We start from the raw sequence: 57,671 nt of genomic DNA, 5'->3' as shown, positions 1-57,671 counted from the left end.
TCAACCCTGCCAGCTATATATACCTGTTGAACAAACGTCTGTATCATTTACTGTACGAGAACGACAGCTGGCAAATGCTTGTCAGCAGATGGCAGGCCGGTAGTGGTTTATTCAGTTTTTTCCTGCACATTACCACCGGTGTGATCAGCGGCATGCAATACCTGCTTAGAAAAATATATCAGCTGTTTAACCGCCAATATCAGGCGCTGAGCCGGGAGATGGCTTTACAGGCAGATACGCTGGCCGTATCTCTTGCCGGTACCGAGGCAGCAGTAAGTAGTATCCGCAGGATGGAAATGGGGAGTCACTGCCTGGATTATTGTTTACATAAAATACCTGAACTGGCAGAACGGGCCTTACGTTTTCCCAATGTGTTTACGGCACAACGGGAGCTGATGACCTATTACGCGCGGCAGCATCACCTGTTGCCGGATGCCGGAGGACTGCCGGTCATCACCGATACTTATTTTCATTCGTTTCTGAAAAGCCGGGTACAGTTCCGGGATCAATGGACCAGTCATCCTACCCGGGAGGCCCGGGAAGCCCGGTACCTGGCGGCCAATGTATCGTGTGAACAGGCTGTAGCCAGCGCCTGGCTGCTGTTTGATGAACCAGAGCACCTGCAAGAAGAAGTAACGGCCCAGCTCTATACTTTCCTGGCGCCGGATGAGCCGTTGACTCTTTTTCCGCCGGCCGCATTTATTGCCGAACTGGCCCAACGTCACCGGTTATACGAATATCCCAGACCGTTTAACGATTATTATGATAACCGTTCTTTTCCGCCTATAGCAGCGGTGACAGACCCAACGCTGCTCCCTGCGGAAACAACCACGCTGACCTTTCACGCCTTGTATCATCCGGATATAGTATTCCGGATGCGTGCTTTCTACCGCAATCAACAGGACGCAGAGACATTACAGGCTATTGCATCCGGACAGTTTACGACCCGGTACTTTGAATTCGACGGTATCAAATACCCCGCTCCGCAGGCAAGTCTGCTGGCGCAGCAACTTCACGTACAGGTAGCTGCAGAGCAAACCTGGCTGTTACAACACGACCAGCTGGCCTTCCACTATCACTGCTACCGCGCGGGTCTTAAAAGCAGGGAAACCTTGCAGCAGCTGGAGCACCAATACCATCAGATCCTGCAACATCAGCAAAACAGCGGGTTACTGGGTAATCAGGTAATCCGGCTGATTGACTGTATCAGCAGGTTGTTTAATATCAGTATACGCCAAACAGCGATCCTGCAGCCCTGCCTGGAGGAACTATCTACTGAAAGCCACCACTTCCGGAACATGGTGGGCGATATGGTCATGCATACGGATATCTGTGATACATTTCCACCGGACATTAACCGGCAGATGATCACCTTCCGGCATAAAGTGCCCGTATTCAGCCGGAATACGGTACCCGATTATCCTGCCATCAAAGAACTGCATGAAATGAGTTCTCTCATCCTCGAACATTACAACAATGGTATCATCTTGTTAAAAAGGTCTTATCTGGAATTTATCCTGGCTTTGGAACCGGGCAGCTAATCCGCTGCTGGCGCGGGGTCGGTCCCTGCATTTTTCTCTTACTGAATTTGTGCGTATTTTCGGCCCTCGCGAAAGCGTAGCAGTCATATGGAGAATTTTATCGTTTCAGCCCGGAAATACCGTCCACAAAACTTTTCAACAGTAGTCGGACAGGCACACATTACTACCACCCTTAAAAACGCCATCCGCAATCACCAGCTGGCACATGCCTTCCTGTTTTGCGGACCACGGGGGGTGGGAAAAACTACCTGTGCCCGTATTCTGGCAAAAACTATCAACTGCGAAAACCTGCAACCAGACGGGGAAGCCTGTAACGAATGTCATTCCTGTAAATCCTTCAACGAAGGAAGTTCGTTTAATATTCACGAGCTGGATGCCGCGTCTAACAACTCGGTAGATGATATCAGGACCCTGGTGGAGCAGGTACGTTTTTCTCCGCAGGCAGGTAAATACAAGATCTATATCATAGATGAGGTACACATGCTGAGTTCCTCGGCTTTCAACGCATTTCTGAAAACGCTGGAAGAACCGCCCTCCTATGCTATCTTCATCCTGGCCACCACAGAGAAACACAAGATATTACCAACGATCCTCAGTCGTTGTCAGATATTTGATTTTAAACGTATTACCATACAGGATACGGTAGATCACCTGCAGGAAATCTGTGGTAAAGAAAATATCCAGGCAGATACAGATGCCTTGCACCTGGTAGCGCAGAAAACCGATGGTTGTATGCGTGACTCCCTGAGTACACTGGATAAAATCGTCAGCTTTACCAGCGGCCATCTTACCTATCAGAATACCCTGGAACACCTGAACATCCTGGATTACGATTACTTTTTCCGGGTAATGGACACGGTTTTACAGGAAGATATCGCCACAGCACTGTTATTATTTGATGAAATTTTACAGAAAGGATTTGAGGGAGATAATTTCCTGAACGGCTGGGCAGAATTCTTACGGAACCTGTTATTGTGCAAGGAAGAGAAGGCCTTACACCTGGTAGAAGTATCCGGTAACCTGAAAGAACGTTACAAACAGCTATCCAGCCAGATCAGTCCGGCCTACCTCATTACAGCCCTGCACCTGCTCAATGAAACCGAGATCAATTACCGCATGGCGCGTAATAAGCGGTTGCATGTGGAAATGGCGCTGATTAAACTTTGTTATCTCCAGCAGGCAGTTACCCTGGTAAGTGATGACAATACCGGCGAGGTATCAAAAAAAAAATTAGTTCCTGACGGCTCCGCTCCGCAACAGCTGCGGACTGCGGCAGCCCAGCCCACAGCGGCCCGGCCCGTTACGGAAAAACCGGCAGCCCCTGCTGCACCGGTTACTCCACCTGCATCAACAACTAACACAGCTACTCCACCGGTTCCTCCTGTACAGGCGCCTCCGGTGGCAGCATCCCATACACCTGCTCCGGCCGAGGCTACACCGCCACCAGCTGCTCCGGTAACACCGCCAGTGGTGCCTCCGGTAGCAACCACTGCACCACAGACCAGCGCTCCGGCTCAGCCAACAGCACCAGTCAGTGCCCCGGCTGCCAAACCAGCTACTACAGCCGCACCAGCAGGCAAACTCACCGGCCTGGCCGCAATGAAGCAGGCCATGGCTGCCAAACAGCAGGATACGCCGCAGGCGACCATCATTCCACTCACCCAGGGCGCTATTCACGTGTACTGGGAGGAATTCATTGACCAATACCGGCAGGCCAATAAAATGACTGTAGTCAGCAACCTGCAGCTGGCCCTGTTAAAGCTGCTGACACCTACCGAAATTGGTATTGTCAGCCGGAACATTGTACAGTTCCGGTTTATGGAAGAAGAGAAGCTGGTGATTTCCGAGTTCTTCAAGCAAAAATTCAATAATCCGACCATTATACTCACCCTGTTGCTGGACGAAAGCCAGCAGACCCAGGATATTGGTCCGGCTCCCCTTTCCAGCAGGGAACAATTCCAGCAAATGGCGGAGAAATTCCCCCTGGTAAAGGAGCTGAAAGACAGGCTTAATATGGAGCTAGACTTTTAGTTTTGGGTACCTGATTTTAAATTAACGATAGATATACATTTTTAAACCGTTTGCAATTCCTTCTTTGCGTTTTTGAGCAAAAACATGTAGGTTTGAGCAAAATTTTGAATAAACACTATGGCAGAAGTTATCAGAATGCCCCTTTTGAGTGATACGATGACGGAAGGGGTCATTGCGGAATGGCATAAAAAGGTGGGCGATACCGTAAAGGCAGACGATGTTATTGCTGAAGTGGAAACTGACAAGGCAACAATGGAAGTGATGGGCTATGTGGAAGGGACCTTGTTGTACATTGGTGTGGAAAAAGGAAAAGCAGCTAAGGTTAACGGAATTATTGCCATTGTTGGTAAGCCAGGAGAAGACTATACGGCTTTACTGGAAGGAAATAACAGCGCTGCTCCGGCAGCTGCACAGGCGCAACCCGCTGCCAGCCCTGCACCGCAGGCCGCTGCACCAGCTGCTGCTCCGGCAGTAAATGATGCTGCGCTGCAAGAAGCACTGAAAAACGCGACTGTTGTCCGGATGCCACTGCTCAGCGATACCATGACGGAAGGAAAAATCGTAGCCTGGAACAAAAAAGTAGGCGACGTAGTGAAAAGTGATGATGTACTGGCTGAAGTAGAAACGGATAAAGCAACCATGGAAGTCATCGGTTATGCTGATGGCACTTTGTTATATATAGGTGTAAAAGAAGGCGATGCTGCCAAAGTAAACGGTATTATTGCCATTGTTGGTAAAGCCGGTACCAGTGTAGATGCCATTCTCGCGGCTGAAAACGGTGCTCCTGCTGCTACAGCAGCACCTGCTACGGAAGCTGCACCCGCTGCTACTACTGCCGCTCCTGCCGAAACTGCTGCTGCCGGTAATGCCGATGGCCGTGTTAAAGCATCTCCGCTGGCTAAGAAACTGGCCCAGGAGAAAGGTATTGATATCCAACAGGTAACAGGTTCCGGAGACGGTGGCCGTATCGTGAAAAAAGATGTTGATGGTTTTGTACCGGCTGCTGCTGCACCAGCACCTGCTGCCGCACAAACAACTGCTGCTGCTCCTGCTGCCAGCGCACCTGCCGCCACATTTGCTGCACAATCCGGCGAAGGTTATACCGACATTCCGGTAAGCAAAATGCGTTCGGTTATTGCCAAACGTCTCAGCGAAAGCAAATTCTCCGCTCCTCACTTCTACCTGAAAGTAGATGTGAATATGGATAAAGCGATGGAAATACGTAAATCCATCAACGAAGTTTCTCCGGTGAAGATTTCCTTCAACGATATGGTGATCAAAGCTGCCTCCCTGGCGCTGCGTCAGCATCCGGATGTAAACAGCAGCTGGATGGGTGATTTTATCCGTCAGAACAAACACATTCACATCGGTTCTGCAGTAGCCATCGAAGATGGACTGATTGTGCCGGTAGTACGCTTTGCTGATCAGAAAACACTGAGCCAGATTGCGAGTGAAGCAAAAGTGCTGTACGATAAAGCCAAAAACAAAAAACTGCAGCCGCAGGATTTCAGCGGTAATACCTTTACCGTATCCAACCTCGGTATGCTGGGTATAGACGAGTTCACCGCCATCATCAATCCACCGGATTCCGCTATCCTCGCAGTAGGCGGTATTAAGGAAACAGCGATTGTGGAAAAAGGTGAAGTGAAAGTGGCCAACATCATGAAACTGACCCTGAGCTGCGACCACAGAAGTGTGGACGGAGCAGTAGGCGCCCGTTTCCTGGCGACCCTGAAAGCTTACCTGGAAAGCCCGCTGACCATGATGGTGTAAAGCAGGATATTCCTCTAACGATAATAGCTATACGAAAAGGCGGAGCAAATGCTCCGCCTTTTTATTTGTGGAAATTCCTGGGGGTAGCGGTTATATACTTTTCGATACCAATAAAATCCTCCACATTGTCAGGAGAAATAATCCGGGTGGTTGCTTCGGGATAATTAGTGGTAAAGGTCTGAGGAAAACGTACTTTCTCCGTTTTACTCCATTTAAACTCATATGCTTTCAGCTTACTAAGGATTATAATCCATTTTTATTATAATATTTATGGATTATACGCTTAAATCCCACCAGCTAATGATTCAGTGGGAACAATCTTGTGGGAAACAAGTACAACTGACCATCTCACTGATGATTTTAATTGCGTCAGCGCCATTACTCTATGGTATAACCAGATAGCAATTTTGCGTAATACCAATACAAATGTTGATAGAGATGCCACCAATCAACCCTAGCACCTCCAAAATGTTTCATTATATTTTGAAAGTTCAAAAACTTGGTATACATTTGTTCCTATATTAGTAATCGTCTATAAATTACGACCTACATGAACTTAGTGGAAGCAAAAGCGCAATTCATCCAAACCTGGGGATCTTTAGGGGCACAATGGGGTATCAACCGTACTATGGCTCAGATTCATGCGTTATTGCTGGTTATGCCGGATCCGTTGAGTGCGGATGATATCATGGAAGAATTAAACATCTCCCGGGGCAATACCAATATGAATGTGCGGGAACTCATCAACTGGGGCCTCGTAGAACGTGTACTCATTCCCGGTGAAAGGAAAGAGTTTTTTATCGCAGAAAAGGACATCTGGAAAGTAGCTACCTACATTGCCCGCGAAAGAAAAAAACGGGAGCTGGATCCTATTATGAAAGTATTACTGCAACTCCAGCAGGCAGAAGGCGATTCCAAAGATAAAGAGCTGAAAGCCTTTAAAGATGCCATTTCCAACATCAACAAATTTGCCGTACAAACCGACAAAACCATCAGTGCCTTCATTAAATCTGAAGAAAGCTGGTTTTATAGCAGCCTGATTAAGCTAATCAAATAATTTTTTTTGCCTCAATATTTCAATATTTACTGAAAGTTCTGAAATAAAAAATAAAAAAGTATATGTCATCTACCGCAGGTATACAACATAAAAAAATAGTGATTGCCGCCGGCACCGGCTTTATTGGTAAAAGTCTGCTGGAATACTTCGGCCCCCATAACGACATCGTCATACTCACCCGGCAGCCCCGTGCCGGTAATAAACAAGTCAGCTATGTACAATGGGATGCCCGCACCCCCGGCGACTGGATCTCTTCCCTGGAAAAAGCAGATATCCTGATCAACCTGACTGGCAAAAGCGTTAATTGTCGCTATAACGACCGGAACAAACAGCTCATTACCGAAAGCCGCATCGAGGCAACGGAAGTACTGGGGCAGGCCATACGCACCCTGCAACATCCCCCCGCACTATGGATCAACGCTGCCAGCGCCACGATCTACCGGCATGCCACCGACCGGCCGATGGATGAATTCACCGGTGAAATAGCCAACGACTTTTCCGTACAGGTATGCAAGCGCTGGGAACAGACATTTAATGATATAACCCTACCCCATACACGAAAAGTGATCCTGCGTATAGGCGTAACACTCGGATGGCAACCCGGTGGCGTCATGCAGCCTTATCTCAATCTTGTTAAATTCGGACTGGGCGGCTTTCAGGGCACCGGGCAACAAATGTTTACCTGGATACATCAGGCCGATGTATGCCGGATGGTGGAATGGCTGGCCGGCCGCGAAGATCTTTCCGGTGTGTTCAACTGCACAGCGCCGCAACCGGTTCCCAATAAAGTATTTATGAAAACATTGCGGCAGACGGCCGGCCATCTCTTCGGCCTTCCGGCACCCGCTCCCCTGCTGGCCATCGGCGCCGCGCTGATAGGTACTGAAACGGAACTGCTGCTGAAAAGCAGGTGGGTACTCCCTACCCGGGCATTGCGGGAAGGATTTGTATTCCTGTATCCGGCATTACCGGAAGCCTTTAAAGACATCCTGGCGCATATGCCTCGTTCCGCTTATCACTTGTTTTGAAATGCGTAATTTAGAACAATGGATACGATCAATGATAAAAAGCTCACCGTTGTATTAGGTGCCTCACCTAATCCGGAAAGATACAGTAACATGGCTGTAAACAGACTGAAAGCCAAAGGCCATCCGGTAGTAGCTATCGGCAACCGTGCCGCTGCCATAGACGACACGCCGATCATTACGGAACATCCGGCCCTGGAAAATGTAGATACCGTTACCCTTTATCTGAACCCTTTACTGCAGGAAGCATACTATGACTATATCCTGCAGCTGCAACCCAAACGTATTATTTTTAATCCGGGAACAGAAAATGAGGAGCTGGCCAACATCGCCAGGGAACATCATATTGAACCACTGGAGGCCTGTACCCTGGTATTACTCACTACCGGACAGTTTTAGGTCACCGGCACCATTACCCCGTTCTCCCTCCTGTTATCGGCCCATGGTATAAAGATTAACGAAAAGCTAATAGCGTAAAGCTGTCAGCTTTTCGTATATTCGTCATAGATCATCACCCCCTGTACACACATCCCCATTTGTTAACCGGATACACCCGCGCGGCATTACTTCATCGACAGGCATTACCCGGCATTTTGTATACGTATGTTCACCCTTTAATCATACATAATATGCAATGGAGAAGATTTAATGGAGAAGTGATTCATCTTCCGGTTAAGGAAGAAGTACGCCAGGCCATTATCCGTGAAACGGCACACGGATTCCGGCTGAAAGTATGTATCGGTACCGATTCTCAGGTAAAAGGCCTGGAGACGGAATTTGCGACCGTGATCGTATTTCTGCGGGAAGGCCATGGTGGATTCATGTTTATCCACAATGAAAAAACCAAAGACCGCTATTCCATCAAAGAAAGGATGCTGGTGGAAGTAGCCAAGAGTATTGAAATTGCCTATGAACTGTGCGACCTGTTCACCCAATACGATGTGGATATGGAAGTACATGCAGACATCAATACCAATCCGCAGTTCAAAAGTAACCTGGCATTGCGGGAAGCAATGGGTTACATCCTGGGTATGGGCTTTGCCTTTAAAGCCAAACCAGAAGCTTTTGCCAGCAGCAGCTGCGCCAATAAAATGGTGAATTAAAAGCCGCTGTCGTCTGTTAATTGTATCTCTCTCAAAGTATTGCTGATATGACAGTTCATATCAGCCGGTTATCTTTCCCCCTTATCCAGCTATATTTTGTACCTTCCTGCTGTAACATTTCCTTCGTAGTTGCGCTTTACTTATGCTATTGTACTTATCGCCCAAACAAATACAGATTATGATATCAACAAAATCGACCTTCGCTGTAGTAGTAATTTTTTCGCTGTTTATGATGGCCTGTGGTGTAAAGAAAAAAGCAACCGGTCATCCGGAAATCCAGACACTTTCCTTTACTTCTGCCGGCTATTCCACCGCTGGTTTCCAGCCAGCCGCTTTCCGGATAACAGATAAAGGTGTTTATCAGGAGACCGCCGGAAAAACACCCGTTGAGCTGCCAGCCAATATCTACGACAGTTTAAAGCCTTACCTGGAGCAGTTTCCCCTGGACTCCCTGCGCAAAGAAGGCGGCAAACAACTCAGCCTGAAAGGCGCCAGTGATATTCCCTACTGGATATTTACCGTACAAGGCCCGGACAATAAACCGGAAGTATATGAAATAGATTTCGGCGGAGGCCCGGACTATATAAAAGGTTATCTCGAAAAATTACAGCAAACCATCAGCAACTGTAAGCTATAAGCCAATAAGACTGCCACTGCCAGGTAGTTCGCCATTCTAAAATCACTTAATCCGCTAAACCATGTTTGCTTTTAAATCAGCTATTGCTGTGGCATTGAGCCTCAGCCTCCTTTCTATTGCCTGTAAAAAAGATGCCGCTTTACAGGATAACGTTGAAAACACACGCTCCGGCACCCGAGGCTTCAAAAGCAGCCAATACCAGGGCGTAGATTATCTGAGTGTACAACTGGCGGGAGGATTTACTACTGCTGGCGCTCAGCCGCCAACTTATCTGATCACTGCTACAGAAAGCTTTGAGATTAAGAACGTATACATCGCCCCCGTTTATGTGAAGCTTTCTGCGGATGCCCATGAAAGTCTGAAAGGTTATTTTTCCGGCTTTCCGAAATCCCATATAAAAGGCGATGCCAATGTGGGAAAATACAGCTGCCGCAGCTGCGCCGATAATGCTTACTGGGTATTAAACTATCACGAGCATAATGGTACAGACGATACGATGATAGAAGTGGATCTTGGTCATGGGCCGGATTATATCAAACATTATCTGGAGCAATTAAAAACTGCGCTATCCCACCTCTGATACCAACAGGCTGGATAACGGTCAGGAATATACGTCGCCCCGCCATTCTATAATAGTAAAGCCTGACGTGAGTACACATCAGGCTTTTTATCTTCTTTATCCCCCTTAAGCGATGGCGCGAAACTGGGCGTTTAATTCGTCTATATAGTTCAGAATAGCATCCCGGCCGGTTTTCTTTACGGTAGATGTAACGAAATTGGGCGGGAGAAACTGCCAGGTTTCCCGCATTTTATTCAGGAAAGCCTTTACGTTGCGGCTTACTTCTGCCTGCGTACTTTTATCGGCCTTGGTAAACACGAGGCTGAAAGGAATATTCCACTCACCCAGCTGGTTTATAAACTCAATATCTATTTTCTGCGGACTATGCCGGCTGTCGATCAACACAAAAACACTCACCAGGTTAGGCCGTTTGCGCAGGTAGTTTTCAATCATTTGTTCCCACTGCCGGCGCTGGCTCAGACTTCTTTTGGCAAATCCATACCCGGGCAGATCCACCAGGTACCAGGCATTATTTATCGCAAAATGATTAATCAACTGCGTTTTACCGGGAGTTCCGGACGTTTTGGCCAGTTTTTCATTGTTGGCTAAGATGTTGATCAATGAAGACTTACCTACGTTGGAACGGCCAATAAAAGCATATTCCGGCCATACCGGATTGGGGCACTTTTCCCAATCAGGGCTGCTGATCAGATATTCAGCTGACTTGATAATCATAATAATACTACTTTGTTCTGTTAAAAATCCCGCAACACTACATTTGCTTTCCATCTCATGACTACATTTCCTTAACTTTGCGGTCTATGTCAGAAAATATAAATGTTCAGAAGATTGTTCCCTTCGAAGGGTCAAAATTAAGCAAGAAGGAGCAGATAGCGACCATATTTAACGATATTGCCTATCGCTATGACTTTCTCAATCACTTTATGTCGCTTGGGATCGACATTATCTGGCGGAAAAAAGCACTCAAACAACTGCGTTCCCTGCAGCCCAAATACATGCTGGACGTGGCCACCGGCACTGGCGATTTTGCCATCATGGCTGAAAAGAAACTGCATCCGGAAAAAATTGTAGGCATAGACATTTCTGCCGGAATGCTGGAACATGGCCGCCAGAAAATAGAAAAACTGGGACTTGGCCATAAAATCACCCTCGAACTGGGCGATAGTGAAACAATAAGTTTCCCTGATCAGACGTTTGATGCCATAACAGTGGCGTTTGGTGTGCGGAATTTTGAAAACCTGGAAAAAGGACTGGCTGAAATGAGAAGAGTGCTAAAACCAGGCGGTAAACTAGTGATCCTTGAATTCTCCAATCCCACCGTATTCCCTATTAAACAATTATATAATTTATATTCCAGTTACCTGATCCCCCTGTTTGGAAAATGGATAGCTAAAAGCCAGGCGGCCTACAGCTATCTGCCCGAATCCGTGAAAGCGTTCCCACAGGGAGAAGCAATGAAAACGATATTAACTAACATAGGTTTCCAGGCCGTTACATGCAAAACGCTTACATTCGGCATATGTTCCATTTACTGCGCTACGCGCTGATATTCCTGTTACTGTTGATAGTGCTGCCAACAAAAGCACAGGTCAATCTGAATATGGTGGATCACGATGCAAAACCCTATTACTTTGGAATAACACTGGCTACTAACCAGTCCAATTTTAAACTCTATCATTCAACCGCCTTCCTGGCAGATGATTCCATTATGGTGGCCGAGCCACTGAAAAGTATGGGATTCAACCTGGGGTTGCTGGCGAATGCGCGATTAAGTGAACACTTCGATCTGCGCTTTAACCCGCAACTGGTGTTTGCTTCCAAAAACCTGTATTACCGGGAAAGCTATCCCAAACCACAGGATACCAACAAGAAGATAGAGTCTATTCTGCTCAGCTTTCCGCTCCAGATCAAATTTAAATCAGACCGCATCGGTAACATGCGCGTATATACGATCGGGGGCTTCAAGTATGACTATGACCTGGCTTCCAACGCACGTTCCCGCCGGGCGGAAGACCTGATTAAAATCAATAAAAGCGACTTCGGCTATGAAGTCGGCGCCGGGTTTGAATTCTACTTTGAAAGTTTCATCTTTTCTCCGGAATTCAAGATCAGTAACGGATTTGGCAACGTACACGTCAAAGATCCCAACCTCCGGTACTCCAACGTCATCGACAAAATGCAATCCCGGATGATTGTATTTTCCATCCATCTCGAAGGATAAATAAACAATTGATATATAAAATATAACGCCCGGCGCCCGCAGCATCGGGCATTATATTTTATTCCCCACTTCTTCCTCGCCTGCCTGTCAATTATTCTTTATTTTTGCGTTATGCAAAACTATCTCATCAGGAATATAGCTGTGGTAAATGAAGGGCGTACCACAGCACAGGATGTCTGGATAAAAAACAACCGCATTGAAAAAATAGCGCCTAACATTACTGTCAGCGGTAACTATCAGGAAATCAACGGAGAAGGGAAACACCTCTTACCTGGTGTCATCGACGACCAGGTACATTTCCGGGAACCGGGATTAACAGAAAAGGCCACCATCTATACAGAAGCCCGGGCAGCCGTAGCCGGAGGTACCACCACCTTCATGGAAATGCCCAACACCAAGCCTGCTGCACTCACCCAGGAATTACTGGAAGATAAATACACCATCGGCAGCCAGCACTCGCTGGCCAACTACTCTTTTTTCATGGGCGCCTCCAACGATAACGTGGAAGAAATCCTGCGCACCAATGCGAAAAAAGACAGCGTTTGCGGCGTTAAAATATTCATGGGTTCCTCTACCGGCAACATGCTGGTAGATAACTACCTGACCCTGGAAAAAGTATTTTCTACCAGCGAACTGCTGATCGCCACCCATTGCGAAGATGAAAAGATCGTTCGCAGCAACATGGAAGCGTTTGAACGCGAAAAAGGCGACCAGCTGACTGCGGCAGACCATCCACTGATACGTAATGTGGAAGCCTGCTTCGAATCGTCGCTGGTAGCGATTCAGTTTGCCCAGAAACATGATGCCCGCCTGCATATCCTGCACATTTCCACCGCCAGGGAACTGCAATTATTCGGTAACATGGAACCACTGGCACAGAAACGTATAACCGCTGAGGTATGCGTACATCACCTGCACTTTACCGCAGATGATTATGCCCAATACGGCAACCTGATCAAATGTAATCCGGCCATCAAATCACCGGAGAATAAAACGGCCCTCTGGCAGGCATTACTGGACGATCGGCTGGATATTATCGCCACCGACCATGCCCCGCATACCTGGGCAGAAAAACAGCAACATTACCTGAAGGCGCCATCCGGCGTACCATTGGTACAACACAGCCTGTTATTGATGCTGGAACACGTCAAACAAGGCGATATTACCATCGAAAAAACCGTGGAGAAAATGAGCCATGCCCCTGCTATCTGTTTCCAGATAAAGGAAAGAGGCTTCTTACGGGAAGGATACTATGCTGACTGTGTTATTGTAGATCTGCAGGCCGAAACTGCCGTTAATAAAGACAATATCTATTATAAATGCGCCTGGAGCCCGTTTGAAGGACACCGCTTCCCGGCCGCCATCACCCATACTTTTGTAAGCGGCCATCTGGCCTACGCCAATGGCGTATTTAATGAGTCGGTGATGGGCCAGCGGTTAGCATTCAGCCGCCCATAAATGAGCTTGCCGGCAGCCGGAAACAACCTGTTTTCTACTGCCGGCTTCCTTTCTTATCGTTATGGATTTTTTTCATCTGTGCATCTTCCCTTGTATATTCACTAAAAAGTACGCTGCATGCAACTGGACAAAACTTCCTATTACGATCTCTCTATCTTTAACCGCGATGAAGAATATTCCCTGTTTCACCGGCTGGATTTCACGACTACCGCCGGCGGGCGTGACTATTTACGCCAGCTGTTCAGTAAACCCCTGCAGGACATCACCGCTATACAAAACAGACAAAAAGCATTAAAATATATACTGGACCTGGAAAGCAAGTGGCCTTCCATTATATCCAACGGCACCATTGTAGTGGTGGAAAATTATATGGAGGCCCATATTGAGCCTATCTCTACTACAGAAGGGCCAGCACTCTGGCTAAACGCTGTCATCACCAAAACCCTGTATGCTCCTGATTTCAGCTTCATCAAATTTTCTTTTACACAACTGGTGAATCTGCTCCGGGGCTTCCGTGCCTTCATCGATGTATTTAATTCAGACGACGCACCGAAAGTATTAAAAACGATGCTGGACCGGGCCCAGCACCTGCTGAACCAACGCGACTTTTCAGATATCCTGCAGGCAGAGGCAACAGGTACCCTGAATTTCGTGCAGATCCTGCGTTATGATCATTACATCCGTAGAAGGCATAAAAAAGTTATCATCGAACTGGTCACCCTGTACCAGCAACTGGATGCCTATTACGCGATGGCTAAAGCCATCCGGCACTTCAACCTGCAGTTTCCCATTTTCTCCGGCAGTACACGCCCGCAGGTAAAGGCTTCTCAGCTATATCACCTTATTCTGGACACACCGGTAGCGTATGATCTTACCCTGGATGAACAGCAACATTTTATGTTTCTCACGGGCGCTAATATGGCTGGGAAAACGACTTTCATCCGGGCAGTGGGACTTGCAGTATTCCTGGCACACATCGGGATGGGGGTGCCCGCAGCTGCGATGGAACTGAGTTTCTTCCATGGTATCTTCAGCAATATCCAGGTGCAGGATAATATCTTCAAGGGAGAAAGTTATTTCTACAGTGAAGTATTACGTATCAAAAACACCATTACACAGGTGACAGATGGCAAAAACTGGCTGGTGCTGATTGATGAAATGTTTAAGGGCACCAATATAGAAGATGCCCGGAACTGTTCACTGGCAGTCATCCGTGGGTTATTACGCAGCTCCAACTGTCTCTTTATATTATCTACCCACCTGTATGAAATTGCGGAAGACCTGAGCCAGGAAAAACGTATTCAGTTCAAATACTTTGAGTCGCAGGTGATAGAAGATAACCTGCATTTCACCTATCAGCTGAAAGATGGTATCGCCAAAGAAAAAATCGGTTACCTGATTCTGAAAAGAGAAAAGGTATTGGACCTGCTGGATCAGATCCGGTAAATAAAAAATATCCGGCCACCGCCCCGAAGACCGCCACCGCCGCTGTTTTCGGGGCGGTGGCTTTCCCGCTGCTTCCTACTGCTTAATTGTTTATCTTAGCAGAGTTAACCCAATCCCACTCCATATGATTGTCAAAACCTTTGGCAGCGCCATACAGGGCGTACACGCCATTACCATCACGATTGAAGTGAATGTGTCTTCCCAGGGAAATAAACTGTTTATTGTAGGGCTACCCGACAATGCAGTAAAAGAAAGTGAACGGCGTATTGAATCCACCATTCAGTACCTGGGATACCGGATGCCCAGAACCCGCACGGTGGTAAATATGGCGCCGGCAGATATCCGGAAAGCCGGTGCGGCCTACGACCTCCCTATTGCCATTGGAATTCTTTGTGCAGCAGGATATGCCGATGCTACCCACTGCCCCCGGTATGTACTGATGGGGGAACTATCGCTGGATGGCGCTGTACTGCCCGTGAAAGGCGCATTACCGATGGCTATACAGGCATGGCAGGAAGGATTCACCGGTTTTATATTACCGCTGCAAAACGCGCGGGAAGCGGCTATGGTAAAAGGCCTGGAAATATATGGCGTATCGCATATCCGGGAGGTGCTGCAGTTTTTAGCGGACCCGCATAGCCTATCGCCGGTAACCGTAGATATCGAAGCGGAGTTTAACCAGGCCACAAGTGCGACTGATCTGGATTTCAGCGATGTGAAAGGGCAACAGTCCATTAAACGGGCACTGGAAATAGCAGCAGCCGGCGGGCACAATGCGATCCTGATCGGGCCACCGGGCGCCGGTAAAACCATGCTGGCCAAACGATTCCCGGGTATATTGCCGCCACTTACCCTGGCAGAAGCACTGGAAACCACCAAGATCCATTCCGTTGCCGGCAAACTGTCGCAACATACTTCGCTGATCACGCAACGGCCTTTTCGCTCACCGCATCATACCATCAGCGATGCCGCGCTGGTAGGTGGCGGCAGCGCACCGCAACCCGGGGAAATATCGCTGGCACACAACGGCGTATTATTCCTGGATGAGCTGCCGGAGTTCCGGCGAAAAGTGCTGGAAGTGATGCGGCAACCGATAGAAGAAAGAAAGGTCACCATCTCGCGCGCCAAAAACGCGATCGATTTTCCGGCCGGCTTTATGCTGCTGGCGGCCATGAATCCCTGTCCCTGCGGGTATTTCAATCATCCTGAAAAAAACTGCACCTGTGCTTCCGGACAGGTACAGCAATACCTGAATAAAGTATCAGGGCCGCTACTGGACCGGATAGACCTGCATGTAGAAGTAACGCCGGTTTCTTTTACTGCTTTAACCGATCGCAGCGTCCCTGAAAATAGTGCGTGTATCCGTCACCGTGTGGCCGCCGCCCGGGATATACAGGCACGCCGGTTCGCCCATCTGGAAGGTATTTACTGCAATGCCCAGTTACATAGTCAGTTGCTGGCCAGTATCGGTAACATTCATGAGAGCTGTATGGCCTTATTGAAACAGGCCATGGAACGGTTCCGGCTATCGGCCCGGGCATACGACCGGATACTCAAGGTAAGCCGTACCATTGCCGACCTGGCCGGCAGCGATTATGTAACGGCGGAACATATGGCAGAAGCCATTCAATACAGGAGCCTGGACCGGGAAGGATGGAGTAATTAAGCGAGAGGTGTGCCGGTTCCGGAATAACGAGGCGTTGTTCCGGAACCAGGTTTATCAGTCACTATGCACTTCTTCTTTTTTGTAGTCTTCGCTGAGTTTACGCTGTACCTCTGCCGGCACAGGTGCATATTCTGCAAACTGCGATTTTAGTTTGGCTTTACCCTGCGTTACGTTACGGAGGGCGGAAAAGAGTTTGTCCAGTTCGGCCTGCGGGGTGCGGGCTTTGATGACCTGGTAGCCATTAAGTGTATCCATGCCCGTTATGATACTGCGGCGGCTCTGCAATTCGCTCATGATGTCGCCCATCATGACATCAGGCGCTGTGGCCTCCAGGTCGAATACCGGCTCCAGCAGCTGGGGGGCTGCCTGGTGAAAGGCTTCCCGGAAAGCCATCATACCGGCTATTTTAAAGGAAATATCGTTACTGTCTACCGGATGCATTTTTCCATCGTATACGCTTACCCGTATATCGCGTACATACGATCCCGTTAGTGGGCCTTCCTGCATTTTCTCCATTACCCCTTTCAGGATAGAGGGCAGGAAACGATTGTCGATAGCCCCACCTACGATACAGTTGTTGAAGACCAGTTTACCGCCCCACTGTAAGGATACTTCTTCCGTGTCGCGTACGGGATGTTCCTTATAGGGGGGCATACCCTCAAACCAGGGCTCTATCTTCAGGTATACCTCCCCGAATTGTCCGGCCCCGCCGGATTGCTTCTTATGGCGGTAAGAGGCGATGGCTGCTTTCTGGATGGTTTCGCGGTAAGGAATTTTTGCGGCATGGTAGGCTACTTCCATTTTATAGATATTTTCCAGCCGCCATTTGGTCACCAGCAGGTGCAGTTCTCCCTGCCCGTGCAGGATTACCTGTTTCAGTTCCCGGTTGAATTCCACTTCCAGGGTAGGATCTTCTATATGTATTTCTGCCAGTACTTCACTCAGTTTTTCATCGTCGCTTTTGTTCAGGGCTTCGATAGCTACCCGTACTTTAGGTGGCGGGAAGTCGATGGGAGCAATCTGGCCGGGGAAGTTTTTTTCGCAAAGGGTATGGTTGGTGAGGGTATTTTTCAGTTTCAGGGTACAACCGATATCGCCTGCCCGCAGGCGTTCTACATTGTTACGGTTTTTTCCGTCGGTGATAAAGAGCTGGCTGATACGTTCGGTGGTATTGCCTTTTTCATTGATCAGCTCCATGCCCCCTTTTATCTCACCGGATATGACCTTAAAAAAAGAGAGGCGGCCGATGTGTGGTTCCTGCAGCGTTTTGAAGATAAACAGGCAGGCAGGACCTGCGGGGTCGCAGGGAATTTCCTGCAAGGTTTCCGTAATTTCCGGGGGCATTTCCACGGCAGAAGGCGCCACGTTATCAATAAAGCCCATTAATCGGCCACTGCCCATGTTGTTTTTGGCGGAGAGGCAAAACACCGGGAATAGCTGGTGTTTCAGCATACCGATCTTAATACCCTGGCGAAGTTCATCTTCATCGAGACTTCCTTTTTCAAAATAAAGCTCCATCAGGGTATCATCATTTTCAGCGGCTTTTTCCACGAGCTCATTATGCAGTTGTTCCGCGCGTTCCTTTTCGGCATCAGGGATGGGGAGTTTTTCCGGTTTGCCGCCATTTTCGGGGAAACGGTACAGGGTCATTTTCAGCAGATCGATGATGGCATTAAAGCCAGAGCCCTGGTTAACGGGGTATTGCATGATGGTAACGGCATTCCCCAGGATGTGGGCGGCATCTTCCACTGTTTTGTTGAAATTGGCTTGTTCTGCGTCGAGCTGGTTGATGGTGAGGATGGTGGGTTTCCGGTATTTGTCTACATAATCCCAGATGAGTTCTGTTCCTACTTCTACACCATATTGTGCATTCAGCAGCAATACGGCAGTATCGCATACGCGGATGGCGGCTATCACCTCGCCTGCGAAGTCTTCCAGGCCGGGCGTATCGATGATATTGATTTTGTAATCTTTCCATTCCGTATGCATCAGGGTCGCATATACGGAATTACCCCGTTGGTGTTCAATTTCATGGTAATCGGAGATAGTATTATTTTCTTCTATCGTACCCCGTTTGTTGATGATGCCGGCTTCAAACAGCATTGTTTCGGAGAGGGTTGTTTTGCCGCTTTTGGGTGCGCCCAGCAGTACGATGTTTTTGATGTGTTTTTCATCATACGTCTTCATATGTGGAGATTTAATTAAATGAACCTTAATCACCGTTGTCTTTGCAAAGAACTTACTATTAAGTTAACGTTTTTTAGCCAAAATAGCCAGCACTTTTAGCTTAAATATGTTACAACATCCAGTAACTTTATGCACTAACTTTGCAGCTCAGGAAGACCAACATATGAAACTATTATTGCATTATCTGAAGAACTATAAAGGACTTATTGTACTGGCGTTATTGCTTGCAGCCATTAACCAGTTATTCTCCTTAATGGACCCATATATTTTTGGGAAGATCATTGACCAGTTTGCCTCTCACCCGCATACAACGGTAAAGGGCGGCACTGCATCCAGGCCGGAAGGTAGTTATCTGAACGGCGTATTGTTATTACTGCTCGCAGCTATCGGCGTAGCGATGGTATCCCGGATTGCCAAAGCATTCCAGGATTATTTTGTCAACGTAATTGTACAGAAATTCGGGGCACAGGTATATACTGATGGTCTGAAACATTCTTTAAGACTGCCATACCAGCAGTTTGAAGATCAACGTAGCGGAGAAACGCTGGCTATTCTGCAGAAGGTACGTACCGACTGTGAGAAATTCATTACCTCTTTTGTGAATGTACTTTTTGTTGCATTGATAGGAGTGATCTTTGTGATGGTGTACGCCATCAGTGTACACTGGACATTGGTATTGGTATACCTGGGCGGTTCCATATTGCTGGGTTTACTGATGAATGTACTGAGTAAAAAAATCAAGGTAATCCAGAAAACCATTGTCAGGGAAACGACAGCACTGGCTGGTTCTACAACGGAATCGCTCCGTAATATAGAACTGGTGAAAAGTCTGGGGCTGACCAACCAGGAAATCCGGCGCCTAAACTCCACAACCCTGAAAATACTGATGCTGGAGCTGAAGAAAGTACGCAGCATCCGTAGTATCAGTTTTGTGCAGGGTACCTTTGTGAACCTCATGCGGCAGGCGATTCTGTTTTTGCTGCTGTTTTACATTTACCGGGATATCGTATCCATCGGGCAGCTGATGACTTTACAGTTGTATTCCTTCTTTATTTTCGGACCGTTGCAGGAATTGGGTAATATCATTCTGAATTATCGGGAAGCACAGGTATCTTTATCCAACTTCCAAAGCATCCTGAATACACCGGTAGAAGTGATGCCAGCCAATCCGGTTAAAGTAAAACATATTGAAGAGTTATCTTTCAAAAACGTAGGTTTCAAACACCTGACAGCAAACAATAAAGCTTTGCAGCAGGTGAATTTTTCCGTGAAAGTAGGGGAAACCATTGCTTTCGTAGGGCCTTCCGGTTCCGGTAAAACCACGCTGGTAAAACTGCTGGTAGGTTTGTACAAACCCAATGAAGGGCATATTATGTACAACGGTACCGATGCCAATGAGGTAGACATGGAAGAACTGCGCCATCAGGTGGGCTTTGTCACACAGGACACCCAGTTGTTTGCAGGTAGTATCAAGGAAAACCTGTTGTTTGTGAATCCGGGAGCTACTGATGCAGAAGTAATGGAGGCCTTAAACAGGGCTTCCTGTCATACGTTACTGGCAAGGGCAGACAAAGGGCTGGAAACAGTTATCGGTGAAGGCGGTATTAAAATATCCGGCGGAGAAAAACAACGTTTATCCATTGCCCGTGCCTTGCTGCGCAAACCACGGTTACTGGTATTTGATGAAGCTACTTCCGCGCTGGATTCCATTACAGAAGAAGAAATTACCAAAACAGTACGCCAGGTTACCGCCAGCAAGCAACATATTACCGTTATGATTGCACACAGGCTGAGTACTATTATGCACGCAGATCGTATTTATGTACTGGAAAAAGGCAACATCGTAGAAGTGGGCAGACATGAAGACCTGCTGGTAGAAAAAGGGCTGTATTACGCCATGTGGCGCCAACAGATCGGGGAGCGTAAAGTAGAAGCTGTATAAGCAAAGTATTGCCGCCTCATATTTTGTATTTAACTATTTTTGCACCATGAGTACACAAAAGCCTAAACGCCCTAATTATTTTCTCAGCATATTATCCATGAAATGCCCGAGATGCAGAAGAGGTCATATGTTTAAAGACCAGAATCCCTTTCATGTAAAGTTCTCCAGGATCTTTAACATGTATGACAACTGCCCGGTATGTGGACAAAAATATGAGCTGGAAACAGGATTCTGGTTTGGGACAGGTTATGTGAGCTATGCCTTATCCGTAGCTTTCAGTGTATTTAACCTGATCTGGTTCTGGCTGTTTTTTGGCTTAAGCTGGAGAGACAACAGTATTTTTATATGGCTGGCCGTAAATGGTGTGTTGCTGGTACTCATACAACCCTGGCTGATGCGGTTATCGCGGGCTATTTACCTGTATTTTTTCGTGTATTATGATGAAGATGCAGTAGCGGAAGCAGAAAAACAACATCAACATTAAGTAAAATATACTGACTGAAAAATTTTGGGGCTGTAAAAACAGCCCCTTTCTTTTTCAACCAAAATCTGAACCAATGGTGGTCAGAAAATCTTTATCGGGGCAAAAACCAATATTCGAAAAATGAGGGAAAACTGCTCATGCAAACCGAGGCAGGAATATCTAACATACACTTTTCATAAAGTTGCGCTAAACTACAAAATCTAAATATATCCCACTGAATATTTTACATCAGTGGTATCAGCCTTTCCCCTACTACTATTCCAGCATACACGTCTATACGCACAATTATTACCCTATACGCTATAACGCATCCTGCTAAAAAAGGCGTATAATCTTTGCCTATAAAAAGGCGACCTTGTTATATAAATAAATTATATATATTTATCTGCCGGCAAATCTTCCCTAAAAAAAAATTATCTCCTGCGGCTGATAATTATAAAATTTGTATTTTTAAGGGGAAGACAACGTATGTCTTTTTACCAAAAGCAGGATTATCACCGGGAGCTATTCCCATAGTTCCAACTAATCCGGCCACCTTCACTTTTCAGCAAACTTTGTATTTCCGTTGTAGTATTTCATCATTAACAAATCTTGTTATGTCATTGAATACGCACGCGGTTATTGCTATTGCCGGCAAACAGTTCCGGCACTTCCGGCATTTAACGTTACAACAACAATTAAATGGCCATCATACCTGCAGTATCCTGTTTTCCTACGACGGGCTGCTCAGCGCCGGGCAAGAGCTTTCTACGGCCAGCCAGGCATTTCTGGGCAAGGAGCTGCATATTACCATACGCCCGGCAGAACCAGCCCACGCCCTCCGGGAGCTGGTTTTCCAGGGGCTGGTTACCGCTGTATGCACCGGCAAGGAAACCGATGACACCCATGGCTACTGCCTGGTAAAAGGACATAGTCCTACCATTGTGCTGGACGGCGATCCACACCTGCAGTCGTTTGAACAGCAAACCTTGCGTACCGTTATACAAGCCGTTATAAAAAAGGGCGCCCCCTTTATTGATACCGCCCTTATTGATCCGGCACACACCGCCATCCTGCCTTACACTGTGCAATACCGGGAAAGTCATTTTGCCTTTATACAACGCCTGGCACAACGATTCGGAGAATGGTGCTTTTATAACGGACAACACCTGGTATTCGGGAACTATACGCCACGCGACATCATACTTACCCACCCGGCCACCCTCACCGACTTTCACCTGCAATGGCAGGTACGCCCGCGGCAACAACAATGGTATACCTACGACTATCAACAGCCGGCCGTGGTGACAGCCCCTCCCCATCCTGCAGGCGACAGGCTGCCTGGGGTTGTCCAAACTGCCATACAAGCCAGCCACCAGTTGTTCTCCGCCACTACCCGGGAGAAGGCACTCCAGGCCTTTGCCAGCCCTGCCACACTCCCGCTTACACAGCTGGCCACCCTCCATGATAAAAGCAAACTGGCAGGTATGCTACAACTCCAGGGCACCAGTATTCATCCGGCCCTACGTATAGGCGATACCGTATCTATCCGGGAAAACCTGTATACCGACACGCAACACGGCGGATACACCCTCACCGCCATCACACATTATTGCAATGGCAGCGGAGAATATCATAACCAATTCAGCGGCATTCCGGCAGGCAGTGCTGCCCCTTATGGTTCTCCGGATGTACATCCGCCCTGTGAAGCACAAAGCGCGATCGTCACCGACAATCATGATCCACAGGGACTGGGCCGCATCCGCGTACGGTTCCACTGGCAAACAACCGGGCAATCACCCTGGATACGGTTGGTACTTCCACACAGCGGCGCCAGCAAAGGATTTTACTTTATGCCGGAAACAGGAGAAGAAGTATGGACCGGTTTTGAAAACAACCATCCGGAACTACCGTATGTATATGGATCATTATATAACGGTATAGACTACACGTCATTCGGAGATGCCGCCAACAACCGGAAGATCATCAAAACCCGCAGCGGTCATACTATTCAACTGGACGACACCCATGGCGCGGAACAACTGACCATCTGCGACCGTAGCGGCAATCACATTACCCTGGATACTTCCACCGGTAACCTCACTATCGCCGCCCCCGCCCAGTTGCAGCTTACAGCCACCAATATCCGGCTGCAGGCCAGTGAAAACATCTACCTCCATGCGGGCGAAAACATCGCTGCCGGCGCTGGTGAAAATGTGCATATTCATGCCGGCAGCCATGCCAGTCAGACTGCCAGACATATTGTACAACACGCGCAGGAAAATTGTACCCGTACCGCCCATACCCTCACGGAAACAGCCGAAGCCATACATTTCAGCAGCACACAGGAAAACATGGTATTATCTGCCGCTAAAACCATTGCTATTAAAAGTGCTGAAAAAGTGAAACTGTTCTGATATGCAGATAGCTGTACCCGATATGGCCAATAGCCGTACCTATGCTGCACGGCATAGGTTCTGTGAATACCACAGTGACCATCCGCCTTCACAGCTGGTCACCTACCGGATGACGGTACGAACGCGCCCGGCTGCCACACTGGAATTTCAGCGGCACGAGGTATTGCTCAACCAGGCGCCTCCGGCTTTTATGATTGATCAGCTGCTGCAGCAAACCGGCGATCTCCTGTATCCGTTGCAGATAGCCTTCCGGCAGCCGGCAGCTACCCCACACCTCATCAATGCGGAGACCATCCGGCAACGATGGCGACAAGCCTTACCCTACCTGCAAACCTGTTATGGCGGCGACATGGCCGGCAACCTGCTACAACTGCTTACTGATAAAATCATGGACTCACTCCTGTCAGATAAATTGCCGGAACACGAACCTTTCATTCAGTGTTATCGCTTATCCGTGATAACGGCATCGCCTGTACGCTTTATTTACCAGGGACATTCTTTTCTCCTGACACCGGGCGCACCGCACGCTACCGGGAAAGATACGTATTCAACTTCCTGGCAAGGAACTACCACCGGTCATATCACCCGGGAAATATACTACCATGCTGTCTCCCATATCCAGACAAGACATTTATTATCCTGCTCCTGCCGGTTGCTGCAATATCAGCAACAACAACTACAGCAACAGGAAGAGCTACAGATCACTTGTACAGCCACCTAACCATCATCCTGAAAAACATATACAACATGCAGCAAACATCTGAAAACAGCACTAAGAGAAACACTAAAACCATCACACCAGGCATACTGGTATGTCAGGGCGCTATCTGTCAATGCGACAAATCCACCGTGACAGCCCGCATGCAGGTAGTATCTCACCAAAAGTATTTTATCAACAACAACCTGCTGGTGGCCACCGATCAGGACCGGGCTGTTACCTCCCTGTACTTTGGCGCCTGTATGGCTACCGGTAAACCAGAACCCTGCGTGCCCGCATTGCAATGGGAAGTAACCGGCGATGGTCCGGTTACCCAACACAATGCCCGCTTCCTGCTGGATACCTTCACGGCCACCTGCACGCTCAAAGGCGGACGGATACGCATTCTTCATCATGGCCAGCAAATGCAGCCCGGCCCGGCCAACTGGCGGCATATCAACAACAACACTGCCGCATTACTCCAGCCCCTATTGCCTGCCGATACCCTGACTCCACTGCAACAACCGCCAGCGCGCCCGGTGACGGTACAACAACTTGCCATACGCACGCCGTTCCACGACAACAACGGACAACTATCCGTGCGCGCCGGCCAGTCGCACACCTTTGAAGTAAGTGCCTATGGGGCCGACAACCCCACACCTGCAGCAACGGAAAAACAACAAATCAGCTGGAAGGTATACCGTACCGGAGATAGCACTCCCCTATATCATTTCAGCCAACAGGGTGAAACACTTACCCTCGTTACAGACACCGGTACCTTATTGATAGAAGCCTGGGATGAAGTACATCAGACGCCCCCCGCCCAGCTAACCATACAAGCCGGCGACAACTACCTCCTCTACATTGACGGACCAGCTGATTTTCATTACAAGACAATGCCCACCTATTACTGCTACTTTGCCTTCCCGCCCACACCAGCAGAACTCGTGCAGTTACACTGGATACTAACGGATCAAAACGAATGTATACTCACCACCACCAGTGACAGTACTGTTTTTGAATATTTTTTCACCAGCGAAGGCACGTACACTTTAAGCGCTTACCTCGCTGATCATCCATCCCAATCTGTAGAAAAAATCATACATGCTACCTGCAATCAGGTAATCAGACTAACGTCTACGCACACACGCATACGACCAGGAGAAACAGCCACCTTTTCGCTTATCCTGAAATACGATACCACTATCCTGCAAGACGAGGGCATGATTCGCTGGCAACAACAGGCACCTACCGGCATAATTACCCCATTGCAGCAAGCCTGTGGCGCCCGCAGCTGTACCTTATCCTTCTCCCTCCCTGGCAGATATATCATTGAAGCGGCCACCGATCAGCGGCACCTCAACTTCGCCGGCAGCGATCAACAGGAAATCCTGGTATGCCAGAATGCCGTACAAATGATTACGATGGACAAAAGACCGCGTACCGGCGCCAACCTCACTTTCCGGGCAAGTCGGTTTATATTTCCCCGGCTTACGGCAGCAGAATCCAGGAAATTGCACTGGCAGCTGGAAGGACCGGAAAACATCCGTACCTACGGTGGCCGCTCCTGGCAACATACCTTTGAAAAAACAGGCAAATACCAACTGTACGCTTTTCTCTATGATCAGCAAGCGGAAGCCCGGCTGGAATTTGAAGTCGTCAAAACTCACATCCATAGTGGCAAATGGATCGACAGTGATGGTAACGTGATCCGCGAGGCGGGTTATGATCAGGAGGTATGTATTTATTTTGAACACACCGGGCTGGAAAATGAAACCATTACCCTGGAGATATATCACCAGCAACTGGTACATCATCAGCTGCTGCATACGCAAACACTACAGCTACCGGCCACTACGAAAGTATACCATGCTTTTTATCCCGGAGAAAATATCAGGAAAAAGACAAGCAGCAACGGGCAACCGGGTAAATTATACTTTAAGATTATTCCGGAAAATACACTCCCATCATCGCCTCCCGATCAGCTATGTCCCTTACAGGAAAAAGACTATCTCCAGCTAACGGAAACACGAAAAATATGCAAGGCCTACTTTTCGGACGTACGTGACCGTAAGCAATTCCTCGCCACTTCCCGCCAACAATCTGCCACGTTAAAAATATATGCGCTGAATCTTTGCGGCCAACAACTGCAGGTAAGCCTGCTACAGGTAAAAAAAGCGGCGCCATTGAGTCATCCGCTCACCCCTTATCCCACAGCAGTGATGCATCAGCTGATAAAAGACGATGATATTCTGCAGACAGGCATCTACACTGTGGATAAAAAGGGAGAAGTCAACCTGCAGTTAGACCTTAGCCAGCTACCTGCTCAGGAGAGTTGCCATATGGTATATGCCATGATCCGTATGCCTGGTTTCAACTGTGTATATACCGGGCCGCTGCTGGTATACCGGGAAAACAACCTGCGCCTCCCCGATGCCATCAAAGGCAGAACAATCGTAGCCGTAGAACGGGTACAACTGCAGTCCGCCACTACCAGTGGTTGCCAGGAGCTGGTATGGGGAAACAAAGTAAGTTGTGCTTTCCGCCGGAAGGTGATCGCCATAGCCACTCAACTGCAGGCAGATCCCAATCATCTCATGACCTGTATGGCCTTTGAAACCGGTGGTTTGTTTCTCCCTTATCTGTTAAACGGCTATAATAAAAACACCACGCCGTTGCCCGACCAACTCACCGACAAACAGCTGCGTAAACGCGCCGTTGGACTGATTCAGTTTACCCATGCAGCCATCAAGGGTATCAATCAGCGAAAAGGCCTGACACTGACCAAAAGGCAACTGGCAGAAATGTCTGCAGAGCAACAACTGGACTATGTTCACTACTATCTGGAACCTTTCGCGACACGCCTGACAACACTGGAAGATTTTTACATGGCAGTACTGAAACCTGTGGGCATTGGCAAAAGCAATGACTATCCGGTTTTCAGCGTAGCGGATGATGAAAAGCGTCATCGCAACTGGTACCGGGCCAATAAAGGATTAGATAAAGATCAGGACTTGGTTGTCACCAAAGCAGAAGTAAGCGTGATCATACATACCAAATACACCGAAGGATTACTTTATAAAAATACCTGCTCGGCCAATTGTCCACTGCAACCGGAGAAACCGCTACCAGCAGCGCTGCAATGGCATCATCCGACAGACAATCTGCAACTCAGGGGCTGGTACCGTACCTGGTCGCCGGATAGCAGCAAGTACGGACTGATTTCGCAAAGAAGCAGCGGCAAACACCAGGGACTGGATTTTTATGCTCCTGCAGGTTCCCCTGTATATGCCTGTGTATCGGGCCAGATACATGCGTCTTATTTTTCCAGCTCCTATGGCCATGTTATTGTACTGCAGGGCAACTATAAAGGCAATACCTATTACTTTATGTACGCCCATCTGCAACAATCCGGTATTTACAAAGCCGGCGAATCGGTAACTATAGGCACCCTCATCGGCTATACCGGCAAAACAGGTAATGCTACTACTTTACAAAAGAAACAGGAACATCTTCATTTTGAAATCAGAACAAAAGAGCAGGTCCAGACCGGCTTTCACGGCAGGCTGAATCCACTCGATGTTATTACCGAATTAAATGACCCCACCATACTCACACCCCATGAACAAGATCAGCAATAATATCTATCTCACCGGCCTGTTATTATTATTTTGCCATTGTCATTACCGGCAGTCCCGTGCACACACTGGGGACAGCAGCTTTCAGGCATACCTGGCGCTTTTTGAGAAAAAGACACTACCCTTGCATTATAATGCCGGAGAGTTGCCTGTTTATCTATCTCATACCGGGAAACCGATTGATACACAGTTCAGCAAATACCTGGTCACCAGGGATGCTCAACCAGCCCCTGACCTGGTATATACCCGTTATGCAGCACTATATGCCTTGCATGCAGGCGCCTATATTCCTGTCATCATCAAAGTAAGCAGTACCGACACGGACGCCGCTATTCCGGAGCTGGTAATGATTGTCTACAACAAAGACGGTAGTATTCATTCATTTCAGCAAATAACCGACAACGCGGAAGATGCGTTTACAACCGGCTTTTCTCTGACGGATAGCCTGTTGACCATGTACCAGACTTCCACACAAGGTATTCCCCGGTTATATACCAGCCGTATTTCAGCATCCTGGCAATGTTCACCATTGCAACCGGTTACCACCGGCATCGATAGCAGCTGGTATGGCACCTATACCTTCAGCGTAAAAGGAAAGGATTATTTGCAGCATATGCAGACAGGCATTAATTATACACTTGTTATTACCGGTGATACCTGTATATTTTCTGCAGATGGATTGCAATACGCCTTTACAGAAAAATGTATCCTGCATCAGACAGGATCTGTCTTAAACGGGCATTATTATAGTACGCTTAGCGGCACTGATTATCATCATGCCGCTATACAACCTTTATTCCGGATCATCCGCAAAGGGCAGCAGTACTACATACAAACACCTATACCAGATCGAAGTACCGCACGTATTCCGCTACAATACACCCGGTAAATCAACAACGGATATAGGAGGTGATATTAAGTAATCCGGAAACAGCGGAGCAATTATCTGTTTCCGGATTATCAGTCAGGAAGAAAATAATAAATGTGGTTAGTGAAATGGTATTGATCATCTGCTGATGAACAGGCATTCATATGCCCTGTCGGGAAGATGAACAACAACTGTTTATTCAAATGAGCTGAATAAAGAAAACAATACACGCAGTCAGTAAGGCTATATGATCATCAGCTGATGAACAAGCATTCATATGCCCTGTCGGGAAGATGAACAACAGCTGTTTATTCAAATGAGCTGAATAAAGAAAACAATACATGCAGTCAGTAAGAATATATGATCATCTGCTGATGAACAAGTATTTATATACCCTATCGGGAAGATGAACAACAACTGTTTATTCGGATTAGCCGAATAAAGAAAACAATACATGCAGTTAGTAGGACGATATGATCATCTGCTGATAAACAAGCATTTATATACCCTGTCGGGAAGATGAACAACAACTGTTTATTCAAATGAGCTGAATAAAGAAAACAATAAATGTAGTTAGTAAGACGATATGATCATCTGCTGATGAACAGGCATTTATATGCCCTGTCGGGCAGATGACCAACAACTGTTTATTCGGATTAGCCGAATAAAGAAAACAATACATGCAGTCAGTAAGACGATATGATCATCTGCTGATGAACAAGCATTTATATACCCTGTCGGGAAGATGCCCAACAACTGTTTATTCAGATTAGTTAAATAAAGAAAATAATAAGTGATCATGTATCACTATCTGCTGATAACAGACGCTTATATGCCTCATCATCATACGCCCTGGCTCTTCATCTTCTTGTTCTAGTGGATCTATCTCTGCCGCGTCTACAGCCGATTCCCGGGTAATACATCTCACTAAATAAAAATTTAATAGCTTTATACACAAATCAACAATAATACCGTGCAGAAACCTTTATTCCTATTTGCGCTTTCACTATCCTTACTGGCCTGCAACAATGACCAACAGGACACTACAGGTAAAACGGGACCTGGCAGTAACGGCAAAGGACGTTCCAAAGCATTTAAGCTGACCAGTGGCGATACCAGCAGCGATACCGCAACCTTTGAACTGGCAGGTATCCGGGCTACTTTCCATAACGGCGCCGGCCATACGCAAACACTCCGTATCTCACAAAGTGGCCGACAACTGATTAACTATATACGGGCTATTGATACTGTGGAGAAGGAAATCCCACAACCTCATTTACTCATCAGGGGGAAAGACACCGCGATCACTTTCACCATCCCCAAAGGAGACAGTGTTAAAAATGTTTTGCTGCAGTTGAAAAACAATAAGGTGAAACGGGGGAAAACAATCGACAGTATCGGCAATACTTTATAAAATACATACCCTATAAAATACGTTGGGGAAGCTATAAACGGATGTTATCCGCTCATGGCTTCCCCAACACATTTATCAACATGACTTATCTGAACTCAATCGGAATAGCCAGTTTCACACTGAAATTACGACCTACATTATACACGCCGGAACGACCGGTTACCTGATTTACCGGGGCATATTTCAACCTGCTCAGGTGATTCTGATAGGCCACATCGGTAAGGTTATCCACGGCGAAATGAAGGGAGAACAAGGTTCTGTTTTTCCTGTTCACTACATCTGTTCCCAGGCCTGCATTAAACAAAGTATAGCTACCGGTAGGCGTTTCGGTCTGATAAGCCGTAAACACATTGTTCTGTGCAAAATTCATATCCATCTGCACGCCGATATAGGCATTCTGCAAACAGCTGTTTCCTACCTTTTTAAACCGGGCCTTCAGTTCAGACAACCATCTGGCAGCAGGAATATTGGGCAGGTACTTCGTAGAATCTGTACCACGGCTGGCAGTTCCTTTCACATAGGAAAGGGTATTTTCGAAATGCAGCCAGTCAATCGGATGCGGGTGTATGTCGATCATCAGTTCTCCCCCATACAGGTTAGCATCTGTTTGCTGGTATTTGAAGGCAGAAAAACCTTCTTCATTATCAGCAGCAGGAATAGAATCAGTACCCGCCTGATTAAACAGTTTACGGGAGAAGATGAAATTATTAATATGATTGTAGAACAGGCTGGCCGTAAAGGACACATGTTGTGTATTAAAATCAATACCTGCATCTACCTGGGTACTTACTTCCGGTTTCAGGTCCTGGTTACCGTATTCATATTTGATGGTACCTTCATGTACACCATTGGCAGACAGCTCGCTGATATTCGGTGCACGGAAGCCACGGGCAGCATTGAGTTTCAGCACAACGCGGTCGCTGGCTTCATAACTCAGTCCTACGCTTCCGGAAACATTGGAGAAGTTCCGTTTAAAAGCATCAAATTTTGCTTCTCCGGCAGGAGCAGGTTTGCCTTCTTCATCCAGCAATAAAGCTTTGGAACGCATGGAACGGTTATCAAAACGTACCCCACCACTTAACGTCAGCTTATTGAAGGTTTTGCTGGTAACGGCAAAACCACCGATGTCGAATAAGTCGTAAGCAGGAATCAGGAATTCGCTGCCTTTATTTTCATTCTTCTGCTGCATACCGTTTACCCCTACAGTTGTCTGCCAGCCATTCATTTCAGGCAGATAGTATTTCAGGGCATAGGTAAACGTCTGCAGATGCAGGTACAGCTCCGGCACATCCGGCAGCAATACATTCCCGTATTCGCGGCGTTTATTCAGCTGGTACCCCAGGGTAAGTCCCAGACGGCCACCATTATGCAGGTACAAACTATTATCCCACACCAGCTTCTGGTGGTTGATCTGTTGTTTAGGTACCGTCATGCTATAGGATTTGTGATCACTGTCGGTAATCGGTGCTTCACCGGCAGTACCGTTTTCATCTACCGGTTTAATGAAACGTCCGGTTTCATCCCGTTCTCCTTCCACCAGGCCCAGGTGCTGATTAAAAGAGGTAAAAGACAGGTGGGAATAGCCCCATTGTTTATTGATACCGATGTTAGCGCCGTAGTTGGTATTATTAAAACGGGAGTTAAATACGTAGTCGTCGTACTTATTTTTGTAGTCGTGTGCACGTTTCTGTGTCACAAAAGCACCCCAGCTAAAACCGTTGTTGTTACCGGCGATATCCGCATGATAAGCCATTAAACCGCTGTTGGTCTGGTAGTTGGCCGAAACGTTTCCTTTTATTTTGCCTAATGGCAATGGATCAGGCGATACAATGTTGATCACACCCGCCAATGCATCGGAGCCATAGGTCAGCGAAGCAGGTCCCTTCAGGACTTCTATCTTTCCTACATTATTATCATCTATCTCAATACCATGTTCATCGCCCCATTGCTGGCCTTCCTGACGTACACCATCTCCAATTACTACCACGCGGTTGTAACCCAATCCACGAATAAAAGGTTTGGAGATCGCCGGACCGGTAGACAGTTGTGTCACACCAGGCACTTTGGCAATAGCGTCGATGATGTTGGTGGAGATATGATCATCGAGATAATCCCGGCGGATAATGCTGATGGGAGTGGGTGTTTTCCGGGCTGAAGTAGCCAGGTTGGCACCGGTGATCACGACTTCATTTTTTTCTATCAATGTTTCAGACAGTTCCACATCCAGGGTAGTAGCGCCGGTAATCGTTACCAGGGAAGAGTAGGCGGCATATCCGATAGAATGTACTTCTACTACATATTTTCCTTTAGGCAGGTTGCTGATCGTATATACCCCCTCAGCATTGGCGGCAGCGCCGACGCGGAGGTCTGGTAAATACACCGTTGCGCCGGGCAAAGGCGTATGCAATAATTTATCAGTTATTTTTCCGGTTAAGGAGTTGGCATTCACCCCATCTCCGGGGTTGTTGCTGGCATAGGCGGTTGGCATCGCCCATAAGATTACACTTAATACGCCAAGTATAAGTACACGCAAGTAATGCATATCTGAAATAATATAGAATCAGTAATATGAATAAGGGGAACAATAGATCAACTGATACGTGTCAGACACGTCATCATCCGTAAAATTTATGCGTATACTACCGGGGGCGCCCGGGGAGAGAGGTCGTGATAAACGGCCAGTGTAGCCGCCAGAATGGCTGGTGGATAGAATATCCAGGAGATTTTACGAACCGGTGCAAAATAGTCGGCCGAAAACTGTGTGTAAGGCTCTACACCGATCTGCAGAAAGTCGCAGTGACGGTGCTGCTCAGATATGGTGATGCCATGGGTAATTACCCGTTCATCTTCCGTATCGCTGTGGCCTGCAAAATGGTGTATAAACTCCCGTGGGATCGTATTTATGGAAAATACGCCCAACAGGATGATCGCTACTACCTTATGCAGAAATTTGCTATACACGTTGGCAAAGGTAGGGAAAAACAGCTATTTGCAACACTGTTGCACAACATATTCTTAAAGATACTGATCAGTTTACTTTCAGCATCGGCCGTACCTGTTGCACGGCGCCGTTCTGGAAACGGGCATAATAGATCCCGTTGGGCAGGTAGCCGGCATCAAATGTAATGGTATAGGTACCTGGTGTATGTACTTTATTTACCGGCACTGTCACCAAACGGCCCATGGTATCAAAAATCTGGATCATGGTATGACCGCTGCCAGTCACATAGGTAATGTTGGTAGCCGAAGTAAAGGGATTAGGATTATTGGTAATCAGGAATTTATCTTCCGGTACGAGCTCCGGTAAACCGGTAATAAGGCCGCAGGCCACGCCACTGACCAGGGGCAACCGCTGATAATCTTTCTGCAGAATGGATTGCAACACGTCCTGGTCTACACAGAACCATTGCTCCAGCAGGGAAGCATATATCGACCTGAAATCATACTGCATGGGGATATTATCCGCTACCGCGGTGACTTCTGGTAAAGCAGGCGAATTACCCAGCACTCCCTGATTCACATAATCCCCGAAGAGGATCATCGGTGCCGCAGCACCGTGGTCCGTACCCATACTGTAATTGGATTTGATACGGCGGCCAAATTCAGAGAAGGTCATACCGATGACCCGCCGGGAAGACTTGAGCCCTTTGAGGTCATCCATGAATGCTTTGATGGCATCTGATACATCTCCCAGGAGCTTGGCATGGCCACCTTTGGTCGTATCACCGGATTCGGTCTGGCTGGCATGCGTATCGAAACCGCCGGCTGTAACCATATACAGCCTGGTTTTAAGTCCACCGGCTACCAGGCGCGCTACAATTTTCAGCTGTGCAGCCAGGCTGTTATCCGCAGGATAGGCGCCTTGTGAAGTCACTTTTGCGGCGGCCGATTTAATCGTTTTCTCGTAGCTGTTGGCCTGTTGCGCAATCTTGCGGATATACGTCAGTTCTTTACCGGCTTTGGTATTGGGCGCCGGATCTGTTACCCCGTCTATCAGGTTATAGAAATCCGTAGCGCTGGTGATGGCAATACCCATACTGGCGTTACTGCCCTGGAAAGCGGGCGACACAATAGAACCAATCTGTATGGCGAGGGGATCTGGTGTATCTGCATTCGGATAATTGTCCGGAAAATCCGGGTACTGCGTTTCGAGATAACGGCCGCTCCAACCGGAGGTGATGACTTCATTGGAGTCGGAACCACTGAGCCAGATATCTGTAGCCCGGAAATGGGAGAAATTCGGAGAAGGATATCCTACGCTTTGTATGATGCAGGCTTTCCCTTCATTGTATAATTGTTGTACGCCTTTCATGGCAGGATGCAAACCGGCTTTACGGTAGTTATCCAACCGCAGTACTTTTCCTTCCGGAATAGCGATGTTACTGCGGGCTGCCTGATAGCGACCATAAATATCCAGCGGTATCACCATGTTCAAGCCATCATTACCACCTGTCAGCTGTATCATGACCAACACATGATCATTATCTTTTGCGGCACTACCTAATGCGTTCAGCATGGAAGATGCGCCAAATGCCTTCACCGAAAAGCCATTGAGGATCGTTGGCAGAATAGTAGCTGGCGCCGTGTATTTAAGAAAATCTCTTCTTCTCATAAAAGGTCTTTCAGGGATCAGGATAATTGGTATTCCGACAGGTCCATGATGTACTTGTACAGCGCCTGCAGGCGGATGTAGATGTCTTGCTTTTTCGCAGCATCACCAGGAGCAGCTTTATAGGCTTTCCAGGCGGAAGTCCAGTAGTAATCACTATTGGGACTTTGTCCGCTGAGCAGGATGGTATTTTTCAGGAATGCTTTCAGGTTATCGGAAACGCCTACACGATATAGAATATCCAGCGAGTCATTGACCAGGGTAACCGGATTGGCAGGATCGGAGAGCTGCTCCGCAAAAAAGATGGGATCTATCTGCAGTCCGTTGGTACCGGCGCTGCTGATAAGACCGTCGCTCAACTGGTTACGTTTAGGCAAGGTGTCGGTATTGATCCATAGCTCATGAAAAGCCGGTTCCTGGTAATAGGCGTCCCAACCAGCTACCAGCGGCGGATCGCCGAGGTTCTGCAGCATGGCTGCCGCGCGGGCTTGCAGGAAGTTCCAGGCTTTATATCGCGCTGTTTCATCCGTCGGAAAACGAACGCTGTATTCGCGGCAAAGCCCTACGCAAAAGTCGGCCGGACTTTTAATCAAACAAGCCATGTTCAGCTGATCGTAGAAATGTTCGCTGGTAAACAGGGCATTGAGCATGGTATGGATATCGTAGCCACTTTCGCGGAAGATAGTGGCCAGCGGTACAATCACATTTTTTTCTGTAGCCGCATCTATATCGTAGTAAACAAAGAAGCGGTATAGTTTACGGCAGATAAATTTCGCGGCTTCCGGTTGCAGGAAGATAATGCCGAGCAGGTCGTCCAGTTCAGAAGCCCCTTCTGCGCCGGTTTTCCCGGAGATCACTTTATTGGCATAAAATCCGGAAAAGGCTTTATTGGTAATATCGTGCTTGGTAGAATCAAAGTAGCTGGTGATGGTGCTGTCATTTATCCGGAAACCTGTGAGCACGCGGGCGGTAGCTCTTACGTCTTCTTCTGTATAGTGAGAGTCCGGCCCTTTACCTACGGTGAATAATTCATGTAATTCCCGGGCGTAGTTTTCATCGGCCGCTTCTTTGGAGTTACGGTCACCGTTGAGGTATACCAACATGCCGGGGTCCAGTGTCACGGCTTTCGTCAGGTCTTTAAAATTCCCCAGGGCGTATTGCCGCAGCGTCAGGTTATATTGATAGCTATACCGGCTATCGTGTATCATAGCCGTTTCTGTCACAAAGTGATTGTGCCAGAAGAGCACCATTTTTTCGTGTATGCTGGCTGGTTGGTTAATCATTTGACCGATCCACCACGCCTTATAGGAGGATATTCTTTTCCTCTCCAGCATGGCATCTCCCCGCGGTGCCTTCACCCAGGTAGCGCCGGGGGCTACGCCGGTATCATCTACCCCATAGTTGTTGACAGGTGGTGTGGGTGCTGCCTGCGGTGTCAGGAGCAGGTCTACCGCCTGTTGCATGCTGAGGTTGCGGAAAGTATGGATGTTGGCTGGTGAAACACCGAATAGCGTACGTTTCAGCAGATGAATCAATTGTAAGGTTCCCCAGCTACCGGTGTACGGTGCGATGCCGGTATCGGTACGGGCAAAGGCGGTACTTGTCCGCGCACGGCGGTCTGGCGATAAGGTTAGGAATTGTCGACGATCCATAAGGTGATATGGTTGAGTGGCGAGGGGCCGATTACGCCGCCAAATTAGCATTTTTTTTAATCTAACCAAGTTAAAATGTAGGTAAATATACAAGTATGGGGTGTTACTCAATTGAATAATCTTCTCAGATTGATCAACAAAATATCATTTTAATAATTTGATTATCAATAATTTACAAATATAAAATATCGATGTATTTCAGATAAAATATTTAACTTCGTGTATCGCCCAAAATGCGATGGCACGAAAAAAAAGGAAGCTGCCCTCCTTTGCACAGACAGGCAGCTCTCCTTTGTGTTTTTGAATGAACAAAAACTTCTTTTATGAACCCATTGCTACAAGGCTGGCGCCCGCCGCGGGTCAGCAATATTTCTTTTCCGGTTTCCGGCAATATCTTCTACCATCATTACCGACATTGGTTTTTTAACAGCCGTTAAAAGTACATTCTCCTTGTTGTAGATGTTTACCGCTTTATTGCGGTAACGGACAGGCATTGCCGTTAGTATCGTATTGAGTGACCAGGGATCAATTTAATACACTATTTATCAGCTAATTACACATTACAACACAAATATAATCATTACTTGTTACAAACACCACACGGCTGTAACATTTATACTATTGTTATACATAATTCATAAAAAATGAATCATAATATCAACAGATTTTTAAAACCCATCCGCTTACAGTTATACCTCTCCCAAACAACCATCAGCAATATGATAGGCATCCCCCGGATCACCTATCACAGCTATGAATGCGGTAGCCGGTCTGCCAACAGGCCTTTCCTGCTGGAAAGATTCCTGCAGTTGTTTGGAATAGACCTGCATTTATCAGATCAATTACACAGTATTGTGTTTATTGATGATACCAAATTACCTGCTGCCACAGTGATGGCTTTACAGGCTTTATCATTTGATGATAATGATAACGACCACGAAAAAAGCCCTGCATCAAACGTATAAAAGTGATCGTGAGGTTACAGATCGTACAGCCATAACGGTTGTGCGATCTGTCGTTACCGGCAGGCATATCGTTGCCCGATCAATGGAAAACCCTGATTGATCCAAAAATCACAACAGATGAATCCTCCGGACATACCACCGGTATGATATGGCGCCATAAAAAAGGTTTTGCCTGCAGTCAGTACTTCACCCGTCAGCTCCTGAAACAACCTGCATAAAACAGCTTCCAATTCCACTGCGGTAGCAGGTACCGGTATTGTTTGCGTAGCCTGTTGCAAGGCGTCCCACAACTGCGGGTCTCCCCGTAAGCCCCAGATGACCGGACGCTCTTCAAAAAACATCGTTACCCTGTCTGTCATCTTCCTTTATTTTCCTGTATCCGGCAGGTAACACACCTGCTGTCGGGAAGTTAGTGCAAAAGCGATCAGCAGGTAGGGAAATATCTGCAACTGTTTCAGGATAAGCAATTTATTTTCGATATTTTTATAAAGACATCCTGTAATTATTTAACCCATTCGCAGCATGCTGTTTATCAGACTATTTTTCCCTTTGTTTTTATTGATCAGCCAACCGGTTATCAGCGCTACGGCTCAGACACCGGTAAACAGGGTAGATACACCCATTATAACAAGTGCCATCAATGATTACGAAGATCTTTATACGGCGGGGGAGGAAGCCTCGCTGGACAGCCTCCTGCACGCATTCCAGCAACGTACGGGCATCCGGGTTATACTGGTTACATTGCCCGCCGGTATGACGACGAAAGACAGCGTGGATACTTTTGTACATCATCTTTTCAGCGAATGGACCGCCCCCATCGATCAAAAAGAAAAAGGTATCCTCATTGGTATCTCCAAAACATACCGGAAGATGAGAATAGAAAACGGCTATGCCATTACCGGAATACTTTCCGATGCAGCCACCCAAACCATTATCAATACAGGATTTATACCCGGATTCAAAACCGGCAGATATTATGATGGCACGTTAACAGGATTGCAAACCCTGATAACTGCCCTGGACAAACAACTTTAGATTCATTTAAAAAGCAGCGCAACATGACGTTTCAAAATCGCACTATTTTTATTACCGGCGCCAGTCGTGGTATTGGCGAATCTATTGCCTTAAAACTGGCTGCAGCAGGTGCCAATATTGTAATTGCCGCTAAAAGCGTAGAAGAAGATCCCCGCCTGGGAGGCACCATCTTTTCAGTGGCCAAAGCAGTAGAAGCTGCCGGCGGCAAGGCGTTGCCTGTACAGGTAGACATCCGGGATGAAGCCCAGATACAACAGGCCGTAAAACAGGCAGCAGAAAAATTCGGCGGTATTGATGTACTGATCAACAATGCTTCTGCTATACAACTGACGAATACCGAACAAACACCCGCCAAACGATTTGACCTGATACATGATATTAATGTGCGGGGTACCTTTCTCATGACCCAGCATTGTATTCCATATCTGAAAGCTGGTAACAATCCACATATCCTCACCTTATCGCCCCCCATCAACCTGGATCCTAAATGGATGGGCGGCCATATTGCCTACACCATCAGCAAATACAATATGAGCATGCTCGCATTAGGATGGGCAGCAGAACTGAAACCATACGGCATCGCCGCTAACTCACTCTGGCCTGCCACAACTATTGCTACCGCCGCAGTAAAAAATCTGCTGGGAGGCGATGCCCTCATGAGTGTGAGCCGCAAACCGGAGATCATTGCCGACGCGGTTAGCTATATTCTCAGCAAACCTGCTGCCACCTGCACCGGTAACAACTTCATTGATGAAGCAGTATTGCAAGCGGAAGGTATTACCGACTTTGAAAAATATGCCGTTACTCCCGGTGGCAGACTACAGTCGGATCTGTTTCTGTAAATATATACCAGGGAGCCCTGCTTATTTTTTGCAGCGGATCTTCTTTATGTTATTCAAGTACCGTATCCTAAACTGGATACGGTACTTTTCTTTACAACACGATCACTGCAACATTCCTCTTCCGATATTTACAAGGCTGATTTACTGGCTTGATTAATTAAGCAAATAACATCGCCTTCCCGGCATAAAAAGCATGATCTGCAGGTATCGCTTATCTATACCACATTACGGCCAATATCCTGTTATGGCAGGTATCAAGAAATGTCAGCTCCCTGCGATCTGATCTCGCCCGGATCCACTAATTTTCTATTGTAAAAAACAGTATTGCTAACGATAGTTATCACCTGCCACCTGTATTCCTATTCCGTGAAACCATTTTTCAGCAATTGCTTGATTGACATACACCATTCAATAAATCTATCTATGAACCGATCAGACAATCATACAGCGGTTTATGACGGCTTTATTCCGGCTCAAAAAAACCTCGCCGGATAGTAATAGCCATTCGACTTACCCACTCCAACACGCTATTAAAACCTATTTTCATGTCCAGCGCAAAGTTTTTATTTTTTCTGTTGATAGCTGTCAGCTGTAGCCACTGCGGGACTTTTCTGGCCGCAAACATGGGAGAAGATAAATATCAGATAAAAAAGTCCGGACAAACCAGTGTCCCCCATGCAGTACTGATCATCCATACCTGGGAATATGCCTCCAGCCCTTTATTTCCGCTGGCAGGTATTCAGATCATGCCGGATAAAGACTCAATGCCTCATTATATGGTTACTGATTCATCCGGTAGATGTAAAGTATTTTTGTCGCCCGGCGTACATTCCCTGCAGGCTTCCTGTACCGGATTCAGATCCGTACACATCGATCGGTTAAAGGTTAATAAAGGAGATTCGCTTACCATTCATTTCTATCTGCCAACAGATAAAAACTAATCCCGTAAACACGCCCTCCTTCCGGCCCGCCAGCCGGATTTTCACGATCCTGCAACTGCCGATACTGGCCTCCTGATCCCAAATACGATCAAACTGATCACCGCCAACAGCCATATACTGATACCCCCATATAACATCACTCCATCAAATCCCTGCAGCAATGCGGCATGTACAATATTCCCAGTCGGGTCCAGCGCTGCACCACCCGGTAATGCCGGCAACGCATCGCTGCTACCAGCCGCAATTTTTGCTGCAGCAGCATGCAGTTGCTGTGTATCCAAAGATGCCGGCAACACCGCTTTCAGATAAGTCAGTATACCTGCCAGCAAAATGAATCCCATCAGCGCAATATTAACGGCCAACGCAATCAGCCGGGCACTCATATCTATGCCGGAGGCCATACCCGCGCGGGAAGCCGGCACCGCACCGGTAGTTGTATTAGTGACGAGCGTGTTGGTAATTCCCAATCCAATCCCCGCCAGCAAAGATCCTGGCAACATGGTTAACCAACTGGCATCTTCCCGGATGCCTCCATACCGCATCAACATAAATCCAGCTCCTATGATAAACAATCCCGCAGGAATCACCACACCTGGCTGAAAGCGGAGAGACAACCGCTCTCCCAACGGCGGAAATACCAATGTTGGCAGGGTATAGGCCAGCAACGCCAGGCCAGCTGTAATACTGTCGTAACCCAATCCACTCTGAAAATATACCGGCAGATAAATCATGAATGGCCAGAAGCTGAAATTCATCGCCATAGCGCCTAACAAGGCACCTGAAAAATGACGGATACGAAACACCGAAAAATCAAACATAGGATGTGGATTCATTTTTTCTGCCACCACAAAAGCAACCAGAAAAATAACTACCAGCGCTATCATCAGGTAACCGGTTGTACTGAAAAAGCCGATCTCCGGCCCCTGCGTAATGTAATAGGTTAATCCAAACACCGCCAGCGATAAAGTAACAATACCTGCTATATCTACTTTTCCTGCCTGCGGATCGCGGGACTCGGCTATTCCGCTGAACACCAGCAGGAGGGTTAGCGCAGTAATCAGCACATGCACCAGGAATACCCATTGCCAGTTGGATACGGCCACAATCATACCGCCAATAATAGGGCCGAAGCCCAGGCCTATCCCAAAAACAATTCCCCATATACCAAAAGCTCTTCCTCTTTCTGCACCGGCGCGGAACTGATGAGAAAGGATCGCTATCTGGCAGATCAACATCGCACCGCCTCCCATTCCCTGCAGGAAGCGACTGACAATCAATACCGTTACGTTTTGTGCCAGTCCGCAAATAAGAGAAGTGATGCCGAATACCGTCAGGCTGATAATAAACACACGTTTCCGGCCATACCGGTCGGCCAATGTACCGGTAGCCATCAATACCGTTGTACAGGCAATGGTATAAGCATTCATAATCCATTGCATGTCTTTGAAGTCACCGTGCAATACTTTTTCCAGGGTCGGTAATATAACGGGGACGCTGGAAATTTCCAGTCCAAACATCAGCGAAGCCAGACAAATAGCTGTTAACGCGATAAAATTCTTGTTGAAATACGTAGTCTTTTTCATGTTTCAGGTTATCATACTCAGCAGGCAAAAATAGGTTGACTACCCTCTAAATTCCCGGTACATATCTATGATAAAAAGGTACTTTTACAAGATGGGAAAAGAACATATGCGTCAGTCAGTAGAAGTGCTCTATAAAGTGGTAGAAGAATGCCCGGTTACAACTTTACAATTAACTTTTTTCCAGGTAGCCTATGTAATTTCCGGCACTGGTACCATGCGTATTAACGGCCATGAAATGCCGTATCGTGCAGCCAATCTTTTTCTGCTCACCCCCCAAGACCATTACACCTTTGAGATTGGCACCACCACTGAGTTTCTACTCGTACGGTTTGATCACAGTTATATAAAAGAATACCAATGGAAAGGTATCGATCATATGGCTCACCTGTTGGATCATGCGACGCATATGTCTGGTTGTATTCTGAAAAACAAGCCGGATGAAGCACTGGTAAAATCCATTGTTGATTCACTTGTACACGAAATACATCACCAGGATCTTTACAATGAAGACCTCATCATGCATTTTGTCAATGCCCTGATTGTTATTTCTGCCCGTAATATTTCCAAAATAAAACCGGCACATCTAAAACAAAATGCTGATAAAAGAATATTGGAAATCATCAACTACATCAAAACCAACATCTATTATCCACAAAAGCTAAAGGCAGTAGCGATGGGTGAAGCGTTTGGTATTTCCACCACTTATCTGGGCAGTTATTTCAAAACACAAAGCGGAGAAACGATCCAGCATTTTATTGCCACTTATAAAATCAGGATGATAGAACACAGGTTAAAATTCAGTGACCGGCGTATTAATGAAATTGCCCTTGAATTTGGCTTTGCAGATGAGAGTCATCTGAACAAGTTTTTCAGGAAACACAAAGGCATAAATTTAACGGGGTACAGGAAAGCGGAAGCGGGGTAGTGGGGGAGCTTGGTTATTTAAACACCTCACTTTTCATTTAAAAGCGGTAAATTAGACTTGATTATTCCATAATTTTGTAACTGAATTACAAATTTCAGGTAAAAAAATGATAATTAGCTTTTCCGCACAGAATTTCAAATGTATTAAAGAGAAGGTTACCCTTTCTTTTGAGCCGGAGAATTCGGATACGCTACAGGATTATTATTTTATTGAGCCTATGAAGGGGGTAAAGCTGTTAAAGCTGGGACTCATTTATGGCCCTAACGGTTCGGGTAAAACAACGATATTGACAAGCCTCAATTTTTTACGGAACCTTGTTATACATCCACTCCAACAAAAGCAAGAGGTACTGGATTTTAAGCCATTTTTATTTGATGATAAAACACAGGATGCAGCAAGCAGCTTTGAATTATCTTTTATTCATAACAATACTAAATATTCCTATTATCTGCAGTTCAACCGACAGGCTATTTTATCTGAAAAACTATATTTCCATTCTCCCAATAAAGCATTAGTATTTCAGAGAACAACCAACACACTTAAACAACTTACTTCCATAAAATTTGGCGGAAAAATCAAGATAAAAAAAACGGCAGAAGAAACCCTTGAGGCCAATACACTTTGGAATACTACGGTACTCAGTGCATTTTTAAAAACAAACATTGAATTGCCGGAACTCAAAAATGTGACAGATTGGTTCATAGAAGTTTTAAAGGCAGTTATTACACCAGGTGCCAGTTTTAAAAACTATATCACCCGAGGATTATCTGAACATAAAATTAACAAGGCATACATTATACAGTTTTTAAAGAAAGCCGATTTTGCCATCAATGACATTACCATTCAAACGACTAAAGTCAATATAAAACCGAACACATTGGAAATGGTCGCCTTGTTGAATAAGCAAATAGAAAGCAGCCACCCCGATGCGCCCTCATTACCTCTTTTGGAAGAGTTAGAAAAAAAAGATTTACTATTTGAACATGTTATTCAAAAAACAGACGGTACCACCGCCAGCTACAGGTTACCTTATGAAGAGGAATCGGAAGGTACGCAGCGGTATTTTCAGTTCAGCGGCTTATTAGACGTCATGCTTCATCAGGAAAGCGTTTTTATGCTGGATGAACTGGAGTCTTCTCTACATCCAGACCTTATCAAACACTTTATGTTACTCTTCCTGGTGAATGTAAAAAAAACACAGTTGATGGCTACTACGCATCATCGGGAACTGCTGATGGAAAGAGATATCCTGCGGGAAGATGCTATCTGGTTTACAGAGAAAAAAGCAGATGGCAGTATAGACCTTTTTTCGCTTAGTGACTTCGATTCCAGTGTGGTAAGAGATACCACCTCTATCTACAATGCTTATAAATCCGGTAAACTGGGAGCCAAACCCGTTTTAAGCGATTATTATTTAAACATCCCCAATGGCGAGATCCACTGAAAAGAGGAAAGGTAGTGGCAGACAAACCTTTGCCATACTGGTTGACGGAGAAACAGAAAAATGGTACCTGGAACAACTACGGAATACCGAAAACCCAGCCGGCATCACCATCAAGCCAGATCTCCCCAGAAAAACCAAACTGGAAGACCAATATCTTACCGTAAAAGACAATGCCGATATCTATGATCTTTCTATCTGGATCATTGACCTGGACGTTGTTATCCGCGAAAACAAAGTGTCTCAACTAATAACTTATCTGGCTGCGGTGAAGGGTAATAAAAAAATCCAGATCCTGATTAATACACCTTGCCTCGAATACTGGTTTCTACAGCATGTTAATGATTGCGGAAAATACTTCGCAGATTGCCATGCTGTTATGCGGGAACTAAAGAAACATGCACCATTACAGGAATACTCCAAAAGTGCCAGATACTTTATTCAAACCCAACCTGATATCTACCAAAGACTCAAACCATATCTGAACAATGGCATTTCCAACGCCAGGAAAAGAGGAGCATTTGACCCAGTGCACCCACAAAAAGGGAAAGCAGAAATCTATAAATTATTTGAAATACCGGGTTTATTACCCACCCTTAGCCGTTAAAAACAATACACCCGGATGGCAAAAACCAACTCCGGGTGTATTTATATATTGGATATCAACTTAACTATTAAAATACACCGGCTTTAATGCCCAGGTGAAAAGACGGGGCACTCAGCTGATTATCCGAAAAAGGGTTACCGCCAGCTCCTACTGCAAAACGATAAGAACCACCGCCTACCAACCGGATATTCCGCGAAATATTTAATTCAACATTTACAAACGGCTCTGCGACAAAAAAACCATGGGCAGTAGTATATCTGTATTTGTCTTTTTCCCAGCCATCTTCCCACACTTTGTATTTTTTCCCCTGCTCTGTTAATCCACCACCGCCAATCAGCGTACCTGCAGACCAGTGAAACAGTTTATCAGAATGATGTACATATTCAAACACGAAGCCTGTATACCACAAATTATATTTCCCGCCATCAGAAGCCTTTGCTTCCAATTTATTTATCAAGGAATAAGCTCCCGCTCCCAGCAGGAACTTTTTATTCAATAGCACGCCGCCGTAAGCACCTGTCATTATAGCAACAGTACCATCAAAACCCGTAATTTTACCTAATGCAGTACCATAGCCGCCTACTTTAGTCTTGCCGGCAGATTTGGGACGGGAAGTAAGTGTCTGGATTTCCTGCGCCTTTACACTCAGCGCAACAATTGATAAGGCAACAGCCAACAAAATTTTTCTCATGTCCGGTTTGGATTAAAAGTCTACTCTATAAGACACCCAACTCAGCTATTACCCCTACTTGCACCGGAACTTTTTTCCTGACAAAAATTAATTGATAGTCCATCCGGCACGTGTTTTTAAAAAACTCGATTAGTTGGCATTTATATATCTCTGCCAAAATTATTTCCGGATCTTCATTATTACACGCCGCTATCATCAGCTCTCAGTAAGCAATACGCAAATATTGCGCTTCTGCAGAAAATGATAGAAGCGGCTGAAGTTATCACTAGCAAACAAAAAAATGTGATTTGATTAGGATTTCATCAATTAATTTTTATATTAAAATCACCAAATTATAATTGGTTCGCTGGCATTGTATTAACTATTAGATAGATAAAGCCCCAACATACTCCCAAAGGAGTATCTGCTATGCGCAGGCAAATTGCCTATTTAAAAAGGCACCTGTAATATGTTGTAAGCTAATCTGATACTATTGTATTCATCATTCCCCTGTATGGGCTGTCATAAAAAACCTTTGCCCACAGGAAATGTCTGATGCAGACAATTTACTGGTCGCATTTATTTCAACTCAATCCATACTGGTGCATGATCGCTCGATTTCTCCCAGCCACGCACCTGACGGTCTACACCAGCAGCAGTAAGCCGCGTTTCCAGCTGCGGACTTAACAGGAAATGGTCGATACGCAACCCGGCATCTCGTCCGAATGCATCCCGGAAATAATCCCAGTACGTATATATTTTTTCTTCCGGATACAGTTTTCTGATAGCATCCGTCCATCCTTGCGCTGTCAGCTTTTGAAAGGCAGCACGGGTTTCTGGCCGGAACAGGGCATCATCTACCCAACGTTCAGGTTTATAGACATCCTGCGGGGTAGGTATCACATTAAAATCCCCGGTCAACACCACCGGTATTTCCTGCGCCAACAACTGCTTTGCATGCGTGGTTAGCCTTTCGAACCAACTTAGTTTATAATCGAATTTCGGGCCTGGCGCCGGGTTCCCATTGGGTAGATAAAGACAAGCTATCAATACATCATTGACCACGGCCTCTATATAACGACTATGTACATCTTCCGGATCACCAGGAAGTACTCTTCTGATTTCTTTAATGGCACCGATACGCGATAGAATCGCCACACCATTCCAACTCTTCTGACCATGCCAGATCACTTCGTAACCTGCATCCAGAATAGCCTGTTCCGGAAATTTTTCCTGCGGCGCCTTCAATTCCTGTAAACATGCGACATCAGGCATTGTTTCGCCTAACCAGCGTAACAATACAGGCAGACGTCCATTGACGCCGTTTACATTATAAGTGGCAATTTTCATTCTCCAACAGATTAGGTTTGTACAACAATTTAAGCATAAATATTCATGCGTCCATCATTTGTACACACAGCTATCCGGCATGAGAGTGATTGGCCTTTCATGACTTTATCAGGACCCAACATGAATCCAGAAAAACATTGTTATCCAGGAAAAAAAATGCAGCGAAAACTGCTAGGTAGAAGAGCCATGCTCTTTGAAACATAAGCGTTCATCAGGTTTTAAGCCGGCAATATCCATAGACAAGTACGGGTGGTACCCCCCGCACCTGATATAAGAACCGGTTTGATTTCCTTCAATAGGCCGTCGTTATTGTCCTGTATGAGCGCAGGCCATACAACGTATCCGGTTATTAATGGCTCTTATCAACCTACTACTCTGAAAGAAGAAATAATATCATTCGGGATATTTACATCTTCTACCCAGCGATAGTAACCAGGTCCAAGGCGCCATCTCGGGCCATTATAATTGTCGTGCTGATAAAACTCCCATACACCGGCTACTACAACGATAGAAGAGATTTTATCATTCCAGAAGTCACCAACATAGGTATAGTTCAAATTGGTTCTCCAGTTAGCACCACCAAAGTCATTATGCTCATAGAGAACTACTTCAGGCAATGCTCTTTCAGTCTGTGAATTATCCAGACCAGCAGGCACACCTTTTAACAGCTTAAATGGACCCACAGGAGATTCCAGGTCAACAACACTTCCATTATATGGGCTTAATACAAATTCGGGAACATTAGTCCGTGACATAAAATTACTTTTAGATTAACAAAATAATGCTTACTCTTTTTTACAGGTTTTCAGCGATCCCTGCTTCTATTGCGCAATAAATATCTTTTTCGTTATCGTTATAAACAGATGGTAAATAGAATAATATGGGAAGTTATACTGATTATTCTGGTGTCGAGACTACTATAAGGTTAACTTAAAAAGGGATAATATACATTGTAAATGTGGTCTCCAATATTCCGGTCAGGTTAACAAATAATATGCTATGGTTATTTTGTAAAATTAGCTAATGGTACTGCTAAAACAAGTCATTTATGGATATTCCGGGTATAAAAATTTATTAATCCGAAAATATTGTATCATTACTAAACGGCAAATCAGATTCAGTGAATCACCATTTTCGCATACAATAATTATGCACAACCCGGGTCGCGGCTATGCAGTCATTCCTACATTTATCACGCAATAACAGTTCAGGATAATTCATCCTGCTAACTACGATCCATGTAAAAAAATCACACCATAATCATTTAATTGTTTAGATAATCTGTTTATTTAATCTGTATATTAGCCATCATCTTCCTGATTATTCCGTCATTCGATGTATATTTTCCGGAGCTGACGATCATCTGTATGAAAAAATCCGATATACTGCCACCAGGTATTGCAGACAAAAATGATAGCTTACTGGTAAGCGCCTTTAAGACTCACCTGCATTTTAGTATCCCTGATTACCTTTCCATCAAAACACATTTTCAATTTTATACCCGAAAAAAAAAGGATTTTCTACTTCGTGAAGGCCAAACCTCTTCCGATTATTTTTTTATTCTGGAGGGATATGTACGTACGTTTTACAGCACAGAAAGCGGAGAGGAGGTAACTATCGATATTCTGAGAAAAGGAGAGTTTGCCTCTTCGATGTACAGCATACTAAAGCAAGCGCCCTCTTTCGAATCTATCCAATGCGTAACGGATTGCAACATTTGTAAAATATCTGCGGCCTCCTTTGAAACACTCGCTATTAAAAATCCTGAATGGATTCAGCTAGGCATGAAATGTCTGCAATCGGCCCTGCTCAAAAAAGAAGAAAGAATACTCACCTTCGGGAAATTAAAGGGGAAAGCACGTTATGCCAAACTAATGGCTGAAAGACCTGATATCATTCAACATGTACCTGTCCAATATATAGCGTCTTATCTTGGGATGAAGCCGGAATCCCTGAGCCGGATAAAAAACTGAGTCGTTTTTTCCTAACAATTGTTATTTTAATTCCTGGTGATTGCTGTGATTTTTGCAGTTCATTAATTGAACATTTCAATATGGCAGCAAACATATTAATTACCGGCGTTAATGGCCACCTGGGCAATAACTTACTGAGAAATCTCCTGCAAAAAGGTGAGCAGGTCAGGGGAACAGTCCGGAATCTTCATCATACGGCTCCATTTGAAGGATTGGATTTTACACCCGTTTATGCAGACTTACACGATAAAGCATCTCTTTTAAAAGCGTTACAGGGAATAGACACCTTATATCAGGTAGCTGCTGTTTATGAGTTGTGGACCAAAAATCCGAAAAAGGATGTCTACCAGGCCAACATGACCGCCACCAGAAATATTATGGAGGCAGCAGCCATCATGGGTGTAAAGAAAGTTATTTACGTCAGCTCTGTTGCAGCGATGGGTAGACAAACCTTCCCTATCAGCCCTGAAACATACAATACTGAAACCCGTAGTGTTTATTACCGATCCAAAATTGATAGCGAAAAACTGGCCTGGAAGATCGCCAAAGCACATCAGATACATATGGTCAGTGTATGTCCTTCCGCTATGATCGGAGAAGTGGCTACCCGGCTGACACCTTCTCAAAATACCTTGCAAATGGTGTTGAACAAAGCAATAAAAATCGACGCGCGATTCTATATTAACTGGGTAGACGTCAAAGATGTGTCAGAAGGTTGCTACCTGGCGGCACAAAAAGGCCGTAACGGAGAACGTTATGGTCTTGGTACCGCTACCGCCGTAGGCATTACGGAGATAGCCACCATCGCACAAAACCTATTCCCCGAACGGGGCATTAAGACACCAGCAACCGCTCCCAAATGGGGACTTTACCTGTATGCCTGGCTGCAGGCAACCACGGCGAAAATCACCCGCAAAAGGCCTAAACTATTGATCCATCAAATCAGCATGTATTACAATGTGCATCAGGACATGGATATCAGTAAATCAGTAAGAGAGCTGGGCTATCATCCTACTCCACCCAAAACCGCCATTGAGCAGGCGTTGAGATACTTATATCATCAAACAATACAATAGTCCGTCACCAACACGACAATTAAAAACAATGGAAACATACGATCGGAAAACACCAGCAGGTGCTGTCGCCTATTTTCGTCACCGCCTGCAACAAGGAGATATCACCGGCGCTATGAGCTGCTTTGATGCACAGGGCACGTACATAGAGCGGGATGGTACCCCAATAAAAGGCCTGCCACAAATTGAACGGGCAATAGGTAACCTATGTGTCTTGCGGCCCACGATAAAAGGCGGCGTATCGCATGTTACAATATGGGAAGATTTATCCGTTTGGCTGGATAAATGGGAGATGACAGCAATCAGCCCTGATGGTCATTCCATCAATATGAGTGGCCATACCAGCTGCCTCCTGAAAAGAAATGAAGCTGGTATCTGGTTATGGCTGGTGGATAATCCTTTTGGGGCAGCCGTACTCGACATATAGGGTACAAAATAATACAGGTTGCTATAGGATAGCTATAGCAACCTGTTATTTTTATTAAGGAAGATTGAAGATATGTACAGATTGATCTTTGTAGGTCTGATAGCTGGGTTGATCTGATTTTACTTTATCAGACACCACTACAATCTGGTTGGCACTGATAAAGGATACTCCTTCCACATTTCCATATAACACATTACTACCGGCACCTACCACACCCTGACTATTACCTGTTGGGAAGCTATAGGTGGTTCCGCCTGAAAAAGACCAGGAAGTGTCACTTAAAGTACCGACCCATAACAGCGCATCTTCCTGTCCTACGATAGCTACTTTATTACCGTAAACAGCGATATCTGCATAATCACTGAAAGCAGCAGAAGCAGGCAAGGTGATCTCCGCAATCTTTTCCCACTTCGAATTGGTTTTCTTCAATACCGGCACTTTACCTGTACCTTCTACCAGGCCTAAGATATAATCTTCTCCCCCACGATATACGCGGGCAATTCCTTCAAACCCTTTGTTACTGTTAGATGAGGAAAAGTTATAACCCACCCATTTATTGCTCAGGTAATTCATATCAGCATCATACTCTCTTATTCTTGGCTGATAGTTACTACCATTTTGTACCGCTTCTTCCACCACATAAAAGCGGGCCGGATTCGCATTACTATAGGTAATACCTTCAAAATCAGAGTCACCGGAGCCAGATCCCAACAGGGTATTCTGACTGCTATTGATAGGCAGCGTACTCTTTATTTTCGCAATTTTAAAACGGTTATCAAAGACAACATAAAAAAATCCATCCAGGTAATAAACACCACTGGCTTCAAATTTTTCGTTTTTGTCATAACCGGGAATCAGCTTATAGACTTTGGCTTCTGCCACCGGAGCCCCCAGGCTGGTAGCTGTACGTTTTACCGCTCCGCTAACAACGGTATTATTATTTGAAGCATTTTCCGGCGCCATTTCTTCTTTTTCTTTCTTACAGGAAATGGCCAGCATTAATAAAGCAATAGCAGGAAGAAGGAGTTTTCTTTTCATAAATGGGTTTTACAAAAGATGATATAATAGGGTTATCGTTGTTTGAAGCTGCTTTTAATGCAGCCTTTGTGTTATAAATATAAGCTTTACTTTAAAACGGAGGTAGTGGAATTGCAACAATAAAATGGACAGTCGGTTAAGCTGCAATGTTTTGCTTGTTTAGAAATTCTCCAAAGTCATGTGGTGACATATATCCCAGGGTAGAATGCAATCTTTTACGGTTGTACCAGATTTCTATATATTCGAATACGGCTAATGCTGCCTCGGCTTTATCTACGAATTTATTCTGATATACCAACTCTGTTTTAAGTGTTTTGAAGAAGCTTTCAGCGACTGCATTATCCCAGCAATTTCCCTTACGGCTCATACTTCTTGTGATTAATGGATTAGGCGCCAATAGGCTCTTAAATTCGTTACAGGCATGCTGTATACCCCTGTCAGAATGAAATATCAATGCACCTTTCACTGGTCTGTTTTTTCGGCCATCTTCCATGCAGGGACAACTGTTTCTACTGCTTTCATGGTGGTACTTAGCGACCATCCGACAACTTTCCTATCTCCCAAATCACTTCGTTTGTTACTCAGTTCAACGCTCATTAGCTTGAACTCCTTGTCATATACTTTTCTTTCTCTTGACATGCTGTTAAGTTATTGATTTTTCTATTAACTTACTGTCCTGACAAATGTAGCAACTTCACAAAGGCGGAGAAGTTAAAACAGTTACGATACATCTTAAAAACGGCAATATCACTAAAGTTGATCAATAATGATAAAAAATACTTTGCCATTTATTTTGATGTTCATTTATTCGAGTTGTACTCTTGCACAAAAAAAAAATAGCGTTTCAACTAAGAATGGGCGCGATTCCCTTTTTGATTATCATTTTAGAATACTAGACTCAGTTGTTAATGCCAATAGAATGGACACCGTTTATTATTGCTGCACGCAGCAAATAGCATTTATGGAGGAAAAAACGAAAATAGAATCGAAGTCAGATGGGACTCTGTTAGGCAAGTTGAGTTTTAGTAAGAGGGATTGGGAGGAGTGGCATAGATGGTACAAAGAACATTGTCAAAAATAAGAAGATGTAATAGAAGAGCCGTAGGCAATGCCTGGCGGCTCTTCTATTATGTGAAATAGTCAAAACTTAATCTGACAGTTATTGTTAAACAAATAACATAAAAAGATTAAGCAGAACGATTCAAGAGGAGTTTTATGCCATTGCATTTAGGAAAAAAATATATACGAGTCTGGAGTCAATGCAAGCCGATCTGGATGATTGGATAAACTATTATAACAGACAAAGAGCCCACAGTGGGAAGTATTGCTTTGGAAAGACACCTTTGGAAACTTTTAAAGACAGTATTGGACTAGCTAAGGAAAAGCGCATTGCAGACTGGTATTTAGCCGCTGACGCAACTTCCTGATGCTTTATCCACAAAAAAAATTGCAGAGCCCCAAAGGCGGATAGCTCGGCAAATTTTTTTGTGGATAAAATATTCATAGATTTACAGCTGATTCATTGGGCCCAAAATTAGCTGTCTGTCAGATTAAATATTGATTATTACAAGCTTTGGAAGAATTGATTTACCAGACGTTATTGGCAATACGATTCGTGAAGAGATGTCTGCTGTTACAGGTACAAATTGGAGACAAAGGTCATCATACACTAGATTGCCTGTGAATGGAGTTATTTATACTCCTTATTCAGCAGCAGCCTCAAAAGCTCTTATGCAAGCCAAGCGCTTAGAAGGCACAATGCGTGGATATATATCTGCTCCCCCACCAGTAAAAGAAGTTATAGCTGAATATCCTAAATAAATAGATTATGAAATTTCTTATTTTTTTATATTTTATGATACCACTGAATCTTCATTATAAGGAAAAGCAGTATTCTCATAGAGATATTATTTGTACTTATTCCTATACTGTTACAAAGGAATGGAATCTGCTGTTAAAAGAACAGGGTACTTTTAGTCTAATGTTTCGTAAAAAAGATAACCAGTATGGGAAGCTGGTTGAAAATAAAACTGATTTTTTAGGTACCTGGGAAAATAAAAACGATACAATTATCTTAACGGTATCAGCTCCTTTACCCAACGATTATGATTTCAAGAATACAAAATATATATTGTCAAAGGACACTCTTAAATCACTTGCCAATAATAATATCTGCTTGCCAGCAATATTAGAACCAGGTAGATTGAGTATTGTATTTTGATGCGTCAAATTCACAGATAAAAGGCGTAGTATCCGGCATTCCAAAAAATACATGTGCCATATTATCACTTATCACCACCCCTTTTATAAGGATTTCACCAATTTCTTAAATATTTCTGCTTGTTCTTTTGTTTGAATATGCTCTGCTAATGAATTTAGATGCTGTCTACTATTAATTTTGATCTCATTTAAAGCTTTTGCTTTCTCATTTATATCCTTTATTTTTTCTAAAACCTTGTTCTTCATACAAGTATTTTAAACAGTGGCTAATATTGCAAACTTACGTAAGAAATCAAATATTTAAACAATAATATTACGTTACAAGTAGTCAAAAAACGCTACAAACATCGACCCTTAGGCAAACAGAAATACAATCTATTTAATATCAATCAAAAACAGACAATACTGCATTTACCTATCAATATTACCCCCGCAAGCTATTAGGTGTCACGCCAAACTTTTGCTTAAACGCCCGTTGAAAATGTTGGGAATGCGCATATCCCAGGTCATAAGCTATTTCCGACATCGTCATGTCGGTGTCCCGGATCAGTTGTTGTGCCTTTTCCAGTCGTATCCCCTGCGCATAATTAGACACAGTCGTACCAAAAATCTGCTTGAATCCTGCTTTCAATTTGTATTCATTCAATTGACAAGCTTTGGCCAGCCACTCTAAGGAAGGTGGCTCTTGTAGAGCGTTGGATAACAAGTGGGTGGCGTGATGCAGTTTTTCAATATCTGCATCACGAAGTTTTATACCTATGCACTTCTCCGGCTTTACCAACATCGCTTCCCATTGCCAGCAAAACAGTTCATTTACCAATGACTCGTAATAAAGACTTTTTAGTTTCTCCTGCGCAGGGGCATCCCAAAGATGACGAAGGATACGGGTGATATGCGGTGAAAGCCTTTTTTGTGGCGCCTCCTGAAAGAATGGCTGATAACGTTGCAGTTGTTGCGAGTAATGCTCCCATTCAGGCAAATACGCATTAAAAAGCGATAATGCTTTATTTACCGGCATATAAATACTGATAATATTGTAGTTCCCATTCCCTATCAATCTGTTTTCCTCCGTAGCATCCGGATTGAATAAAAAATGATGGCTTCCTTCTGACAACAGATAATCGTTAAACAAACCACTTTGAGACTGATACACATTTCCTTTCAGCATAAAGCTGAACTCTATCCAATCAGGACTGTTGTAATGTGACCAGGCGGGTGTTTCGCTATGGGTAAATGTATTAGACTCCATGATAATGAAGTCCTTTCCATGATAAATCTGCAGAGAGATATTCCGCTTCTCAAAACTACTTTCAAACGTCTGTTTTTCAAATGGCGTTGCACCTTGCAACAACAGGTTGATGATATCCCTTTTATGGTCTTTTCTTATAGCCATTTTTTTGCTTTTCAAAAATGGTAGATGTAATGTAATATCCCCATCACTTGCTCCTCTTCCAATATAACAATTTACACCTATTATACTGACTGATAAGAGAGAAAACTATGCGCTTATCAAGTGTTGTTATTACTACTGCCATTAAAGACGAAATGCCTGTAAAAATATTTTAAACCAGCACCGATTCTCTTATTTGCGATAATGGTACATTTTAATCCGTTTCATGCACAGCATATGACACCTGGCTATAGAAATTTGTCCTAAACGATTTAAATACAATGGAAAACGATGTTATCAGGACACAGGTGATCATACTCGGCGGAGGCATTACAGGGCTCGCTGCCGCCTTATTTTTAGCCCAGCAAGGCGTTGATTTTATTTTGATAGAAAAGCGGGAAGGCACCTCCGTTTATCCGCGCTCAAGAACCATCGATGCCCGAACCATGGAGTTATTCAGAGGGATTGGGCTTAGCGAGGCGCTCCGTGAAGGCGGCAAAGCACTGGCGCCGGCCTGGGGCATCCTCCGTGGTAATACCTTAGTAGAAGCTTTACAAACACCTGCAGCCGAAATCATGTCTCCGGCTAAGTTGGCAGCGACGCAAAAAGAGATAGCAGACTTTATTAAAAATTCGCCGGAAGGCGTATGTCGTTGTACACAGGATATTAGTGAGGCCATCATGTGTACACATGCGCAGCAACAAGGTGCGGATATTCGCTTCCATCATCATCTCTTATCTTTTACACAGCACCCTAATGAAGTAGAAGTGTTGGTACAAAACAGGCAAACAGCAGCACAATACACCATCCGGGCAGATTACATGATTGCTGCGGATGGCGCCAGTAGTTTTGTAAGAAACCAATTAAACGTACCTGTGTCCGGCAATGGCTCCTGGACCGACTTGTTGAATATTTATTTTGAAGCCGACCTGGCAGCAATAGTAAAAGGACGGGAATTTAGCCAGTTCTTGATTGAAACACCTGAGATAACCGGCTTTCTTTTAACGATCAATAACCAAAATAAATGGGCGTTTCACTTACGCTATTATCCTGAAAAAGGAGAAACAGCGGCAGACTATACTATTACAAAGCTAACGACTATACTTCACCGCATCCTGGGGATACCAGCTATAAAAATCTCCATTCTTAAAGTACTGCCATGGCAACTAACCGTGCGCATTGCTGAGCAACTACGCAGGAATCGCATTTTTCTTGCCGGAGACGCCGCCCACACCATGACCCCTTACGCTGGCAAAGGAGCCAATACAGGCGTACAAGATGCGCAGAATATAGCCTGGAAACTGGCGGCAGTGTTGAAAAACCAGGCGGCAACCACTTTACTGGATACCTACCATACGGAGCGGCAGCCTGTCGGCGCTTATTATGCCACCCTTTCCGGTCAGCTGGCAGGTACAAATGGGCTGGTAAATACCTCGTTACTGCCCACCAAAGCCAAAGACCTCATGGGACTACCTAATTTCGGTTATCAGTCATCCGCCATAAAAAGAGACACCAACCTGCCGTTCACCTATTTCGTGGGCGAACCAGGTACCCGTGTGCCACATGTATGGCTGGATGAATTACACAACATCTCTTCGATTGACTGGATAAAAGGGCAATTCGTTTTAATTGCTGGCAACAACAACTGGCAGGCTGCCTGTGACAAGGTGAAAGAACAGCTATCTATCGATATTCGGCTGGTTGTATCAGCCGACGAAAAATGGCAGGCCATCACCGGTATGAGTAATGATGAAGCATTGCTCGTCAGACCGGATGACTTTGTAGTGGCGAGATTGGCGGCTATTGATAGTTTGGGAAATGTGATGACGGTGATTTTGGGGAAGGCGGTACCATTGCAGCTGCAGGTCAACAACTCATTAGAAAATTTATAACCTTTGAGCTTGATATTAATTATTTCCAGATAACTGAGGATCGCGTATTCCGGATTGCGATAAAGAAGCAGCCCGGTTGCAATGTGCACCGGGCTTAATTAATTTATTTTAACTTAAAATGATCTATTAAGAACTGGCCTTATTGACGTGGGGGCAAAATCTATATAATCAGAATGGGATTGAATGGTGATAGTTGTTACAGGAAATCTCAGTGTGGAATGGGTAACTCCCTCTTTGAACATAATAACTGTAGTACCAGCATCCGTCGACCAACCATAAACAATATTACCATAAGGTTGCCCCATAGAGCTTTGCCCGGTCGAATATTCTGGTCCCAATACCTTTGTTAGTATCGTTAATGCTTTATTATTGCTATCATCAATGAGTACAATAATTTTATTTAAAACCTTATCCTTATTGCATTGTAAGAAAAAATATTTTACTATCAACGAATCCTGGCTTTTTATTATCGGGAGATAATAAAAAGCCGAAGCCGGTGTAGCGTTGAAATGATCTTTTTCAGAAAAGTCATTAAAATTAACACATCCGGGTATATCATTTATATTACTGTGCAGCGCAATTCCATTAAATGAAGTAGCAGAAATTTGACCGATTGCGTTCATTTTAAAAATTAAAAAGAAGGTGATAACGATTAATATTTTTGTCATAAACTCTCTTTATTCCTTTTGGGTACACTATAAAGATCTTAAAAGTTAAATGGCATTTAGGAAATAAGCGCTATACATTGAATGCCCAATGACCTTCCTCAAAGGCCAGCATTGTTTTTCACCGAATATAAATCATATCGGAAATTTAAAAGTATAGTATGGATAAATCGTGTACTGGATTTGAGGCATCCAAATATCTTTCGTAA

General features: G+C 45.4%; 51 protein-coding genes (1 of these 51 only partly in view). 35 read left to right on the top strand and 16 right to left on the bottom strand.

Features of this window, described 5'->3' with window-relative positions; all coding sequences use genetic code 11:
- The 9 genes from OL444_RS07105 to OL444_RS07065 all read left to right on the top strand — a co-directional run.
- On the top strand, positions 1-1,541 hold the 3' portion of the coding sequence (locus OL444_RS07105) for a M48 family metallopeptidase (protein WP_264733918.1). The gene continues 574 nt to the left of window position 1, outside the view; only the last 1,541 of its 2,115 coding nucleotides appear in the window; its start codon lies off the left edge, out of view; the stop codon is at positions 1,539-1,541.
- Between the two features lie 87 nt (positions 1,542-1,628).
- Complete coding sequence (locus OL444_RS07100; protein ID WP_264733919.1) at positions 1,629-3,572, top strand: DNA polymerase III subunit gamma/tau; 1,944 nt, start codon at positions 1,629-1,631, stop codon at positions 3,570-3,572.
- A gap of 117 nt (positions 3,573-3,689) precedes the next feature.
- Positions 3,690-5,345 carry a pyruvate dehydrogenase complex dihydrolipoamide acetyltransferase gene (locus tag OL444_RS07095; protein WP_264733920.1) on the top strand — a complete coding sequence of 552 codons (1,656 nt, stop codon included), beginning with the start codon at positions 3,690-3,692 and terminating at the stop codon, positions 5,343-5,345.
- 550 nt (positions 5,346-5,895) lie between these two features.
- The gene (locus OL444_RS07090) at positions 5,896-6,402 is read left to right on the top strand and encodes a GbsR/MarR family transcriptional regulator (RefSeq protein WP_264733921.1); all 507 of its coding nucleotides are present in this window, start codon (positions 5,896-5,898) and stop codon (positions 6,400-6,402) included.
- Between the two features lie 62 nt (positions 6,403-6,464).
- On the top strand, positions 6,465-7,430 hold the full coding sequence (locus tag OL444_RS07085) for a TIGR01777 family oxidoreductase (RefSeq protein WP_264733922.1): 966 nt from the start codon (positions 6,465-6,467) through the stop codon (positions 7,428-7,430).
- An 18-nt stretch (positions 7,431-7,448) separates the two neighbouring features.
- Positions 7,449-7,826: a CoA-binding protein gene (locus OL444_RS07080; RefSeq protein ID WP_264733923.1), complete on the top strand. Its 378-nt coding sequence runs from the start codon at positions 7,449-7,451 to the stop codon at positions 7,824-7,826.
- 230 nt (positions 7,827-8,056) lie between these two features.
- The gene (locus OL444_RS07075) at positions 8,057-8,530 is read left to right on the top strand and encodes a ribonuclease H-like YkuK family protein (protein ID WP_264733924.1); all 474 of its coding nucleotides are present in this window, start codon (positions 8,057-8,059) and stop codon (positions 8,528-8,530) included.
- Between the two features lie 178 nt (positions 8,531-8,708).
- Positions 8,709-9,167: a hypothetical protein gene (locus tag OL444_RS07070; RefSeq protein ID WP_264733925.1), complete on the top strand. Its 459-nt coding sequence runs from the start codon at positions 8,709-8,711 to the stop codon at positions 9,165-9,167.
- Between the two features lie 61 nt (positions 9,168-9,228).
- Complete coding sequence (locus tag OL444_RS07065) at positions 9,229-9,747, top strand: hypothetical protein (RefSeq protein WP_264733926.1); 519 nt, start codon at positions 9,229-9,231, stop codon at positions 9,745-9,747.
- Positions 9,748-9,852: 105 nt separating this feature from the next.
- Here the strand turns inward: OL444_RS07065 and yihA are convergent, their stop codons facing one another.
- The gene (yihA, locus tag OL444_RS07060; protein WP_264733927.1) at positions 9,853-10,461 is read right to left on the bottom strand and encodes a ribosome biogenesis GTP-binding protein YihA/YsxC; all 609 of its coding nucleotides are present in this window, start codon (positions 10,459-10,461) and stop codon (positions 9,853-9,855) included.
- Positions 10,462-10,547: 86 nt separating this feature from the next.
- Here yihA and ubiE point away from each other — a divergent pair, with 86 nt between their 5' ends.
- From ubiE to OL444_RS07035, 5 genes are all read left to right on the top strand, one after another.
- Entirely contained in the window at positions 10,548-11,294 is a 747-nt protein-coding gene (gene ubiE / locus OL444_RS07055; protein WP_264733928.1) for a bifunctional demethylmenaquinone methyltransferase/2-methoxy-6-polyprenyl-1,4-benzoquinol methylase UbiE, read from the top strand.
- Positions 11,267-11,968, top strand: coding sequence for a type IX secretion/gliding motility protein PorT/SprT (gene porT, locus OL444_RS07050; RefSeq protein WP_264733929.1), 702 nt, complete (start codon positions 11,267-11,269; stop codon positions 11,966-11,968). Before ubiE ends, porT begins: the two co-directional genes overlap by 28 nt.
- A gap of 111 nt (positions 11,969-12,079) precedes the next feature.
- Positions 12,080-13,426 carry a dihydroorotase gene (locus OL444_RS07045; RefSeq protein WP_264733930.1) on the top strand — a complete coding sequence of 449 codons (1,347 nt, stop codon included), beginning with the start codon at positions 12,080-12,082 and terminating at the stop codon, positions 13,424-13,426.
- A 117-nt stretch (positions 13,427-13,543) separates the two neighbouring features.
- Positions 13,544-14,872, top strand: coding sequence for a MutS-related protein (locus tag OL444_RS07040; RefSeq protein WP_264733931.1), 1,329 nt, complete (start codon positions 13,544-13,546; stop codon positions 14,870-14,872).
- A 124-nt stretch (positions 14,873-14,996) separates the two neighbouring features.
- A complete protein-coding gene (locus OL444_RS07035) occupies positions 14,997-16,538 on the top strand; it encodes a YifB family Mg chelatase-like AAA ATPase (protein ID WP_264733932.1) in 1,542 nt (513 codons plus the stop codon).
- 54 nt (positions 16,539-16,592) lie between these two features.
- Here the strand turns inward: OL444_RS07035 and fusA2 are convergent, their stop codons facing one another.
- Positions 16,593-18,725, bottom strand: coding sequence for an elongation factor G2 (gene fusA2, locus OL444_RS07030; protein WP_264733933.1), 2,133 nt, complete (start codon positions 18,723-18,725; stop codon positions 16,593-16,595).
- 163 nt (positions 18,726-18,888) lie between these two features.
- Here fusA2 and OL444_RS07025 point away from each other — a divergent pair, with 163 nt between their 5' ends.
- From OL444_RS07025 to OL444_RS06995, 7 genes are all read left to right on the top strand, one after another.
- Complete coding sequence (locus tag OL444_RS07025) at positions 18,889-20,667, top strand: ABC transporter ATP-binding protein (protein WP_264733934.1); 1,779 nt, start codon at positions 18,889-18,891, stop codon at positions 20,665-20,667.
- A 46-nt stretch (positions 20,668-20,713) separates the two neighbouring features.
- Positions 20,714-21,151, top strand: a complete 438-nt coding sequence (locus OL444_RS07020) for a DUF983 domain-containing protein (RefSeq protein ID WP_264733935.1) — start codon at positions 20,714-20,716, stop codon at positions 21,149-21,151.
- A 596-nt stretch (positions 21,152-21,747) separates the two neighbouring features.
- Positions 21,748-23,547, top strand: coding sequence for a type VI secretion system Vgr family protein (locus OL444_RS07015; protein ID WP_264733936.1), 1,800 nt, complete (start codon positions 21,748-21,750; stop codon positions 23,545-23,547).
- A 1-nt stretch (position 23,548) separates the two neighbouring features.
- On the top strand, positions 23,549-24,268 hold the full coding sequence (locus OL444_RS07010) for a hypothetical protein (RefSeq protein ID WP_264733937.1): 720 nt from the start codon (positions 23,549-23,551) through the stop codon (positions 24,266-24,268).
- Between the two features lie 26 nt (positions 24,269-24,294).
- Positions 24,295-27,885: a peptidoglycan DD-metalloendopeptidase family protein gene (locus tag OL444_RS07005; RefSeq protein WP_264733938.1), complete on the top strand. Its 3,591-nt coding sequence runs from the start codon at positions 24,295-24,297 to the stop codon at positions 27,883-27,885.
- A complete protein-coding gene (locus OL444_RS07000; protein ID WP_264733939.1) occupies positions 27,866-28,771 on the top strand; it encodes a DUF5991 domain-containing protein in 906 nt (301 codons plus the stop codon). The genes OL444_RS07005 and OL444_RS07000 overlap by 20 nt, the downstream gene beginning before the upstream one ends.
- A 952-nt stretch (positions 28,772-29,723) precedes the next feature.
- The gene (locus OL444_RS06995; protein WP_264733940.1) at positions 29,724-30,164 is read left to right on the top strand and encodes a hypothetical protein; all 441 of its coding nucleotides are present in this window, start codon (positions 29,724-29,726) and stop codon (positions 30,162-30,164) included.
- Positions 30,165-30,249: 85 nt separating this feature from the next.
- On the opposite strand, the gene OL444_RS06990 is transcribed toward OL444_RS06995, so the two are convergent.
- The 4 genes from OL444_RS06990 to OL444_RS06975 form a co-directional block, all read right to left on the bottom strand.
- The gene (locus OL444_RS06990; protein WP_264733941.1) at positions 30,250-32,706 is read right to left on the bottom strand and encodes a TonB-dependent receptor; all 2,457 of its coding nucleotides are present in this window, start codon (positions 32,704-32,706) and stop codon (positions 30,250-30,252) included.
- Positions 32,707-32,792: 86 nt separating this feature from the next.
- Entirely contained in the window at positions 32,793-33,125 is a 333-nt protein-coding gene (locus tag OL444_RS06985) for a hypothetical protein (protein ID WP_264733942.1), read from the bottom strand.
- A gap of 67 nt (positions 33,126-33,192) precedes the next feature.
- A complete protein-coding gene (locus tag OL444_RS06980; RefSeq protein WP_264733943.1) occupies positions 33,193-34,776 on the bottom strand; it encodes a DUF1501 domain-containing protein in 1,584 nt (527 codons plus the stop codon).
- Positions 34,777-34,793: 17 nt separating this feature from the next.
- Positions 34,794-36,425: a DUF1800 domain-containing protein gene (locus OL444_RS06975; protein WP_264733944.1), complete on the bottom strand. Its 1,632-nt coding sequence runs from the start codon at positions 36,423-36,425 to the stop codon at positions 34,794-34,796.
- A gap of 644 nt (positions 36,426-37,069) precedes the next feature.
- Between OL444_RS06975 and OL444_RS06970 the strand changes: the two genes are divergently transcribed.
- Positions 37,070-37,390 (top strand): helix-turn-helix domain-containing protein, encoded by a 321-nt coding sequence (locus tag OL444_RS06970; RefSeq protein ID WP_264733945.1) that lies wholly within the window; start codon positions 37,070-37,072, stop codon positions 37,388-37,390.
- A gap of 53 nt (positions 37,391-37,443) precedes the next feature.
- On the opposite strand, the gene OL444_RS06965 is transcribed toward OL444_RS06970, so the two are convergent.
- Positions 37,444-37,749, bottom strand: coding sequence for a hypothetical protein (locus tag OL444_RS06965; RefSeq protein ID WP_264733946.1), 306 nt, complete (start codon positions 37,747-37,749; stop codon positions 37,444-37,446).
- 163 nt (positions 37,750-37,912) lie between these two features.
- On the opposite strand from OL444_RS06965, the gene OL444_RS06960 reads away from it, so the two are divergent.
- From OL444_RS06960 to OL444_RS06950, 3 genes are all read left to right on the top strand, one after another.
- Entirely contained in the window at positions 37,913-38,425 is a 513-nt protein-coding gene (locus OL444_RS06960) for a TPM domain-containing protein (RefSeq protein ID WP_264733947.1), read from the top strand.
- Between the two features lie 23 nt (positions 38,426-38,448).
- A complete protein-coding gene (locus OL444_RS06955) occupies positions 38,449-39,267 on the top strand; it encodes an SDR family oxidoreductase (RefSeq protein WP_264733948.1) in 819 nt (272 codons plus the stop codon).
- 545 nt (positions 39,268-39,812) lie between these two features.
- Positions 39,813-40,208 carry a carboxypeptidase-like regulatory domain-containing protein gene (locus tag OL444_RS06950; RefSeq protein ID WP_264733949.1) on the top strand — a complete coding sequence of 132 codons (396 nt, stop codon included), beginning with the start codon at positions 39,813-39,815 and terminating at the stop codon, positions 40,206-40,208.
- A 41-nt stretch (positions 40,209-40,249) separates the two neighbouring features.
- Here OL444_RS06950 and OL444_RS06945 read toward each other — a convergent pair whose 3' ends face one another.
- Entirely contained in the window at positions 40,250-41,791 is a 1,542-nt protein-coding gene (locus OL444_RS06945; protein WP_264733950.1) for an MFS transporter, read from the bottom strand.
- A gap of 91 nt (positions 41,792-41,882) precedes the next feature.
- On the opposite strand from OL444_RS06945, the gene OL444_RS06940 reads away from it, so the two are divergent.
- From OL444_RS06940 to OL444_RS06930, 3 genes are all read left to right on the top strand, one after another.
- Positions 41,883-42,716 carry an AraC family transcriptional regulator gene (locus OL444_RS06940; RefSeq protein WP_264733951.1) on the top strand — a complete coding sequence of 278 codons (834 nt, stop codon included), beginning with the start codon at positions 41,883-41,885 and terminating at the stop codon, positions 42,714-42,716.
- A gap of 106 nt (positions 42,717-42,822) precedes the next feature.
- On the top strand, positions 42,823-44,160 hold the full coding sequence (locus tag OL444_RS06935) for an AAA family ATPase (RefSeq protein ID WP_264733952.1): 1,338 nt from the start codon (positions 42,823-42,825) through the stop codon (positions 44,158-44,160).
- Positions 44,144-44,764: an RloB domain-containing protein gene (locus OL444_RS06930; RefSeq protein ID WP_264733953.1), complete on the top strand. Its 621-nt coding sequence runs from the start codon at positions 44,144-44,146 to the stop codon at positions 44,762-44,764. The genes OL444_RS06935 and OL444_RS06930 overlap by 17 nt, the downstream gene beginning before the upstream one ends.
- A 67-nt stretch (positions 44,765-44,831) precedes the next feature.
- Here the strand turns inward: OL444_RS06930 and OL444_RS06925 are convergent, their stop codons facing one another.
- The 3 genes from OL444_RS06925 to OL444_RS06915 form a co-directional block, all read right to left on the bottom strand.
- A complete protein-coding gene (locus OL444_RS06925; RefSeq protein ID WP_264733954.1) occupies positions 44,832-45,455 on the bottom strand; it encodes a hypothetical protein in 624 nt (207 codons plus the stop codon).
- Positions 45,456-46,013: 558 nt separating this feature from the next.
- Entirely contained in the window at positions 46,014-46,784 is a 771-nt protein-coding gene (xth, locus tag OL444_RS06920; protein ID WP_264733955.1) for an exodeoxyribonuclease III, read from the bottom strand.
- 362 nt (positions 46,785-47,146) lie between these two features.
- Entirely contained in the window at positions 47,147-47,539 is a 393-nt protein-coding gene (locus tag OL444_RS06915) for a beta/gamma crystallin-related protein (protein ID WP_264733956.1), read from the bottom strand.
- 612 nt (positions 47,540-48,151) lie between these two features.
- On the opposite strand from OL444_RS06915, the gene OL444_RS06910 reads away from it, so the two are divergent.
- The 3 genes from OL444_RS06910 (at position 48,152) to OL444_RS06900 (ending at position 50,257) form a co-directional block, all read left to right on the top strand.
- Positions 48,152-48,757, top strand: a complete 606-nt coding sequence (locus OL444_RS06910) for a Crp/Fnr family transcriptional regulator (protein ID WP_264733957.1) — start codon at positions 48,152-48,154, stop codon at positions 48,755-48,757.
- Positions 48,758-48,837: 80 nt separating this feature from the next.
- Positions 48,838-49,833 carry an NAD-dependent epimerase/dehydratase family protein gene (locus OL444_RS06905; protein ID WP_264733958.1) on the top strand — a complete coding sequence of 332 codons (996 nt, stop codon included), beginning with the start codon at positions 48,838-48,840 and terminating at the stop codon, positions 49,831-49,833.
- A gap of 28 nt (positions 49,834-49,861) precedes the next feature.
- Positions 49,862-50,257 carry a YybH family protein gene (locus OL444_RS06900; protein WP_264733959.1) on the top strand — a complete coding sequence of 132 codons (396 nt, stop codon included), beginning with the start codon at positions 49,862-49,864 and terminating at the stop codon, positions 50,255-50,257.
- A gap of 54 nt (positions 50,258-50,311) precedes the next feature.
- On the opposite strand, the gene OL444_RS06895 is transcribed toward OL444_RS06900, so the two are convergent.
- A complete protein-coding gene (locus tag OL444_RS06895; protein ID WP_264733960.1) occupies positions 50,312-51,295 on the bottom strand; it encodes an esterase-like activity of phytase family protein in 984 nt (327 codons plus the stop codon).
- Between the two features lie 136 nt (positions 51,296-51,431).
- Positions 51,432-51,662: an IS3 family transposase gene (locus OL444_RS06890; protein ID WP_371878163.1), complete on the bottom strand. Its 231-nt coding sequence runs from the start codon at positions 51,660-51,662 to the stop codon at positions 51,432-51,434.
- A gap of 811 nt (positions 51,663-52,473) precedes the next feature.
- Between OL444_RS06890 and OL444_RS06885 the strand changes: the two genes are divergently transcribed.
- The 3 genes from OL444_RS06885 (at position 52,474) to OL444_RS06875 (ending at position 53,516) form a co-directional block, all read left to right on the top strand.
- Entirely contained in the window at positions 52,474-52,722 is a 249-nt protein-coding gene (locus OL444_RS06885) for an IS3 family transposase (protein WP_371879036.1), read from the top strand.
- A 130-nt stretch (positions 52,723-52,852) separates the two neighbouring features.
- Positions 52,853-53,116, top strand: a complete 264-nt coding sequence (locus OL444_RS06880; RefSeq protein ID WP_264733961.1) for a hypothetical protein — start codon at positions 52,853-52,855, stop codon at positions 53,114-53,116.
- 7 nt (positions 53,117-53,123) lie between these two features.
- Positions 53,124-53,516, top strand: a complete 393-nt coding sequence (locus OL444_RS06875; protein WP_264733962.1) for a hypothetical protein — start codon at positions 53,124-53,126, stop codon at positions 53,514-53,516.
- Between the two features lie 83 nt (positions 53,517-53,599).
- Here OL444_RS06875 and OL444_RS06870 read toward each other — a convergent pair whose 3' ends face one another.
- Positions 53,600-53,761 (bottom strand): hypothetical protein, encoded by a 162-nt coding sequence (locus OL444_RS06870; RefSeq protein ID WP_264733963.1) that lies wholly within the window; start codon positions 53,759-53,761, stop codon positions 53,600-53,602.
- A gap of 178 nt (positions 53,762-53,939) precedes the next feature.
- A complete protein-coding gene (locus OL444_RS06865) occupies positions 53,940-54,908 on the bottom strand; it encodes a helix-turn-helix transcriptional regulator (protein WP_264733964.1) in 969 nt (322 codons plus the stop codon).
- 278 nt (positions 54,909-55,186) lie between these two features.
- Here OL444_RS06865 and OL444_RS06860 point away from each other — a divergent pair, with 278 nt between their 5' ends.
- Positions 55,187-56,797, top strand: a complete 1,611-nt coding sequence (locus tag OL444_RS06860) for an FAD-dependent oxidoreductase (protein WP_264733965.1) — start codon at positions 55,187-55,189, stop codon at positions 56,795-56,797.
- Positions 56,798-56,910: 113 nt separating this feature from the next.
- On the opposite strand, the gene OL444_RS06855 is transcribed toward OL444_RS06860, so the two are convergent.
- A complete protein-coding gene (locus OL444_RS06855; protein WP_264733966.1) occupies positions 56,911-57,465 on the bottom strand; it encodes a hypothetical protein in 555 nt (184 codons plus the stop codon).
- Positions 57,466-57,671 lie beyond the last annotated feature (206 nt).

This window comes from Chitinophaga nivalis (genome assembly GCF_025989125.1).
Lineage (GTDB): Bacteria > Bacteroidota > Bacteroidia > Chitinophagales > Chitinophagaceae > Chitinophaga > Chitinophaga nivalis.
The sequence above is the reverse complement of the archived record's forward strand: the minus strand, read 5'-3'. Positions and strand labels throughout refer to the sequence as shown.

Excerpts from the sequence above, each read along its gene's own strand:
- porT (WP_264733929.1), top strand. The coding sequence starts at position 11,267 with ATGTTCCATTTACTGCGCTACGCGCTGATATTCCTGTTACTGTTGATA.
- OL444_RS07010 (WP_264733937.1), top strand. The coding sequence starts at position 23,549 with ATGCAGATAGCTGTACCCGATATGGCCAATAGCCGTACCTATGCTGCA.
- OL444_RS06860 (WP_264733965.1), top strand. The coding sequence starts at position 55,187 with ATGGAAAACGATGTTATCAGGACACAGGTGATCATACTCGGCGGAGGC.
- OL444_RS06935 (WP_264733952.1), top strand. The coding sequence starts at position 42,823 with ATGATAATTAGCTTTTCCGCACAGAATTTCAAATGTATTAAAGAGAAG.
- OL444_RS06960 (WP_264733947.1), top strand. The coding sequence starts at position 37,913 with ATGCTGTTTATCAGACTATTTTTCCCTTTGTTTTTATTGATCAGCCAA.
- OL444_RS06940 (WP_264733951.1), top strand. The coding sequence starts at position 41,883 with ATGGGAAAAGAACATATGCGTCAGTCAGTAGAAGTGCTCTATAAAGTG.
- OL444_RS06895 (WP_264733960.1), bottom strand. The coding sequence starts at position 51,295 with ATGAAAAGAAAACTCCTTCTTCCTGCTATTGCTTTATTAATGCTGGCC.
- OL444_RS06900 (WP_264733959.1), top strand. The coding sequence starts at position 49,862 with ATGGAAACATACGATCGGAAAACACCAGCAGGTGCTGTCGCCTATTTT.
- OL444_RS06980 (WP_264733943.1), bottom strand. The coding sequence starts at position 34,776 with ATGAGAAGAAGAGATTTTCTTAAATACACGGCGCCAGCTACTATTCTG.
- ubiE (WP_264733928.1), top strand. The coding sequence starts at position 10,548 with ATGTCAGAAAATATAAATGTTCAGAAGATTGTTCCCTTCGAAGGGTCA.
- OL444_RS06950 (WP_264733949.1), top strand. The coding sequence starts at position 39,813 with ATGTCCAGCGCAAAGTTTTTATTTTTTCTGTTGATAGCTGTCAGCTGT.
- OL444_RS07095 (WP_264733920.1), top strand. The coding sequence starts at position 3,690 with ATGGCAGAAGTTATCAGAATGCCCCTTTTGAGTGATACGATGACGGAA.
- OL444_RS07075 (WP_264733924.1), top strand. The coding sequence starts at position 8,057 with ATGCAATGGAGAAGATTTAATGGAGAAGTGATTCATCTTCCGGTTAAG.
- OL444_RS06965 (WP_264733946.1), bottom strand. The coding sequence starts at position 37,749 with ATGACAGACAGGGTAACGATGTTTTTTGAAGAGCGTCCGGTCATCTGG.
- xth (WP_264733955.1), bottom strand. The coding sequence starts at position 46,784 with ATGAAAATTGCCACTTATAATGTAAACGGCGTCAATGGACGTCTGCCT.
- OL444_RS06910 (WP_264733957.1), top strand. The coding sequence starts at position 48,152 with ATGAAAAAATCCGATATACTGCCACCAGGTATTGCAGACAAAAATGAT.
- OL444_RS07035 (WP_264733932.1), top strand. The coding sequence starts at position 14,997 with ATGATTGTCAAAACCTTTGGCAGCGCCATACAGGGCGTACACGCCATT.
- OL444_RS06905 (WP_264733958.1), top strand. The coding sequence starts at position 48,838 with ATGGCAGCAAACATATTAATTACCGGCGTTAATGGCCACCTGGGCAAT.
- OL444_RS06975 (WP_264733944.1), bottom strand. The coding sequence starts at position 36,425 with ATGGATCGTCGACAATTCCTAACCTTATCGCCAGACCGCCGTGCGCGG.
- OL444_RS07000 (WP_264733939.1), top strand. The coding sequence starts at position 27,866 with ATGAACAAGATCAGCAATAATATCTATCTCACCGGCCTGTTATTATTA.
- OL444_RS06865 (WP_264733964.1), bottom strand. The coding sequence starts at position 54,908 with ATGGCTATAAGAAAAGACCATAAAAGGGATATCATCAACCTGTTGTTG.
- OL444_RS07040 (WP_264733931.1), top strand. The coding sequence starts at position 13,544 with ATGCAACTGGACAAAACTTCCTATTACGATCTCTCTATCTTTAACCGC.
- OL444_RS07005 (WP_264733938.1), top strand. The coding sequence starts at position 24,295 with ATGCAGCAAACATCTGAAAACAGCACTAAGAGAAACACTAAAACCATC.
- OL444_RS06955 (WP_264733948.1), top strand. The coding sequence starts at position 38,449 with ATGACGTTTCAAAATCGCACTATTTTTATTACCGGCGCCAGTCGTGGT.
- OL444_RS06945 (WP_264733950.1), bottom strand. The coding sequence starts at position 41,791 with ATGAAAAAGACTACGTATTTCAACAAGAATTTTATCGCGTTAACAGCT.
- fusA2 (WP_264733933.1), bottom strand. The coding sequence starts at position 18,725 with ATGAAGACGTATGATGAAAAACACATCAAAAACATCGTACTGCTGGGC.
- OL444_RS07045 (WP_264733930.1), top strand. The coding sequence starts at position 12,080 with ATGCAAAACTATCTCATCAGGAATATAGCTGTGGTAAATGAAGGGCGT.
- OL444_RS06970 (WP_264733945.1), top strand. The coding sequence starts at position 37,070 with ATGAATCATAATATCAACAGATTTTTAAAACCCATCCGCTTACAGTTA.
- OL444_RS07070 (WP_264733925.1), top strand. The coding sequence starts at position 8,709 with ATGATATCAACAAAATCGACCTTCGCTGTAGTAGTAATTTTTTCGCTG.
- OL444_RS06855 (WP_264733966.1), bottom strand. The coding sequence starts at position 57,465 with ATGACAAAAATATTAATCGTTATCACCTTCTTTTTAATTTTTAAAATG.
- OL444_RS07065 (WP_264733926.1), top strand. The coding sequence starts at position 9,229 with ATGTTTGCTTTTAAATCAGCTATTGCTGTGGCATTGAGCCTCAGCCTC.
- OL444_RS07100 (WP_264733919.1), top strand. The coding sequence starts at position 1,629 with ATGGAGAATTTTATCGTTTCAGCCCGGAAATACCGTCCACAAAACTTT.
- OL444_RS06925 (WP_264733954.1), bottom strand. The coding sequence starts at position 45,455 with ATGAGAAAAATTTTGTTGGCTGTTGCCTTATCAATTGTTGCGCTGAGT.
- OL444_RS06890 (WP_371878163.1), bottom strand. The coding sequence starts at position 51,662 with ATGAGCCGTAAGGGAAATTGCTGGGATAATGCAGTCGCTGAAAGCTTC.
- OL444_RS07080 (WP_264733923.1), top strand. The coding sequence starts at position 7,449 with ATGGATACGATCAATGATAAAAAGCTCACCGTTGTATTAGGTGCCTCA.
- OL444_RS07025 (WP_264733934.1), top strand. The coding sequence starts at position 18,889 with ATGAAACTATTATTGCATTATCTGAAGAACTATAAAGGACTTATTGTA.
- OL444_RS07015 (WP_264733936.1), top strand. The coding sequence starts at position 21,748 with ATGTCATTGAATACGCACGCGGTTATTGCTATTGCCGGCAAACAGTTC.
- OL444_RS07085 (WP_264733922.1), top strand. The coding sequence starts at position 6,465 with ATGTCATCTACCGCAGGTATACAACATAAAAAAATAGTGATTGCCGCC.
- OL444_RS06870 (WP_264733963.1), bottom strand. The coding sequence starts at position 53,761 with ATGAAGAACAAGGTTTTAGAAAAAATAAAGGATATAAATGAGAAAGCA.
- OL444_RS06930 (WP_264733953.1), top strand. The coding sequence starts at position 44,144 with ATGGCGAGATCCACTGAAAAGAGGAAAGGTAGTGGCAGACAAACCTTT.
- OL444_RS07090 (WP_264733921.1), top strand. The coding sequence starts at position 5,896 with ATGAACTTAGTGGAAGCAAAAGCGCAATTCATCCAAACCTGGGGATCT.
- OL444_RS06875 (WP_264733962.1), top strand. The coding sequence starts at position 53,124 with ATGAAATTTCTTATTTTTTTATATTTTATGATACCACTGAATCTTCAT.
- yihA (WP_264733927.1), bottom strand. The coding sequence starts at position 10,461 with ATGATTATCAAGTCAGCTGAATATCTGATCAGCAGCCCTGATTGGGAA.
- OL444_RS06990 (WP_264733941.1), bottom strand. The coding sequence starts at position 32,706 with ATGCATTACTTGCGTGTACTTATACTTGGCGTATTAAGTGTAATCTTA.
- OL444_RS07020 (WP_264733935.1), top strand. The coding sequence starts at position 20,714 with ATGAGTACACAAAAGCCTAAACGCCCTAATTATTTTCTCAGCATATTA.
- OL444_RS06915 (WP_264733956.1), bottom strand. The coding sequence starts at position 47,539 with ATGTCACGGACTAATGTTCCCGAATTTGTATTAAGCCCATATAATGGA.